Annotated in this window: 37 protein-coding genes; 22 read left to right on the top strand and 15 right to left on the bottom strand. The window is 61.7% G+C overall.

Features of this window, described 5'->3' with window-relative positions; genetic code table 11:
• Positions 1–223 precede the first annotated feature (223 nt).
• The 4 genes from ACIOMR_RS26900 (at position 224) to ACIOMR_RS26885 (ending at position 7,567) form a co-directional block, all read left to right on the top strand.
• On the top strand, positions 224–1,135 hold the full coding sequence (locus tag ACIOMR_RS26900; protein ID WP_008438591.1) for an SDR family oxidoreductase: 912 nt from the start codon (positions 224–226) through the stop codon (positions 1,133–1,135).
• 485 nt (positions 1,136–1,620) lie between these two features.
• Entirely contained in the window at positions 1,621–3,411 is a 1,791-nt protein-coding gene (locus ACIOMR_RS26895) for a DUF1302 domain-containing protein (RefSeq protein WP_023659149.1), read from the top strand.
• Between the two features lie 26 nt (positions 3,412–3,437).
• Complete coding sequence (locus tag ACIOMR_RS26890; RefSeq protein WP_003212808.1) at positions 3,438–4,805, top strand: DUF1329 domain-containing protein; 1,368 nt, start codon at positions 3,438–3,440, stop codon at positions 4,803–4,805.
• A 272-nt stretch (positions 4,806–5,077) separates the two neighbouring features.
• Entirely contained in the window at positions 5,078–7,567 is a 2,490-nt protein-coding gene (locus ACIOMR_RS26885) for a LuxR C-terminal-related transcriptional regulator (protein ID WP_401197339.1), read from the top strand.
• Positions 7,568–7,722: 155 nt separating this feature from the next.
• On the opposite strand, the gene ACIOMR_RS26880 is transcribed toward ACIOMR_RS26885, so the two are convergent.
• Positions 7,723–8,511 carry an IclR family transcriptional regulator gene (locus ACIOMR_RS26880; RefSeq protein WP_003212804.1) on the bottom strand — a complete coding sequence of 263 codons (789 nt, stop codon included), beginning with the start codon at positions 8,509–8,511 and terminating at the stop codon, positions 7,723–7,725.
• 119 nt (positions 8,512–8,630) lie between these two features.
• On the opposite strand from ACIOMR_RS26880, the gene hmgA reads away from it, so the two are divergent.
• The 4 genes from hmgA to ACIOMR_RS26860 all read left to right on the top strand — a co-directional run bounded on the left by hmgA (position 8,631) and on the right by ACIOMR_RS26860 (position 13,377).
• Positions 8,631–9,914 (top strand): homogentisate 1,2-dioxygenase, encoded by a 1,284-nt coding sequence (gene hmgA, locus ACIOMR_RS26875; RefSeq protein WP_401197336.1) that lies wholly within the window; start codon positions 8,631–8,633, stop codon positions 9,912–9,914.
• 3 nt (positions 9,915–9,917) lie between these two features.
• Complete coding sequence (fahA, locus tag ACIOMR_RS26870) at positions 9,918–11,204, top strand: fumarylacetoacetase (protein WP_003212801.1); 1,287 nt, start codon at positions 9,918–9,920, stop codon at positions 11,202–11,204.
• A 12-nt stretch (positions 11,205–11,216) separates the two neighbouring features.
• A complete protein-coding gene (gene maiA / locus ACIOMR_RS26865) occupies positions 11,217–11,858 on the top strand; it encodes a maleylacetoacetate isomerase (RefSeq protein ID WP_401197333.1) in 642 nt (213 codons plus the stop codon).
• Between the two features lie 133 nt (positions 11,859–11,991).
• Positions 11,992–13,377 (top strand): MFS transporter, encoded by a 1,386-nt coding sequence (locus tag ACIOMR_RS26860; RefSeq protein WP_401197330.1) that lies wholly within the window; start codon positions 11,992–11,994, stop codon positions 13,375–13,377.
• Here ACIOMR_RS26860 and ACIOMR_RS26855 read toward each other — a convergent pair.
• Positions 13,301–14,104, bottom strand: a complete 804-nt coding sequence (locus tag ACIOMR_RS26855; protein WP_003212796.1) for a SirB1 family protein — start codon at positions 14,102–14,104, stop codon at positions 13,301–13,303. The two genes, ACIOMR_RS26860 and ACIOMR_RS26855, sit on opposite strands and share 77 nt — an antisense overlap.
• Positions 14,105–14,290: 186 nt before the next feature.
• Between ACIOMR_RS26855 and ACIOMR_RS26850 the strand changes: the two genes are divergently transcribed.
• Complete coding sequence (locus ACIOMR_RS26850) at positions 14,291–15,310, top strand: Glu/Leu/Phe/Val dehydrogenase dimerization domain-containing protein (RefSeq protein ID WP_010176963.1); 1,020 nt, start codon at positions 14,291–14,293, stop codon at positions 15,308–15,310.
• Positions 15,311–15,316: 6 nt separating this feature from the next.
• On the opposite strand, the gene ACIOMR_RS26845 is transcribed toward ACIOMR_RS26850, so the two are convergent.
• Positions 15,317–16,624: an acetamidase/formamidase family protein gene (locus tag ACIOMR_RS26845; protein ID WP_102368149.1), complete on the bottom strand. Its 1,308-nt coding sequence runs from the start codon at positions 16,622–16,624 to the stop codon at positions 15,317–15,319.
• Positions 16,625–16,841: 217 nt separating this feature from the next.
• On the opposite strand from ACIOMR_RS26845, the gene ACIOMR_RS26840 reads away from it, so the two are divergent.
• Positions 16,842–17,567 carry a dienelactone hydrolase family protein gene (locus ACIOMR_RS26840; RefSeq protein ID WP_401197325.1) on the top strand — a complete coding sequence of 242 codons (726 nt, stop codon included), beginning with the start codon at positions 16,842–16,844 and terminating at the stop codon, positions 17,565–17,567.
• A gap of 81 nt (positions 17,568–17,648) precedes the next feature.
• Here the strand turns inward: ACIOMR_RS26840 and ACIOMR_RS26835 are convergent, their stop codons facing one another.
• A complete protein-coding gene (locus ACIOMR_RS26835; RefSeq protein ID WP_003212789.1) occupies positions 17,649–17,909 on the bottom strand; it encodes a YebG family protein in 261 nt (86 codons plus the stop codon).
• Positions 17,910–18,214: 305 nt separating this feature from the next.
• Here ACIOMR_RS26835 and ACIOMR_RS26830 point away from each other — a divergent pair, with 305 nt between their 5' ends.
• Together ACIOMR_RS26830 and ACIOMR_RS26825 are read left to right on the top strand one after the other, a co-directional pair.
• Entirely contained in the window at positions 18,215–18,472 is a 258-nt protein-coding gene (locus ACIOMR_RS26830; protein ID WP_008438570.1) for a DUF6124 family protein, read from the top strand.
• A 283-nt stretch (positions 18,473–18,755) separates the two neighbouring features.
• Positions 18,756–19,244 carry a phosphate-starvation-inducible protein PsiE gene (locus tag ACIOMR_RS26825; RefSeq protein WP_003212783.1) on the top strand — a complete coding sequence of 163 codons (489 nt, stop codon included), beginning with the start codon at positions 18,756–18,758 and terminating at the stop codon, positions 19,242–19,244.
• On the opposite strand, the gene ACIOMR_RS26820 is transcribed toward ACIOMR_RS26825, so the two are convergent.
• The 3 genes from ACIOMR_RS26820 to ACIOMR_RS26810 all read right to left on the bottom strand — a co-directional run bounded on the left by ACIOMR_RS26820 (position 19,241) and on the right by ACIOMR_RS26810 (position 22,587).
• The gene (locus ACIOMR_RS26820; protein WP_003212781.1) at positions 19,241–19,558 is read right to left on the bottom strand and encodes a DUF3509 domain-containing protein; all 318 of its coding nucleotides are present in this window, start codon (positions 19,556–19,558) and stop codon (positions 19,241–19,243) included. The two genes, ACIOMR_RS26825 and ACIOMR_RS26820, sit on opposite strands and share 4 nt — an antisense overlap.
• A gap of 296 nt (positions 19,559–19,854) precedes the next feature.
• The gene (locus tag ACIOMR_RS26815; RefSeq protein ID WP_177020374.1) at positions 19,855–21,150 is read right to left on the bottom strand and encodes a serine/threonine transporter; all 1,296 of its coding nucleotides are present in this window, start codon (positions 21,148–21,150) and stop codon (positions 19,855–19,857) included.
• Between the two features lie 60 nt (positions 21,151–21,210).
• Positions 21,211–22,587 (bottom strand): L-serine ammonia-lyase, encoded by a 1,377-nt coding sequence (locus tag ACIOMR_RS26810; protein WP_401197319.1) that lies wholly within the window; start codon positions 22,585–22,587, stop codon positions 21,211–21,213.
• Between the two features lie 137 nt (positions 22,588–22,724).
• Between ACIOMR_RS26810 and ACIOMR_RS26805 the strand changes: the two genes are divergently transcribed.
• Positions 22,725–23,672: a LysR substrate-binding domain-containing protein gene (locus ACIOMR_RS26805; protein ID WP_003212775.1), complete on the top strand. Its 948-nt coding sequence runs from the start codon at positions 22,725–22,727 to the stop codon at positions 23,670–23,672.
• Between the two features lie 211 nt (positions 23,673–23,883).
• Positions 23,884–24,294: an HPF/RaiA family ribosome-associated protein gene (locus ACIOMR_RS26800; RefSeq protein WP_003212772.1), complete on the top strand. Its 411-nt coding sequence runs from the start codon at positions 23,884–23,886 to the stop codon at positions 24,292–24,294.
• 72 nt (positions 24,295–24,366) lie between these two features.
• On the opposite strand, the gene ACIOMR_RS26795 is transcribed toward ACIOMR_RS26800, so the two are convergent.
• Positions 24,367–25,875: an MFS transporter gene (locus ACIOMR_RS26795; protein ID WP_401197315.1), complete on the bottom strand. Its 1,509-nt coding sequence runs from the start codon at positions 25,873–25,875 to the stop codon at positions 24,367–24,369.
• 104 nt (positions 25,876–25,979) lie between these two features.
• Here ACIOMR_RS26795 and ACIOMR_RS26790 point away from each other — a divergent pair, with 104 nt between their 5' ends.
• Entirely contained in the window at positions 25,980–26,852 is an 873-nt protein-coding gene (locus tag ACIOMR_RS26790; RefSeq protein WP_008438547.1) for a LysR family transcriptional regulator, read from the top strand.
• Here ACIOMR_RS26790 and fecA read toward each other — a convergent pair whose 3' ends face one another.
• The 3 genes from fecA to ACIOMR_RS26775 form a co-directional block, all read right to left on the bottom strand.
• Positions 26,853–29,198, bottom strand: a complete 2,346-nt coding sequence (gene fecA / locus ACIOMR_RS26785; protein WP_401197312.1) for a TonB-dependent Fe(3+) dicitrate receptor FecA — start codon at positions 29,196–29,198, stop codon at positions 26,853–26,855.
• A 90-nt stretch (positions 29,199–29,288) separates the two neighbouring features.
• Entirely contained in the window at positions 29,289–30,230 is a 942-nt protein-coding gene (locus ACIOMR_RS26780) for a FecR domain-containing protein (protein WP_401197309.1), read from the bottom strand.
• A complete protein-coding gene (locus ACIOMR_RS26775) occupies positions 30,227–30,715 on the bottom strand; it encodes a sigma-70 family RNA polymerase sigma factor (protein ID WP_087695173.1) in 489 nt (162 codons plus the stop codon). Before ACIOMR_RS26775 ends, ACIOMR_RS26780 begins: the two co-directional genes overlap by 4 nt.
• A 159-nt stretch (positions 30,716–30,874) precedes the next feature.
• On the opposite strand from ACIOMR_RS26775, the gene ACIOMR_RS26770 reads away from it, so the two are divergent.
• The 6 genes from ACIOMR_RS26770 (at position 30,875) to ACIOMR_RS26745 (ending at position 37,093) form a co-directional block, all read left to right on the top strand.
• Entirely contained in the window at positions 30,875–31,177 is a 303-nt protein-coding gene (locus ACIOMR_RS26770) for a DUF3649 domain-containing protein (protein WP_401197306.1), read from the top strand.
• Positions 31,174–32,748: a PepSY-associated TM helix domain-containing protein gene (locus tag ACIOMR_RS26765; RefSeq protein WP_401197303.1), complete on the top strand. Its 1,575-nt coding sequence runs from the start codon at positions 31,174–31,176 to the stop codon at positions 32,746–32,748. The genes ACIOMR_RS26770 and ACIOMR_RS26765 overlap by 4 nt, the downstream gene beginning before the upstream one ends.
• On the top strand, positions 32,749–33,075 hold the full coding sequence (locus ACIOMR_RS26760; protein ID WP_401197300.1) for a DUF3325 domain-containing protein: 327 nt from the start codon (positions 32,749–32,751) through the stop codon (positions 33,073–33,075). It begins immediately after the preceding gene.
• Between the two features lie 11 nt (positions 33,076–33,086).
• On the top strand, positions 33,087–33,647 hold the full coding sequence (locus ACIOMR_RS26755; RefSeq protein ID WP_003212753.1) for an RNA polymerase sigma factor: 561 nt from the start codon (positions 33,087–33,089) through the stop codon (positions 33,645–33,647).
• The gene (locus tag ACIOMR_RS26750; protein WP_401197296.1) at positions 33,644–34,633 is read left to right on the top strand and encodes a FecR family protein; all 990 of its coding nucleotides are present in this window, start codon (positions 33,644–33,646) and stop codon (positions 34,631–34,633) included. The genes ACIOMR_RS26755 and ACIOMR_RS26750 overlap by 4 nt, the downstream gene beginning before the upstream one ends.
• A gap of 273 nt (positions 34,634–34,906) precedes the next feature.
• Positions 34,907–37,093 carry a TonB-dependent receptor gene (locus ACIOMR_RS26745; protein ID WP_401197293.1) on the top strand — a complete coding sequence of 729 codons (2,187 nt, stop codon included), beginning with the start codon at positions 34,907–34,909 and terminating at the stop codon, positions 37,091–37,093.
• A gap of 189 nt (positions 37,094–37,282) precedes the next feature.
• Here the strand turns inward: ACIOMR_RS26745 and ACIOMR_RS26740 are convergent, their stop codons facing one another.
• Positions 37,283–37,633: a glutaredoxin family protein gene (locus tag ACIOMR_RS26740; protein ID WP_003212747.1), complete on the bottom strand. Its 351-nt coding sequence runs from the start codon at positions 37,631–37,633 to the stop codon at positions 37,283–37,285.
• Positions 37,633–38,637, bottom strand: coding sequence for a nucleoid-associated protein YejK (gene yejK, locus ACIOMR_RS26735; protein ID WP_003212745.1), 1,005 nt, complete (start codon positions 38,635–38,637; stop codon positions 37,633–37,635). The genes ACIOMR_RS26740 and yejK overlap by 1 nt, the downstream gene beginning before the upstream one ends.
• Before the next feature lie 397 nt (positions 38,638–39,034).
• Here yejK and ACIOMR_RS26730 point away from each other — a divergent pair, with 397 nt between their 5' ends.
• Positions 39,035–39,316 carry an HU family DNA-binding protein gene (locus ACIOMR_RS26730; protein WP_003212743.1) on the top strand — a complete coding sequence of 94 codons (282 nt, stop codon included), beginning with the start codon at positions 39,035–39,037 and terminating at the stop codon, positions 39,314–39,316.
• Positions 39,317–39,380: 64 nt separating this feature from the next.
• On the opposite strand, the gene rlmF is transcribed toward ACIOMR_RS26730, so the two are convergent.
• A complete protein-coding gene (gene rlmF, locus ACIOMR_RS26725; RefSeq protein ID WP_003212741.1) occupies positions 39,381–40,403 on the bottom strand; it encodes a 23S rRNA (adenine(1618)-N(6))-methyltransferase RlmF in 1,023 nt (340 codons plus the stop codon).
• A 248-nt stretch (positions 40,404–40,651) separates the two neighbouring features.
• On the bottom strand, positions 40,652–41,725 hold a 1,074-nt coding region (locus ACIOMR_RS26720; RefSeq protein ID WP_401197287.1), incomplete at its 5' end, for a class I tRNA ligase family protein.

The raw sequence follows: 41,725 nt of genomic DNA, 5'->3' as shown, positions 1-41,725 counted from the left end.
AAGAGCGTTTTGCTTACTTTTGCGCTGTTCAAAAGTGAGCCGCTGTAAGAGCGGAACCAATATCAGCCATCACCCAAATAACGGATATGTACCCACCCCCCGGCCACGCCAATCATCCCCCAGCCTTATCGCGCACCATTCACCCCCAGCCGTATTTATTGTGACCCCAGGCCCCGTGCCTGACACTCAACCCATCCACCCCTAACCACCCCTGGAGTCCCCAATGAGTGAGCCTGTGCAGTTCCAAGACAAGGTCGTGATCGTCACCGGTGCCGGCGGCGGACTAGGCCGCGCCCACGCACTCCTGTTCGCCAGACACGGCGCCAAAGTGCTGGTCAACGATCTTGGCGGCTCAACCCAGGGCGAAGGCGCCAACGCCTCGGCGGCCGACCGCGTCGTAGCCGAAATCCGCGAAGCCGGCGGCATCGCCGAGGCCAACCACGACTCCGTCACCGACGGTGACAAGATCGTCCAGAACGCCCTCGACGCCTTCGGCCGCATCGACGTCGTGGTCAACAACGCCGGGATCCTGCGGGACAAAACCTTCCACAAAATGGAAGACAGCGACTGGGACCTGGTCTACCGCGTACACGTCGAAGGCGCCTACAAAGTCACCCGCGCCGCCTGGCCCCATCTGCGTGAACAAGCCTACGGCCGGGTGATCTTCACCGCCTCCACTTCCGGTATCTACGGCAACTTCGGCCAGTCCAACTACGGCATGGCCAAGCTCGGCCTGTACGGCCTGACCCGCACCCTGGCGCTGGAAGGCCGCAAGAACAACATCCTGGTCAACGCCATCGCCCCCACCGGTGGTACACGCATGACCGAAGGCCTGATCCCGCCGCAAGTCTTCGAACGCCTCAAGCCGGAATTGATCAGCCCGCTGGTGGTGTACCTGGGCAGCGAGGCGTGTCAGGAAACCTCCGGGCTGTTTGAGGTGGGCGGCGGCTGGATCGGCAAGACCCGCTGGGAGCGCAGCCTGGGTGTTGGGTTTGATCCTGAAGCCGGGTTCTCCCCGGATGATGTCGCCGCCCACTGGCAGCAAATCTGTGACTTCGACGGGGCCGCTCACCCCAAGGACAACATCGAGGCCTTGAAGGAGATGATGGCCAACCTGCAGAAGTACAGCCTGTGATCATTACGTGAAAAAGTTTTAATCAAGCGGGGCGCCATGGCGCCCCGCTTTATTTCAGGCATAAAAAAAGCCGCTGCAAAGGCAGCGGCTGAAGTAAGACGTTTGATCAAGGAGCAATAAATCAACGTCAGTGAACACCGGTAACAGATTGAAAATATTGATCAATCCATAAAAAACTGGCTGTTCTTCCAGGTTCTGGAAGCGGGCGGTTTGCCCTGAAAGCCAGGCAAGAATAGGCTTTTGTTACAAAATGAAAAATAGCGATTCGAGACAAGGACTGTTACCAAACCCGCAACAGTGGCAATAACACCTCATCCATCCTCCTGATAATCCTTCATCCATCTCGTCCATGGCCTCTCCAAGACCCCGGCCAGAGCGCCCTCTCATCCTTTCGAGCGACAACACGAATACCTCCTTGGTGCGCTTATCGCTCCTGATCGCGGGCAGTAGGGTGGGGCCTTCTGTCACACCACCGGGGAAGACGCATGACAAAAACAACAATGCGCGCCATCTTCAGGCCACAGGCGCTGGCCGCTGCGGTTGCTTTGGGTTGCTGTGCCCAGGCGCAGGCTGTTTCGTTCAACATCGGCGAGATCGAAGGGCAATTCGATTCCTCGCTGTCGGTCGGTGCCAGCTGGGGCATGCGCGATGCCGACAAGAAGCTGGTGGGCATTCCCAACGGCGGAACGGGCCAGGCTTCCACCGGCGATGATGGTCGCCTGAACTTCAAGAAGGGCGAGACCTTCTCCAAGATCTTCAAGGGCATCCACGACCTGGAACTCAAGTACGGCGACAGCGGCGTGTTCGTGCGCGGCAAGTACTGGTACGACTTCGAACTGCAGGACGAAGACCGCGAATTCAAGCAGATCAGCAATAACCACCGCGACGAAGGCGCGCGCTCTTCCGGCTACGAATTACTCGATGCATTTGTCTATCACAACTATTCCATCGGCGATTTGCCGGGCAACGTGCGCGTCGGTAAACAGGTGGTCAGTTGGGGGGAAAGTACGTTCATCGGCAACTCCATCAACAGCATCAACCCCATCGACGTTTCCGCGTTCCGCCGCCCTGGCGCCGAGATCAAGGAGGGCCTGATTCCGGTCAACATGGTGTTCGCCTCCCAAAGCCTCACCAACCAGTTGAGCGTGGAAGGTTTCTACCAGTTGAACTGGGAAAACACCGTGGTGGACAACTGCGGCACCTTCTTCGGTAACGACGTGGTGGCCCATGGCTGCAACGGCAACTACACCGTCGGCAGCCCGGCGATTGCACCATTGCAACCGGTAGCGGCGGCGTTTGGCCAGGGCTTCCAGGTTACGAAAGAAGGCGTAGTGGTGCAGCGTGCAAAAGACCGCGAGGCGCGCGATGGCGGCCAGTTCGGCATGGCGTTGCGCTGGCTGGGAGATGACACCGAGTACGGCCTGTACTTCATGAACTATCACAGCCGCACGCCCACCGTCGGTACCATCACCGCCAACACCAACCTGGCAACCATTGGCGCTATTGCCAACGCGGCCAACGGGATCGCCCCGGGTACCGGGGCCGGCCTGGCGCAAAGCACGATGCTCGGTCGCGGCCAGTATTACCTCGACTACCCGGAAAATATCCGCCTGTTCGGTGCCAGTTTCTCCACCACCTTGCCCACCGGCACCGCCTGGACCGGCGAAATCAGCTACCGCCCGAATGCTCCCGTACAACTCAACACCACCGACCTGACGCTGGCCCTGGTCAACCCGATTGCCGGCAACGCCGCTTCGCCGATCAGCAGTTCCTTCGGTGCCGACAACGCCGGCTACCGCCGCAAGGAAATCACCCAGATCCAGAGCACCATGACCCAATTCTTCGACCAGGTACTGGGCGCCGAACGCCTGACCCTGGTGGGCGAGGCGGCCTTTGTGCACGTCGGCGGGCTGGAGGCGAAATCCAAGCTGCGTTATGGCCGTGACTCGGTCTACGGCCAGTACGGGTTCGGCGGCGACACTGATGGGTTTGTCACGGCCAACTCCTGGGGTTATCGCGCCCGGGCCATCCTCGATTACAACAACGTATTCGCCGGGGTCAACCTCAAGCCCAACGTGTCGTGGTCCCAGGACGTCAGCGGCTACGGCCCCAACGGCCTGTTCAACGAAGGCGCCAAGGCCATCAGCGTCGGCGTGGATGCGGACTACCGCAACACCTACACCGCGAGCCTGAGCTACACCGACTTTTTTGGCGGTGACTACAACACCCTCACCGACCGCGACTTCATCGCCCTCAGCTTTGGCGTGAACTTCTGATTTGGCTTAAGTAAGGACAAGAGACTATGCGCAAAATGATTCTGCAATGCGGGGTGTTGGCCCTGAGCCTGTTGGCCGCCAACGTGATGGCCGCAGTGTCGCCGGAAGAAGCGGCCAAGCTCGGCACTACCCTGACCCCGGTGGGCGCCGAGAAGGCCGGTAACGCCGATGGTTCGATCCCGGCATGGACCGGTGGTATCCCGAAAAACGCCGGGGCGGTGGACAGCAAAGGCTTCCTCGCTGACCCGTTTGCCAATGAAAAGCCGCTGTTCGTGATCACCGCCGCCACGGTCGACAAGTACAAGGACAAACTCTCCGAAGGCCAGGTGGCGATGTTCAAGCGCTACCCGCAAACCTACAAGATCCCCGTGTACCCGACCCACCGCACGGTCAACCTGCCGCCGGAGATCTACGAGTCGATCAAGCGCAGCGCGCTCAACGTGCATGCGATCAACGACGGCAATGGCCTGGAGAACTTCACCGGCAACCGCTACTACGCGTTCCCGATTCCGAAGAACGGCGTTGAGGTGCTGTGGAACCACATCACCCGTTACCACGGCGGCAACCTGCGCCGCATCATTACCCAGGCCACGCCGCAGACCAACGGCAGCTACACGCCGATCCGCTTCGAAGAAGAAGTGGCCGTGCCGCAGCTGATCCCGGACATGGACCCGGTCAAGGGCGCCAACGTACTGACCTTCTTCAAACAATCGGTGACCGCCCCGGCGCGCCTGGCCGGCAACGTACTGTTGGTGCATGAGACGCTCGACCAAGTGAAGGAACCGCGCCTGGCCTGGGTCTACAACGCCGGCCAGCGCCGGGTACGCCGTGCGCCGCAAGTGGCCTACGACGGGCCGGGCACTGCGGCCGACGGCCTGCGCACCTCGGATAACTTCGACATGTTCTCCGGCGCCCCCGACCGCTACGACTGGAAGCTGGTGGGCAAGAAGGAGATGTACATTCCCTACAACAGCTACAAGCTCGATTCGCCGACCCTCAAGTACGACGACATCATCAAGGCCGGCCACATCAACCAGGACCTGACCCGCTACGAGCTGCACCGGGTCTGGGAAGTGATCGGCACGGTCAAGCCGAGCGAGCGGCACATCTACGCCAAGCGCCACATGTACATCGACGAAGACAGCTGGCAGGTGGCGCTGGTGGACCACTACGACGGCCGCGGCCAGCTGTGGCGTGTTGCTGAAGGTCACGCGCAGTTCTACTACGACCATCAGGTGCCGGCCTACACCGTCGAAACCCTGTACGACATCATCGCCGGGCGCTACATCGCCCTGGGCATGAAGAACGAAGAGAAGAGCAGCTTTGTGTTCGGCTTTGCGGCCAAGGCGGCCGACTACACGCCGGCAGCATTGCGCTCGGAAGGCGTGCGCTAAAACCTGATTGAAATGCGATCAAACTGTGGGAGCGGGCTTGCTCGCGAAGGCGGTCTGTCAGTTAAAGCATCAGTGACTGATACACCGCCTTCGCGAGCAAGCCCGCTCCCACATTTACGGTGTTCCACCTTTAGAACGAGTGCCGGGTGGCCTTTTGGCTCCCGGCTTTTTTATGCCCGCCAATCAGCCTGCTGAATACTCCTCAACAACCGCCAGCCACAGGACTAGGGTAGGGCGCACGCCGCCTAATAATAAAAAACAGGGACGCAGTAATGACCGCCATGACCCGTTGTCTGGATCGTCCTGGATTCATGCCACGCTTGTCTCCCCATCATCTGTTGCGCCCGCGCCTGGCCGTGCCGCTGCTCAACGCCACGGCACGGGTGAAGTTGCTCTGCGCCCCGGCCGGCAGCGGCAAGAGTGCATTGCTCGCCGAGTGCGCGTTGCAGGCGCCTTCGCAGTGCCAGGTGTACTGGTTGCCGCTGAATGGCGTGGCCTCGGATTTGTGTCAGCGCCTGGCGCAAAGCCTTGGCCTCGACTTTGTTGATGAGGCCACGTTGCTGCTGGCCCTGAACCGCTGGCAAGCGCCGGCCTGGTTGTTTCTCGATGACTTCTGCCGCGTGCCGGCGCCTGAACTGGATGGGTTGCTTGACCGCATCCTGGCCGCCAGCAGCCCGGCCTTGACCTGGTGGATCGGCGCGCGGCGGCGGCCGGCCTGCAACTGGCCCCGGCTGTTGCTTGATGATGAACTGTGGGAATGCAGCGCTGCCGAATTGGCGTTTGACCCCAGCGAAATCCAGCACTTGGCCGGTTCCAGCGCCGACAAGGTGTTGCAGTTCAGCGCCGGCTGGTGCGCCGGAGTGCGTATCGGATTGCTTGAAGGCGACGGGCACCCGGACAAAACCTTGCTCGACTACCTGCAACACGAGTTGTTCACGGGCCTGGCGCCGGAATTGGCCGAGGCCTGGCGCGTGCTCGCGCACCTGCCACGCTTCAACCCGAGCTTGTGTGACCACCTGTTCGGCTTTGGTGACGGTGGCGACTACCTGCGAGACTTGCAGACGCTGGGTGCCTTTATCGAGCCCTGGGAGGAGTCCACCGATTGGCTGCAAGTCTTCCCGCCACTGGCCCAACTGATGCGCGCCGAACCCTGGCCAGCCAGGCGCTCCTGGCACCGGCGCGCGTGCCAATGGTTTACCGCCGCCGAGGACTGGCAGGCCGCGTTTGAGCAGGCGCTGCTGGCCGAAGAGTACGAAGTTGCCGTGAGCCTGTTGCAGCACTTCAGTTTTGAAGACCTGTTCCGCCAGCAAAATGCGGTGCTGTTGTTGCGCCTGCATGAGCAGCATGGCGATGAATTGATGCTGGGCTCGGCGCAACTGGTGGGCTTGGTAACGGCGGCGTTGCTGTTTGCCGGGCGTTTCGACCAGGCGGCGTTGTGCATTGACCAACTGGCGCGTTTCACTCCGCAACCGACCGCGCACCTGCAGCGTTATCTGCTGGCCCGCTGGCAGGCGCAATGGGGCTGGCTGTTGCATCTGGGCGGCGAAGCCGCACGGGCCCGGGAACATTTTCTCGAAGCCCTGCAAGACTTGCCCGAGAGCGCCTGGACGTCGCGCCTGATGTGCCTGTCGGGCCTGACCCAGCAAGCCTTGCTGCGTGGCGAGCTGGACGTGGCCCAGGCGCTGAACCGCGAGGCGTTGTGCCTGGCGCGCTCCCACGGCTCACTGCTGTTGGAGGCATTGTTGGAGCTCGATCATGCGCAGTTGCTGGAGCAGCGCGGCGCGCCGTATCGGGCCCAGAGCCTGCTGGAAAATGTGCAGCGCATGCTGGTGCAACAGCGGCTTAAAGCCGGGCCGTTGATGGGGCGGATTTGCTTGCGACGTGGGCACCTGGCGCTGCGCCAGGGCCACGACGGCGTGGCCGCCGAATGCTTCGAATCCGGCCTGGGCATGTGCCTGCACAGCCAGGACAAACGCGTGCTCTACGGCTACCTGGGACTGGCGCTATTGGCCGCCAACAAGGGCGATTACGCCCAGGCGTTTATCCAGTTGCGCGACGCTGAGCGCCTGATGCAGCAACGCCAGGTGCCCGACACCGTCTATCGCGCCGTATTGCTGTTGCTCAGCGGGCATTTCTGGCTGCAACAGGGTCGCGCCGAACTGACCCTGGAGGCGGTGACCCGGGTGCTGCGGCACTACCGTGGCCCCAAGGCGAAACAAGCACCGCCGGCCACCCTGGAGTTGATCCCCAGGCTTGAATATTTGCAGGTGCTGGCCGAAGTGAAATTGCATCGCGCCGAAGAGCCTGTCGCCCGCCTGAGTGCGTTACTGGAGGCCGCCCGTCAGCGGGGCATGCTGTGCCTGGAAGCGGAGTTGCACTTGGTGCTGGGGGAAGTGGCCTGGCAAGTCGGCGATCGCCCGTTGGCCGTGCGCTCGCTGGAAGCCGGATTGGAACTGGCGGGGCGTTGCCAGGTACAGCAGGCGATTCGCGAGCTGCGCCTCAGGCAACCGGGGTTGTTGAGTGCATTGGGGCTGGAACCGCAGGAATGCCCGGCGGCGGCGGGGGAAAATCCCCTGAGCCAGCGCGAGCTTGAGGTGCTGCAACTGATTGCCCAGGGCAATTCCAATCTGGAAATTGCCAGCCAATTGTTTATCTCGCTGCACACGGTAAAAACCCATGCGCGGAGGATTCACAGCAAGTTGGGGGTGGAGCGGCGTACCCAGGCGGTGGCCAAGGCCAAGACGCTGGGCTTGATGGCTTGAAGCCATGCACTATTCGTCAAACAATGAAGATCAAATGTGGGAGCGGGCTTGCTCGCGAATGCGGTGTATCAGTCACTGATGCTTTAACTGACAGACTGCATTCGCGAGCAAGCCCGCTCCCACATTTTGTTCTGTTGGGTGCCTGATACTGAGCGTTACGGCTGATAACCCATGCGCCAACTCACCGCCTGGGTCGCCGCCAGCAAACGCTTCGCCGCCGGGCCGTCTTCATCGGCATGGAACAGCGACGTCGGCCCCACCACGGTCAACACCGCCGCCACTTGCCCGACCGCGTTGAACACCGGCGCCGACAACGCGTCCACACCCGGCATCAGCAAACCATGCACAAAGTGCAAGCCGCGCTGGCGGATCTGTTCGCAGGTGGTGGCGTAGGTTTGGTCATCCGCCAACGCATGGGCAACGCCCGCCTGAATCTCCCGCTCGCGCAACTCCACGGTTTCCCGCGACGGCAGGAACGCGCTGAACACCAGCCCGGTGGACGAACTGAGCAACGGCAACACCGAGCCCAATTGCGTGACCACCGTCACCGCGCGCACCGCCGGCTCGATATGCACCACCGTCGCGCCCTGGTTACCCCAGACGGCCAGGAAGCAGGTTTCATTCAACTCATCCCGCAGTTCCGCCAGGGGCAGGGCGGCGACTTTCAGCACGTCCATGCTGCCCAGCGCGGCCAGCCCCACGCGCAAGGCTTCGCGGCCCAGGCCGTAATGGTTGGTGGCGGTGTTCTGTTCGGCAAAACCCGAGGCAATCAGCGCCTGCAAATAACGGTGGACCTTGCTCGCTGGCATTTGCACGTGCTCGGCCAGACGCGACAACGAGGTGGCCGGCGACAGTTCAGCCAGGGCCTTGAGGATGTCGGTGCCCACTTCAGCCGAGCGGACTTTCTGTTTACCGGTGTCGCGGGGGGCGGGCGGCTTTTCCATGGAGGGCATGAATCCGAAAGACGAATGGGCGTCTTTATAGCTTGACGGTCAACAGGTATCAAATTACGTTATGCGTAACTGGATTACGATAAAAACAACTTCCGCTCAGAGGACGATCCATGACCCTCGAATACCAATCAGGCTTCGGCAATGAATTTGCCAGCGAAGCCTTGCCCGGCGCACTGCCGGTTGGCCAGAACGCCCCGCAGAAAGCGCCCTACGGGCTGTACACCGAACTCTTTTCCGGCACCGCCTTCACCATGGCCCGCAGCGAAGCCCGGCGCACCTGGTTGTACCGCATCCAGCCGTCGGCCAATCACCCGGCGTTCGTCAAGCTGGAACGGCAATTGGCCGGTGGACCGCTGGGCGCTGTGACGCCCAACCGCCTGCGCTGGAACCCGCTGGATATTCCGGGTGAGCCGACAGATTTCGTCGATGGCCTTGTAGGCATGGTCGCCAATTCCGGATCGGAAAAACCCTCGGGCATCAGCATCTACAACTACCGCGCCAACCGTTCGATGGACCGCGTGTTCTTCAACGCGGACGGCGAACTGTTGATCGTTCCCGAGCAGGGCCGCCTGCGCATTGCGACCGAACTGGGTGTGCTGGAAGTCGAGCCACTGGAAATCGTCGTGCTGCCCCGGGGCCTGAAATTCCGCGTCGAACTGCTGGATGCCCAGGCCCGCGGTTACGTCGCCGAGAACCATGGCGCGCCACTGCGCCTGCCGGACCTTGGTCCTATCGGCAGCAACGGCCTGGCCAACCCACGGGATTTCCTCACGCCGGTCGCCCATTACGAAGACCTCAAGCAACCGACCACGCTGGTGCAGAAATTCCTCGGTGAACTGTGGGGCTGCCAGCTCGACCATTCGCCGCTGAACGTGGTGGCGTGGCACGGCAACAACGTGCCGTACAAATACGACCTGCGTCGTTTCAACACCATCGGCACCGTGAGCTTCGATCACCCGGACCCCTCGATCTTCACCGTATTGACCTCGCCCACCAGCGTGCACGGCCTGGCCAACCTCGACTTCGTGATCTTCCCGCCCCGCTGGATGGTCGCCGAAAACACCTTCCGGCCACCGTGGTTCCACCGCAACCTGATGAACGAATACATGGGCCTGATCCAGGGTGCCTACGACGCCAAGGCTGAAGGCTTCGTGCCCGGCGGCGCGTCGTTGCACAGCTGCATGAGCGCCCACGGCCCGGATGGCGAGACTTGCACCAAAGCCATCAACGCGACGCTTGAGCCCCACAAGATTGATAACACCATGGCGTTCATGTTCGAGACCAGCCAGGTGCTGCGTCCTACACAGTTCGCGCTGGAATGCCCGCAACTGCAACCTTCCTACGACGCTTGCTGGGCCTCGCTCCCTGCAACCTTCAACCCGAATCGGAGATAACCCATGACGCAGCCTAATCTCACCCGCAGTTGGGTGGTTTCCGCCAACGGTCACCGGGATTTCCCGCTGCAAAACCTGCCGTTGGGAGTGTTCAGCCTTAATGGCTCGGCACCGCGCAGTGGCGTGGCGATTGGCGAGCAGATTCTTGATCTGCACGCCGCGTTGGAATGCTTTGAAGGCGAAGCCCGCCGGGCCGTTGAAGCCACCGCTGGCGGCCAACTGAACGCATTTTTCGAACTCGGCCGTGGCCCGCGCGTGGCCTTGCGTGAACGCCTGCTGGAACTGTTGGCCGAAGGCAGCGACCAGCAAGGCAAACTGCAAGCTGCGCTGCACCCGGCTGCCGATTGCCAGATGCACCTGCCGGCCAGGATCAACGACTACACCGACTTCTACGTGGGCATCGAGCACGCGCAAAACGTCGGCAAGCTGTTCCGCCCGGACAACCCGCTGCTGCCCAACTACAAGTATGTGCCGATCGGCTACCACGGCCGCGCGTCGACGATTCGCCCGTCGGGCACCGAGGTCCGCCGCCCGAAAGGCCAGACCCTGCCAGCCGGCCAGACCGAGCCGACCTTTGGCCCCTGCGCACGCCTGGACTACGAGCTGGAGCTGGGCATCTGGATCGGCCAGGGCAATGCTATGGGCGACTCGATTGCCATCGGCGACGCGGCTGATCACATCGCCGGTTTCTGCCTGCTCAACGACTGGTCGGCGCGGGATATCCAGGCCTGGGAATACCAGCCGCTGGGCCCGTTCCTGTCGAAGAGTTTCATCACCAGTATTTCGCCATGGGTGGTGACGGCTGAAGCCCTGGAACCGTTCCGCAAGGCACAACCGGCGCGCCCTGAAGGCGACCCGCAACCACTGCCATACTTGCTGGACAAGCGCGACCAGGCTGCCGGTGGTTTTGATATCGAACTGGAAGTGCTGCTGACCACCGCCTCGATGCGTGAGCAGAACCTGCCGGCCCATCGCTTGACCCTGAGCAACACCCAACACATGTACTGGACCGTCGCGCAGATGGTTGCGCACCACAGCGTCAACGGCTGCCAGTTGCAGGCGGGTGACCTGTTCGGTTCGGGCACCTTGTCGGGGCCGGAAGCCGGGCAATTCGGCAGCCTGCTGGAAATCACCGAGGGCGGTAAAAAGCCGATCGAACTGGCCTCCGGCGAGGTGCGGAAATTCCTCGAAGACGGCGACGAAATCATCCTGCGTGCCCGCTGCACCCGCGACGGTTTTGCCTCCATCGGCTTCGGCGAATGCCGGGGTACCGTGGTCGCGGCGCGCTGAGAGGGCAGGGCCATGGAACTCTATACCTACTACCGCTCCACTTCGTCCTACCGGGTGCGGATCGCGCTGGCCCTCAAGGGCCTGGACTTCACCGCCGTGTCGGTCAACCTGCTGGTGCCCAAGGGCGGCGCCAACCATCAGCCGGAGTACCTGGCGATCAACCCGCAAGGTCGCGTGCCGGCCTTGCGCACCGATGAGGGTGATGTGTTGATTCAGTCGCCGGCAATCATCGAGTACCTGGAGGAACGTTATCCACAGGTGCCGTTGCTCTCCACGGATCTGGCAACCCGCGCCCATGAGCGCGCGGTGGCGTCGATCATCGGTTGCGACATTCATCCGCTGCACAACTCCAGTACCCAGAATCTGCTCAAGCAATGGGGGCACGATGAAGCGCAGGTGCTGGAGTGGATCGGGCACTGGATCAGCCAGGGCCTGGCGGCGGTTGAGCAGTTGATTGGTGATCAGGGTTACTGCTTTGGCGAGCAGCCGGGGATGGCGGATACGTTCCTGATTCCACAGTTGTATGCGGCCGAGCGGTTCAAGGTGTCGCTGGCGGCGTACCCGCGCATTCAGCGGGTGGCGGGGTTGGCGGCGCAGCATCCGGCGTTCATGGCGGCTCATCCCGCCAACCAACCCGATACCCCACCAGTCTGATCGTTCCCACGCTCTGCGTGGGAATGCCGCCCTGGACGCTCTGCGTCCGTGACGCGGAGCGTCACCTGATTCATTCCCACGCGGAGCGTGGGAACGATCTACACCACTATAAAAACAATACAGGTCCCTTGCGATGCACAATCAGATTGCCAGCTTTCGTGCGGCACTCGACGCCCGTCCGGTGTCGCGCTATCAGTGGTTGATTCTCCTGTTGCTGGCACTGTTGCTGGTCACCGACGGCTACGACGCCCAGGTCCTGGGCTACGTAGTACCGGCGCTGGCCAAGGACTGGGGCCTTGAAAAAGCCGCGTTCGGCCCGGTGTTCAGCGCCAACCTGCTGGGGCTGACGCTGGGCTCCCTGGCCGTCACGCCGCTGGCGGATCGCTTCGGGGTGCGACGCATCCTGCTGTGCTGTGTGTTGATCTACGCCAGCCTCACGGTGCTGATGGTGTTCGCCAATTCCCTGAATACCCTCATGGCCGCGCGCTTTATCTGCGGCATCGGCATGGGCGGCGCGATGCCCAGCGCCATGGCCCTCATGTCGGAATACTCACCACCCCGCCTGCGAACATTGATGGTGACGCTCGCCGCCTGTGGCTTCTCTTTCGGCGGTGCGGCCGGTGGTTTTGTCGCGGCCGGGTTTATCGACAGTTTCGGCTGGCAGGCGGTGTTCCTCGCCGGTGGTGTGACGCCATTGCTGTTGTTTCCGTTTCTTGCCTGGATGTTGCCCGAATCCCTGCCACGCCTGCTGCGTGATGCACCGCCGTATGCGCGCCTGCAAAAAGTCACTGCGCGGATGCTGCCAGGCTGGCAACCGCCGGCGGCGAGCGAGGCTGAAAACCGCCAGGAGCAAGGCAGCAAACTGACGGTGGTGGAGCTGTTCCGCCATGGCTACGCGCGCCCGACATTACTGCTGTGGGCGACGTTTTTTGTCAGCCTGATCCTGCTGTATTTCATGATCAGCTGGCTGCCTTCGCTGTTGCTGGAAAGCGGCCTGGGCCTGAACGAAGCCAATCTGGTGACCTCGATGTTCCTGTTCGCCGGGACCTTGGGCGCCATCGGCATGGCCTGGTTTGCCGACCGGCTCAAAAGCAAAGTGCGCCTGCTGTCCGGCGTGCTGGCAGCGGCTGCGGTGTGCACCATCCTGCTGGGGCTGAATCACGACAATCCGCGCTATCTGGTGGCCTGCGTGTTTGCGGCGGGCTTCTGCATCATCGGCGGTCAACTGACCCTGAACGCGTTCGCCAGTAACTTCTACCCGGCTCACGTGCGGGCCACCGGTACCGGCTGGGCGCTGGGTGTCGGGCGGTTCGGGTCGATCCTGGGGCCGCTGTTCGGCAGCCTGCTGCTGGCGATGCACATACCGGTGCAGCAGATTTTCTTCTTCTGCGCGATTCCGGCGGTGATAGCGGCGTTGTTGATTATCCAGGTGCGCTCGCCAGTCAATGCACCACAGAGTTCGGCGGCAAATGCCCCAGCCGTTCGGTCAGGCGTAGACGCTGGATCGGGTCTTCGCTGAGCATCAACGCGTGTTCCAGGTCAAAACGCTCGGCGTTCGGGCAATCCAGGCGCTGATACAAACTGGCCCGGGCCAGGTAATCGGCGGCGCTGGCATTGCCCAGCTCCAGCACGCGTTCGGCATCCACCAGAGCCGCCAGGTGGTCGTCGTTGGACAGGTGCAACTGGCGCAGATTACGCGACAGCCGTTGCAGGATCGATCGCGGCTCGGCGGTGTGCAGGTGGTCGGCCTGCAACTTGAGATTGGGCCCGTATTGGCGGGTCAGCAGGTCGCGGCAATCGTTGGGGTACAGGCGTCGGCCGCCGCAGGGGTCGAGGAGGTGATCGGCGCCCGGCACGCGCAACAGGAAGTGCCCCGGGAAGTTGACGCCGACCAAGGGGATGTCCAGGCGCCGCGCCAGCTCCAGGGCAATCAGCCCCAAGGCCAGCGGCTGCCCGCGTTTACGCTTCAATACCTTGTCCAGCAGCGCGGCGGCGGGGCGCAGCGGGGTGTGGTCATCCTGGGCGAACCCCAGGTCGTTCATGCGCCGCAGCAACGGTTGTCCGAGTTCATCCGCCGGCAGCATCGGCATGCTGAGGCTGACCAATTGCTGCAATACCTTGAAGTCCTGCAGGATGGCCAAGGGGTCCACCGCCGGGTCGTGCTCGGCCGCCATCCACAGCGCGGCTTCAAACAGCGCGGGCGGTGACCGTTCCAGGCAGGCAAAAAAGGCGTCGCGGGGCTTCATTGGGTTCTCCGGCGGATGTCTCGTTTTAGCCTTGCTGTGAACTTTCGTCCAGTGCCTTAAGACAGGTCCTACCTGTTTATGTCGCAAACCCTTTAAAACCGGTGGTCTTATTCCTGCGCGCTTCAGCAGGGTTTCGCTGGCAGTCCTATACTTGGCGCCTACCAGAAGTGATTCGGGAGCTTGACGATGTTTGCGCTCATGCACAGCACCCGCCTTGAATCGCTGCACCTGAGCGTTGACCCGGCCACCGGGTTGAAGGCGGTCATTGCCATCCACAACAGCCGCCTGGGTCCCGCCCTTGGAGGCTGCCGCTACCTCTCTTACCCCGACGATGAAAGTGCCGTGGCGGATGCCGCGCGCCTGGCGCAGGGCATGAGCTACAAGGCCGCGCTGGCCGGTTTGCCGGTGGGTGGCGGCAACGCGGTGATCATCCGCCCCGCCCATGTGGAAAGCCGCGCGGCATTGTTTGAAGCCTTCGGCCGCTGCATCGAGCAGCTGGATGGCCGCTACATCACCGCCATCGACAGCGGCACCTCGGTGGCCGACATGGATTGCATCGCCCAGCAGACCCGCTATGTCACCAGCACCACGGCGGCCGGCGATCCCTCGCCCCACGCGGCGATGGGCGTGTTCGCCGGCATCCGCACCACCGCGATGGCTCGCCTGGGCAGCGATAACCTGGAAGGTCTGCGCGTGGCGATCCAGGGCCTGGGCAACGTCGGTTATGCCCTCGCCGAGCAGCTGCACGCCGCCGGGGCTGAATTGCTGGTGAGCGACATCGACCACGGCAAGGTGCAACTGGCCATGGAGCAACTGGGTGCGCACCCGATTGCCAACGAAGCCTTGCTCAGCACTCCGTGCGATATCCTTGCGCCCTGCGGTGTGGGCGCGGTGTTCAACCGCTACACGGTCGCGCAGTTGCGATGCGCAGCGGTGGCCGGCTCCGCCAGTGCGCAACTGACAAACCTGCAAGTGGCCGATCAGTTGGAAGGGCGTGGGATTCTTTACGCGCCGGACTACGTGATCAACTCCGGTGGGCTGATCTACGTGGCCCTCAAGCACGGCGGCGCGGAGCTGGAAACCATCACCGCGCACCTGTCGAACATCGGCACGCGCCTGACCGAAATCTTCGCCCATGCCCAGGCTGAAAAACGCTCACCCGCGCGGGTAGCGGATGAGCTGGCGGAGCGCTTGCTGTACCGCTGAGGCGGGTCAAAGCTGATATTTCTCCCGGGCCAGTTGGCCCACGCCCATACGATCAAGGATGTGCATCGGGCACAGAATCGTGACCCGCACGGTTCCCGGCAGGCGGCTGATTTCAATCGAGCCGTTGATGGTCGCGCGGTTGCGCACTTCGTCGAGCGGCAGCCCGGTCACGGCGGCGGCGCGTTCCAGTCCGTTGTCTGTCGCGACGTTGAGATTGGTCCCACTGCCGATGAAGGTGATAGGCGCGTTCTCCTCGATCTCCACCTGGCCCCAGCGCTCCCCCAGTGCCTTCACTCGCAGGCGTTGTTCCGCGGTCATCGGGCGCGCCATGGGCGGCAGGTCATCGAGGTTTTGCAGCAGGATCGGCCCGTCCAGGCTCAGGCCCTTGATCACCTGCACCGTCAGTTCGGTTTCCCCCGACACATCGGTGGCATGCCCGGCAATTTCGCCATTGCCCTGTTGAGCATGCATATCGCCCATGTACACCCCGGCGCCGGGGACCTTCACCGGGCAGATCAGGATGCAGCCTTCGCGCACGGAATTGGTGTCCATGTGGCCATCGGTTTTCGCGGCGTGCAGTTCATCGTGGGTCATGCTGTAGCGATGGGGCGCGCCCACCAGGTACTGGCCGAAGTCGCCGCAGTTGTGGGAATCCGGCAGATCCCGTGAAGGCGTGGTGCCGATGTTGCCCAGGAATGGGCGCATATGCGCGGCCAGGCCCGGGATATCGGCGCGGGCCAGGGACAGGATCGAGTGCTGGGCAGACAGTTCGGGCAGCGCCGACATGTCCGATGCCTTGCCGGCCAGGCGATCCGCCACGGCCTGATTGACCGTCAGGCTCACCTGATGCTCGGCATCCAGAACGATCACGTAACCATTGCTGAAACGAAACGCACTGACCTCGGCGCCACAGGCATCGCAACGAATGGCGTCATCGCCAATGCCTTCGACGTGGCTGGCGGGATGCTCTTGCCCGCAGTTGGAGCAGAACTTCGCGACGAACGGGTCGCCGTGGTAACGCCCTTCGACAAAACTCATGACCCCCGAGGACGTGGCCAGGGAGGTGACGCGCATGCGCTTGATCTTCAGCGCCACCGCGTCGCCGATGTCGGCGCCGGCGATGAACACGGGCTGGGTCACTTCATGGCCACCCTCAAAGGCCGGCGTGATCATCGGGCCCCAGCAACCGGGCGGGGTGCCGGTGATCAAGGTGCCACCGTCGGCCAGCGGGCCGAGCATTTTCTGGCTGGGGCCGAGCAGCCCATTGGTGTAGGAGGTGACGGTGAGACGGTCGACAGAAGGGAGGTTATTCATTTTATTTTCCGGGCCCTGGGTGATTGAATGTTGAACAGGCTTCATCACTTAAGCGCCGATGTGTATCTGTCGTGTGTCGCGCTGCCGCGATTGCCGGTACGTGTGTATCTCAGGGGCATCCATACACACTCTGATACACCCGCAGTGGCGGACACGTGCAAATACAGATATCTCTGTTGCAGGCTTACTTTTTCAAACCCATCAGAACGAGGTTGGCATGTCCAAACAAACAGCAGGGCGCTCCAGCGGGCGCATGATCACCTTCAAACGCCCGGATGGCGCGGACGTCAACGGCTACCTGGCCAGCCCGGCGGTACTCGAAGGCGCGCCGGCGATCGTGGTGATCCAGGAATGGTGGGGCGTAAACGATCAGATCAAGGGCGTGGCCAATCGACTGGCCGAATGCGGTTACCGCGTGTTGGTGCCGGACCTTTATCGCGGCGCGTCGACCGTGGAAGAGGAAGAGGCTCACCACCTGATGGATGGGCTGGATTTTGGTGACGCGGTTTCCCAGGACATCAAGGGTGCTGTGCAGTGCTTGCAGGCGGATTCGAAAAAAGTTGGTGTGACCGGTTACTGCATGGGCGGGGCGTTGACGTTGCTGGCGTTGAACGCGATTCCGGAAGTCGCTGCGGGCGTGGTGTGGTACGGCTTCCCGCCGCTGGAGTATCTGGATGCTTCGAAGATCAAGGCGCCGCTGATCGGGCATTGGGGCACGCAGGATGCCTTCTTCAATATCGACACCGTGGCGGAGCTGGAGTCAAAACTGCATGCTGCGGGTGTGGACGCGACTTTCCATCGCTACCTGGCGCGCCATGCGTTTGCCAACGAGACGGCGATTGGTGATGGTCGGATTGCAGACACGCAATACGATGCCGCATGGTCGCAACTGGCGTGGGACCGCACGTTGACGTTCTTCGGCAAGACCTTGTGGCAGGCATGACACATGTGAAAGGCATCAACGCATAACCTGTGGCGAGGGAGCTTGCTCAAAGCAAGCCCTTTCGCCACTACTGGCAATGCATCACTCAGCCGCTGGCTGCCCAATCTCCGCCAATGCACTCGCATTGTTCTTGAACGCCGCCGCAAACGCCGCGCGGTTCTTGGCCATGAAAATACCGGCATCTTCTGCCTGCTTCTCGCTCAAGCCTTCGACGTTTTTCAACAGCACTTCCATCAGGGACTCTGCCAGTTCAAGCATCTGGTCGTGTGCGTCGGCAAGTTTGCGATCCACGAATGTAGTCTCCAGGTCACGGGTACTGCGATACAGGGTTTCAACAGCCATTTTTCGGCCTCGTCATCGGTGCAGTATTGAAGGGAGTTGCCCTTGGTTCGAATGTCGCCAAGCGTTCTCGCGACTACTGTATTTATATACAGCTAAAAGCATAAGCCAATCCATGGGCTTTGGGTAGTGGCTTTTCAATGTAGCTGGCAAATGCTGGTTTGCCCTATCGGAAACTTCTCACAGGTTGGTGGGGTTGCAGGAGCGTCATTCAGTGGCTTACCTTCTCCGGGCTTCGCTTATGCGGTACACGAGTTTGGCGGCTCGAATTTAAGGAGCAAACATCTTGTAAATCCAAGGAATGCACCATGGTAAAAATGACTGCCTGTTTTTCTGAATCGCCTATAAAGCCGCCTACCGCGCTTTTCGCTGTGACCCCAAATACTGACACTGAAACATTACTCGCCAATGCCAGCGAAACCTTGAACAGTGCCCGTGAAATGGCCAGTAGCCTGGCTTTTGAGCTTGAAGGACCACAGCGAAGTTTGCTTCTGGCGATCCATCAACTGCTGGAAATGAGTGGTTTATTGGTCGATCAAGCGTTGGATCAAGTCGCCCCGACCTGACCTGAATCACCCGGTCACCTGGATCGTTCCCACGCTCTGCGTGGGAATGCATACCGTGACGCTCCGCGTCACCTCTACCCGAAACCCTGGGGCATGGGACGCGGAGCGTCCGGGGCGGCATTCCCACGCGGAGCGTGGGAACGATCATCAAGCAGCAAGATAAGTGCCTCATATCACCCCGCCACCATCTCACTCCCTGTTCCCTGGCCTTTTTTCTGCATGCAGAGAAACCGTCACGTCCAACCCGCATTATCCGGTCGAGCCGACCTAAGGAAGCATCATCGTGAAAATCAACTGGGCTGAAAACCTGCGCAAGACCGTGCACCAACTGGCCGAGTCCTTGGGAAATCTGTTCGTCGAGACCTTCCACTACCTGGCACTGTTCGCCATTGGTGCGGTGACCGCCTATGCCGCGGTGATGGAATTTCTGGGGATGCTGGAGACGGGGCACATCAAGATCGATGACATCTTGCTGCTGTTCATCTACCTGGAACTGGGGGCGATGGTCGGGATTTATTTCAAGACCAACCACATGCCGGTGCGTTTCCTGATCTACGTGGCGATCACGGCGCTGACCCGTCTGCTGATTTCCAACGTGTCCCACCACAACCCGCCCGACATCGGCATCATCTACCTGTGCGGTGGGATTCTGCTGCTGGCGTTCGCGATTCTGGTGGTGCGGTATGCGTCGTCGGCATTTCCGTCGGTGAAGGTCGAAGGCCCGCGCCGCAAGGGCGAAGCGAGCCTTGAAACAGAGAAGGGCGAGCTCTAGAACCCTGCGTTGAGCGGCGGCCTGCTGACCGGCGGCCGCTGCAGTACCTGGTGGCTGTCCCCATCGGTCATCACCGCCAATATCTCCATCGCGCTGTGCCCCTGCTCGATCGCAATCCCGAATTGCACACTCTGCACCAGCCGTTTCAGGCGCTGGGGGTCGTTGCGTTGTTCGGCGCTGATCATGCGTTTGGCCACGACGCCGTCTTCATCGGACAGGGTCAGCATGATGCTGCCGTCCAGCCGCTGGATGCTTAAATTGACCCGGTATTTCGGGGCGAAGGTGTCGGTGATGATCTGAAAAGGGTTGTCCATGGTGCGTTACCGCCTGATAAGAACATGCAGTCATTGACGACCGGTGTCGGGATTAGTTCGCGTTTCCTGACCACCGGCCATTCGCTCGCTGAGGCTTTCACAAGGTCCGTTTTCCTCAAGTGCTGTACAGCAAGGGGCGTGCCGTACAGCAATCTGCCTGCCATCAAATTTCCCCTGTGGGAGCGGGCTTGCTCGCGAATGCGGTGTGTCAGCTAATGATTACTCGGCTGAAGGACCGCTTTCGCGAGCAAGCCCGCTCCCACATTGGGTGGTGTTTTTGAGTTCGGTGATCCGTTTCAGGGCATCACGGAAAAAACGATCGCAGACAGCGCAATCAAACCGATCAACACCACAAACACGTTGGACGCCTGGCCCGAGTACTGGCGCAAAGATGGCACTCTGCGGATGGCGTACATCGGCATCAGGAACAACAGGCAGGCGATGATCGGCCCGCCCATGGTTTCGATCATGCCGAGGATGCTCGGGTTGAAGGTGGCCACGGCCCAGCAGGTGAGCACCATGAACAGCGCGGTGCAGCGCTCCAGCCACTTGGCCGACATGCTGCGGTTGCGCCCGCGCAGGGATTTGACGATCAGGCCCTGGAAGCCTTCGCTGGCGCCGATGTAGTGGCCCAGGAAGGATTTGGTGATCGCCACCAGCGCGATCAACGGTGCGGCGTAGGCGATGACCGGGGTCTGGAAGTGGTTCGCCAGGTACGACAGGATCGAGATGTTCTGCGCCTTGGCGGCGGCGAGGTCAGCCGGCGACAGGGCCAGCACGCAGCTGAAGCAGAAGAACATCACCGTCAGCACCATCATGCTGTGGGCCATGGCCAGGATGCCGCTGCTTTTGCGTTCGGCTTGCGGGCCGTACACGCGTTTCTGGTCGACGGCGAAGGCGGAGATGATCGGCGAGTGGTTGAAGGAAAACACCATCACCGGGATCGCCAGCCACAGGGTCTTGAAGAAGGCCGGCAGGGGCATGCCTTCGCTGGCGGAGGCGAAGAACGCACCGTTCCAGTTGGGGATCAGGCTCACCGCCAATAGCAGCAGAGCGGCGACGAAGGGGTACACCAGCACGCTCATGGCCTTGACGATCACGCCCTGGCCGCAGCGCACAATGGCCATCAGGCCGAGGATCAGCACCAGCGACAGGATTGCCCGGGGCGGTGCAGCCAGGTGCAGTTGGTGTTCCATAAAGCTGGTCAGGGTGTTGGTCAGCGCCACGCTGTACACCAGTAAAATCGGGAAGATCGCGAAGAAGTACAGCAGGGTGATCAGCTTGCCGGCGCCGATACCGAAGTGTTCTTCCACCACTTCGGTGATGTCGCCGGATTTGCCCGACAACACAAAGCGCGTCAGCCCACGGTGGGCGAAGAAGGTCATAGGGAAGGCCAGCAGCGCCAGCACGATCAACGGCCAGAAGCCGCCCACGCCAGCGTTGATCGGCAGGAACAAGGTGCCGGCACCGATGGCGGTGCCGTAGAGGCCGAGCATCCAGGTGGTGTCGTGTTTGTTCCAGCCTTGTGTAACGGTGGTCGGCGTCAGGTCTACAGCGGGATTTTCGGCAGCAGGTGTACGTACATCGGTCATCGTTATTGCCTCGTTATTATTTTTGCGCGGGCTCACGTTGGGGCGGCAGGAGTGCTCCGATCAGCACTCCACCCAGCTGACGGCCAGGCCGCCCCGTGAAGTTTCTTTGTATTTGTCGTGCATGTCGGCGCCGGTGTCGCGCATGGTGCGGATCACCCGGTCCAGGGAGATGAAGTGTTTGCCGTCGCCGCGCAGGGCCATTTGCGTGGCGTTGATCGCCTTGACCGCGGCGATGGCGTTGCGCTCGATGCACGGCACCTGGACCAACCCGCCAACCGGGTCGCAGGTCAAACCCAGGTTATGTTCCAGGCCGATTTCGGCGGCGTTTTCCAGTTGCTCCGGGGATGCGCCGAGCACGTCCGCAAGGCCGGCAGCGGCCATGGCGCAGGCGGAACCCACTTCGCCCTGGCAGCCGACTTCGGCGCCGGAGATCGAGGCGTTTTTCTTGCAGAGGATGCCGACGGCGGCGGCAGCCAGGAAGAAATTCACCACGTCATCGTCGGACGCGTCCGGGTTGAACTTCATGTAGTAGTGCAGCACCGCCGGGATGATTCCCGCCGCGCCATTGGTCGGCGCCGTCACCATGCGCCCGCCGGCGGCGTTTTCTTCGTTGACGGCGAGGGCGAACAGGTTGACCCATTCCATGGCCGACAGGGTCGAGGTGATAACGTTGGGTTTGCCGATTTCCAGCAGGCTGCGGTGCAATTTCGCCGCGCGCCGTGGCACATCCAGACCGCCGGGCAGGATGCCGTCGTGGCGCAGGCCTTGTTCGACGCATTCACGCATCACCGACCAGATATGCAGCAGGCCGCTGCGGATCTCGGCATCGCTGCGCCAGGCCCGCTCGTTGGCCATCATCAGCTCGGAAACCCGCAGGCCGTGCTTGTTGCACAAGGCCAGCAGTTCGACGGCGCTCGAAAAGTCGTAGGGCAATTGCACTTCGCTGGTAGGCGCGATACCGGACTCGGCTTCTGCCGCTTCGATGATGAAACCGCCGCCCACCGAGTAGTACGTTTGCTCGCTCAACGGGCCGTTTTCGCCGTAGGCATGCAGGGACATGGCGTTGGGGTGGTAGGGCAGGCTTTCGTCCAGCAGCAGGAGGTCGTGTTGCCAGTTGAAGGCAATCGACGTGCGGCCGCCGAGCAGCAATTGGCCGGACTCGCGCAGTTGCTGGATGCGTGGGCCGATGCTGGTGGGGTCGATGCTGTCTGGCCATTCGCCCATCAGGCCCATCACACAGGCGCGGTCGGTGGCGTGGCCGACACCGGTGGCGGACAGCGAGCCGTACAAACGCACCTCTACGCGACGGGTTTCGTCGAGCAATTGCTGGTCGATAAGCGCTTGGACGAAGGTCGCCGCGGCCCGCATCGGGCCGACGGTATGGGAGCTGGAAGGACCAATGCCCACTTTGAATAGATCGAAAACACTGATAGCCATGCTAAACCCTTACAAGCAATGGAGTAGGAATCGCTGCCATGTTTTGTAGGACAAGCGGAATTGGCGCGATACTGAGCCTCTGGATCGGCACTGACCAACGAATTATCCTAAGACACCCTTTAGCAGGACTAAACCCTATGGCTCGCCCGCTTCATGGCCAGACCTACGTCTGGTTGCACGTTTTTTCCTGCGCGGCACGGCATTTGTCGTTCACCCGTTGCGCCGAGGAACTGCACATCACCCCGGGCGCGGTCAGCCAGCAAATCCGTCAGTTGGAGGAGCGCCTGGGCTTTCGCCTGTTCCATCGGCGCGCACGCGGGGTTGAGCTGAGCGCAGAGGGCCAGCGGTTGGCGATCACCGTGGGCGAGGCCTATGGCAGCATCGATGCCGAGTTGCAGCGGCTGGACGCCGGGATGATCAGCGGCACCTTGCGCCTGCGCTCGATCCCGTCGTTTCTCGGCAAATGGCTGACCCCGCGTTTGCCGCGTTTGCAGCAGCGCTTCCCGGATATCCAGCTGCGCATGGTTGCCGAAGACAGCAGCGTCGCCCTGCACGAGGGCGACTTCGACCTGGCCATCGACCTTAACGACGGCAGCTATCCCGGCTTGTTGTCCACAGCCTTGCTGGACGAGCAGATTTTCCCGGTGTGCGCACCGAGCCTGCTGCGGGGGCGACCGCCACTGCATGGCCCCGCTGACCTGGTGCATTTCCCGCTGCTGCACGACATCACTGCCTGGCGTGGGAGTTATGAGTACGCAGAGTGGGAGTTCTACCTGAATGCCATCGGCTACGACGCTGCCGACGTACGGCGCGGGCATACCTTCAACCGCAATCACCTGACCATCGAGGCGGCGATTGCCGGCATGGGCGTGGCGATTGCCCGGCGTACCTTGCTCAATGACGAACTGGAACGCGGCACCTTGATCGTGCCATTCGGCCTCGCCGTCCCCAACCACAAACGCTATGTGCTGCTGTACGCGCCGGGTGCGCTGAGCCATCCGGGCGTGCGGGCGGTGCATGACTGGCTGGTGGAGGAAGCGGAGATTTTTCGCGGATTGCACCCGTTGGGAGAGGGGCAATTGTAAGGAAGTTGGCGGTAAGAAGATGTAACCAACTCCCCACCCTAACAGCGTTTTTGGTTGTAGTCAGGGTTAATTTGTAATGTGGGATTTATCTTTGCAAAGGGGTTGAAATGTTCCTCTGTCTGCTCAATTGTGTAATCAGGAGGTCATGGTTTTCACCCATCCGGTGAAGCAGGAATGGCCTTCGGCGAGCTAGCTGAAATAAGGGAAAACTATGCAAATCCAAGTCAATAGCGATAACCATATTGAAAGCAGCATCCGACTGGAGGAGTGGGTACGTACCACCATTGAGAGCACGCTCGAACGTTACGAAGAAGATCTGACCCGCGTCGAGGTTTACCTGCGGGACGAGAACGGTGACAAGCCCGGCCCACACGATCTGAGTTGCCGACTGGAAGCACGGCCAAAAGGCCATCAACCGCTTTCGGTCCTCCATAAAGCCGATACGCTGGAACAGGCGATCGATGGCGCAGCGACCAAGCTGGAGCATGCCCTGGAGCATCTGTACGGCAAACTGCGCGGCAAACCACGCGCCGCGGGTCAAAGCCTGCCCAATACCAAGGCCGACGAGGCCGAGCTAGAAGAGGAATTCCTGGAAAACGAACAGGCTGCGCTTAACGGCTGATAGCTGATACTTTTTTCAACCCCACTGAAAACGGGCCTGCAGATGCAGGCCCGTTTTTTTATGCGCAAAAGGTCAGCGCGGGCTGCGCCGGAAAAAACAGGCGCTCAAGGCCGCCAGTGCGCACGCTCCAACGCCGGCATACAACATGGCCCATCCCGCACCGTTGCGCAGCGTGGCCTGGGCGATCAGTGGGCCCTGCGGCAACACGTCCAGCTTGCCGGCGGCGATGTCCTGACTGAGGGTGGCCAGTTGCGCGGTGTCGGGCAATACGCCAGCCAGGTAATGAGCGATCCCGAGTATCAACACCAACCCCATCAACGCGATATTCAGCGCCAGGGTGATCAGCCGTGCACTGAAGTCGATGCCCGAGGCCATGCCCGCGCGGTCGGATGAAACTGATCCGGTGGTGGTGTTGGTGGTGGGCGAGTTGGTAAACGCCAAGCCGCTGCCGGCAATCCCACAGGCGATCAGGACCCATACCACACTGGGCTGGCCGCTATGATTGATCGCCGCCATTGTCACAAACCCCACGCCCATCAGGCCCAGGCCCAATGGAATGATGCGTTCGGCGCCATAGCGCAGGGCCAGGCGTTCAGCCAGCGGCGGCACCACCAACGTGGGCAGGGTATAGGCGAGCAGGGCGAGCCCGGTGAGCATGGTGTCGTAGCCCAGGCCGGCCTGGAAATACAGCGGCAGGTAGATCATGAAGGGCCAGAAGCTGAAGTTCATGCCGATCGAGCCCATCAGCGCGCCGTTGAAGCGCGGGATGCGAAACACCGAGAAGTCGAACATCGGATGCAGGCTGCGCCGCTCGACAACCACGAACAACAACAGGCTGCCCACCGACAGTCCGGCCCAGCCGAGCATGGCCGGGGTGGCAAAGCCGCTCTCGGTGCCCTGGGTGATGAAATAGACCAGGGCGAACACTGCCAGGGTGAGGGTGGCCATACCGGCTATATCGAGGCGATGGGCCGCCGGGTCACGGGATTCCTGCACGCTGATGCGCAGCAACACCAGGGTGAACAAGGTCAACGGCACATGCACCAGGAACACCCAGCGCCAATCCGCCACCGCCAGGATCAATGCCCCCACCATCGGCCCGAAACCCAGGCCCACCCCGGCGATCACGCCCCACACCGCAAAGGCCCGGGCCCGGGTCGCCGGCTCGCGGAACTGGTGCGACAGGATCGCGAACTGGCAGATCATCATCGCCCCGCCACCCACGCCCTGGACAAAACGCGCCGCGATCAGCGTGGACGCATCGTTCGCCAGCCCGCAGGCGAGCGAAGCCAGCCCGAATACCCACAGGCACAGCACCAGCATGCGTCGGCGGCCAAAACGATCGGCCAATGTGCCGGCGGCCATCAGCACGCTGGTGCAGGCCAGGGTGTAGGCGTTCATGATCCATTGGGCGTCCTGGAAGCCGGTGCCCAGTTGCTGCTCAAGGGTGGGCAGGATGACCGGCACGCTGGAAATCTCCAGCCCGAACATCAGCGCCACCAGGCACACGGCGGTGAGCGCAAGGCCGTCCCGGGCGGTACGTGGCGGGTTGATGGCGGATACAACGGCGTCGGGTGGCATGGCCTCTTCCTTTCAATGGGGGAAGGTGTCATTTTCACGGGAATCTGATTCTTTATTAGCGATACTTCTTCCTGTGATAAGGGAATATAGGGCGACAAACGACCATGGCCACTCCGCGTTTTGATGGTGTTGAACTGTTTTTGCAGATCGTCGAGAGCGGCAATCTGACGGAGGCCGCCGAACGGCTGAACCTCACGCGCTCGGCGGTGGGCAAAGGCCTGGCGCGGCTGGAGGCGCGGCTGGGGACGTCTTTATTGCAACGCTCCACCCGGCGCCAGCGTTTGACCGAAGACGGGCAGGCCTACTACGAGCACTGCCTGCGTGCACTGGCAGAGCTGGAAGCGGCTGAATCCGTGCTGGAAAGTGGCCGCCAGCAGCCACGAGGGCGGTTACGGGCGAGCCTGCCTTTGGCATTCGGCCACCACTATGCGGCGCCTGCGTTGTGGGGGCTGATGGACCGTTTTCCACAACTGGAGATTGAAATTTCCTTTTCCGACCGACTGATCGACCTGGCCCAGGAAGGCTTCGATCTGGCGGTACGCATTGGCGCGCTGCCTGATACCGACCGTCTGAGCGCCCGCCGCCTCGGCGAACAGGCGATTGCCCTGGCGGCGTCACCCGCGTACTTGCAGCGCACACCTCGTATTGACTCCATCGACGACCTGGCCGGGCACCGGGGCATTGCCTATCGCAGCAATGCCCCGCACCGCGAGCGAGTCGCCTCGCCGTTGATCCTCGATGACCTGCAGGCCGTGGCCGATGCCGCCATCGCCGGGGTCGGCCTGGCCTGGTTGCCCAGTTGGCTGATCGCCCACTACGTGTTGCGCGGGCAATTGCAGGCGGTGCTGCCGGGCCACCGCGAGCAACCGATGCCGATCCATGTCATCTGGCCCACGGCGACGCACATGCCGGCCAAGACCCGTTGCGCCATCGACGCGTTGGTGGCCGGCACACCGTCGTGCCTGGCGGGTAGCTGATCAGAACGCGATGGACGTCTGCACATACAGCGTGCGCGGCTCGCCGACGTATTTGCCCTTGTTGTTATCGTCAAACGAGCGGGTGTAGTACTGTTTGTTGAAGATGTTTTTCACACCCACCGCCACGTTCAAATCCGACAGCTGCGGGCCAAAGTCGTACGCCGCGCGGCTGCTGAACAGCATGTAGCCAGGAATGCGTCCGGTGCTGCCATCAGCACTTTCTGCTTCAGTGTTGGCGTTGTCGGCAAACTGGCTGCTCTGGTAGCTGCTGTCCACGTTCAACTTCCAGCGACCTTCGGTGTAACCCACACCCAGGGTGCCCTTGTGCTTGGAGGAGAAGGGTACGCGGTTGCCTTTGTTAGGGCCGTCTTCGCGGATGGTGGCGTCGACGTAGGCGTAGGTGGCGTACACATCAAAACCGGCGAGCGCCGGGCTCAAGCCGTCGAGGGCGTAGTTGATGCTGGACTCGATGCCCTGATGGCGGGTTTCGCCGCGGGCGATCACGGTGTCGTTGGTCTGGTTGCTGTCGTACTGGTTGTCGAAGTTGATCAGGAACGCGCCGATCTCGGCGCGCAAGGTGCCGTTGTCATAGCGTGTGCCGAGTTCCCAGGTGCGGGCTTTTTCCGGCTTCACTTCGCCACTGGTCACGCGGTTGGGCATCTGGCTGTACTGCACGCTGCCGAACGACCCTTCGGTGTTGGCGTAGAGGTTCCAGTCGTCGGTCAGGTGGTAGAGCACGTTCAGCGCCGGCAGGGCGGTGTTGTAGTCGCCTTTGTATTTGACGTTGCTGAGGTTGTTGGTCTGCTGGGACTCGATCATCTCGTAGCGGATGCCCGGGGTGATGGTCCACTTGCCGATATCTATCCGGTCGTCGACGAAGAACGCATTGGCTTCGGTGCTGCCCCGGGTGTCGCGGTCGTTGCGGCTGTCGGTGGTCGGCAGTTGCTGATTGGCGGAAATCGGCGTGCGGTAGCGCAGTTCGTGGCCGGCCTCGTTGATGTAGCGGTAGCCCACGCCGACTTCGTGGCTGGTTGGGCCGAGGTCGAAGCCTTGGGCGAAACGGGTTTCCAGGCCGCGTACCCAATACTCGCGGGGCGACAGGGAGAGGAAGTTGCCCTGGTCCAGGTAACCGCTGCGCAGGGTGGTGGTGAAGAAGCTGTTGACCGTGAATTCCCGGCGATCTTCCTGGTAGCGATAGCCCGCGTTGAACATGGTACGCCGGCCCCAGAACTGGTCGTAGGGGCGGGTGGACTGATACGGGTCGGCCTTGTAGGCCGCAGTGCTCAAGCCGCCGGGCATATCGGCCTTGCCTTCGTAGTACTGCGCCATGGCGTTGAAGCTGTTGGCGTCGTCCAGCTGGTACTTGCCCTTGAGGATCAGGTCGTCGATGCGGGTGTCGCTGTTTTCGCGCCAGTCACCACCACGGGTGCCGGAATACAGGATCGCGCCGCCCAGGCCGTTGTCCGCCGTGCCGCCGGCCAGCAGGTTGCCGGTGGTCTTGAAGCCATCGTGGCTGGAAGACGGGCTGGTTTCGGTTTGCAGGCCGCCTTTCACCGTTGGCGCATCGGGAATCGCGCGGGTGACGAAGTTGACGATGCCGCCGACGTTCTGCGGGCCATAACGCACTGCGCCGCCGCCGCGTACCACGTCCACGGCATCCATGTTGCCCATGCTGATGGGCGCGAACGACAACTGCGGCTGGCCATACGGCGCGAACGGCACCGGGATGCCGTCCATCAAGACCGTGGAGCGCGAGGCCAGGCGTGGGTTGAGCCCGCGAATGCCGAAGTTCAGTGCCATGTCGTGGCTGCCGGTGCCGTTGTTTTCCGGGGCGTTGACCCCGGGAATGCGGTTGAGCACGTCGCGGGCCTGGGTGGCGCCCTGGCGTTCGAATTCTTCGCGGCGGATCACGTCCCGGGCGCCCGGGTGCTCGAAGACGTTGGTTTGTTCCGCGTCCCCCAGCCAGTCGCCGACCACGTTGGAGGTGCCCAATTCGAGGGTGGCCGGAGCATTCGCCGGTTGCAGGCTGAAGGCGTTGTTGCCCTCGGCACGGGCTTGCAGGCCGGTGCCTTTGAACAACGCATTCAAGCCTTCTTCAGCGGTGTAGTTGCCCGACAGGCCGTGGCTTTGCACGCCGGCAGTCACGTCCGAGCCAAATGAAATCAGCACGCCGGCTTCCCGGCCAAATTGATTCAGCGCCGCTTCCAGTGACGTAGGGGCGATGCGGTAGGGCTTGGCGTCGGCCGCCATTACGTAGGGAACGGTGCTGAAACTGAGGCTGGCCCCCAACAACAAGTGGCGCAGGGTGCGGGCGAGTGGCGTCAGGCGAGTCGGTTGCTGGGGCATGAAGTGCGGTCCTGAGAAGGAAGGATCAAGGTGGCTTTCCTTCTCTGTCACGCGAGGTGCGGAAAACGGCTCACGGGGTTTGAAAATATTTCAGGCACGGGCTTCGACGGTGACCCAGTAGCGGGTAAACCGCCGGACCCTGACCGGCAGGCTGACTTGCAGCAGGTCCAGGATTCGTTCGCTGTCGTCCAGCGGGTAGCTGCCGGAAATCAGCAGGTTGGCCACCTGCGGGTCGCAATTGAGCTGGCCACGGCGATAACGGCTCAATTCGGCGAGGAAATCTTCCAGGCGCATGTGGGCCGCCACCAGCATGCCGTCGGCCCAGGCGCCGCTGCCGGCGTCGGTGGGGCGGGCGGTGTCCCAGCCTTTGCGGGTGAAATTGACCTGATGGGCTTTCTCCACCGACAACGGCAAACCGCTATAGGTGTTGGGCATCACGTCAACGTGCCCATCAAACACCGCCAGTTGTGTGTGATCGTTGAATTGCCGCACGTTCAGCCGCGCGGCCTGGGCGCTGAGCAGGCCCTGGGACGTGATGACCCGCAGCGGGCTGTTGCCGGTGTTGGCGGTCATCTGGATTTCGCCTTCGAGCAGGCGGATCAAGCGTTGCTGGCCATCAAAATGCACATCCACCGCACTGCCGGTGTTGAGCTGCAACTGGCTGCCATCCGCCAGCTGGAACTTGCGCCGTTGGCCGATGGGGCTGCGGTAGTCGGCACTCAACGGCGGCAATATATGTTGCTGGCGCAAACCCCAGGCCGCTGCCGACCCGGCGCCGAGTATCAGCAACAACTTCAGGGCCTGACGACGACTGTTGGATTTCGGTGCATTCAAGGCGGCGTGGGCCAGGGGTGATGGCATCCCGCGCAAGCGCTGGTTCACTCGCTGGATGTGCTCCCAGGCCCGCTGATGTTCGCTGTGGGCGTCCAGCCACTGTTGCCAGGCCGCTTGTTTGCGTGGGTTGAGCGGGCCCTGCTGCATTTCCATCAGCCAGTGCACCGCTTGTTCGGCGACTTGCGTTGAGAAACTCATAGGGCGAAGTAGCAGCGCATCGCCGCTTTATTCAGATGGCGCTTGACCGTGGCGATGGAGATGCCCAGTTCCGCGCCGATTTGCGCGTAGGTCAGGCCGTCGAGCTGGGACAGCAGGAACGCGCGTTTGACCAGGGGCGCCAGGCCATCCAGCAACTGGTCCAGCTCCATCAGGGTTTGCAGGATGATTGCCCGCTCTTCCTCCGACGGCGCCACGTGTTCGGGCATTTGTGCCAGGGCGTCGATGTAGGCGCGCTCCAGGTCCTGGCGGCGGTAATGGTTGCACAGCACACGCTTGGCGATGGTGGTGAGGAAGGCGCGAGGTTCGATCAGCGTCGGTGTTTCCCGTGCGGTGAGCACGCGGATGAAGGTGTCCTGGGCCAGGTCGGCGGCGCTTTCCGGGCAGCCGAGCTTGCGTCGCAACCAGCCGGTAAGCCAGTGGTGATGGTCGTGGTACAGGACTTCGACGGTGTTGGACGGCTGCAACGCGCACACTCCGGCAGCATGGGCATGCTTTAGAGAACAAGAATTGTTCGCATTGTAGGGCGCGCAGGCGGGTTCGGCAATTGCCAGTGATGCGTTCTCTTTTGCTTATGAGAACCTTTATCATTAATATTGCGCACTGACCAACCTGGCGCCTTGTGCATGAAACGCAAAACCTCACTTCCCGTTTCCTACCGTCTTGCCGTGACGTCGCGGGTGCTGGCGGCTGTGGTCGGCGGTTACCTGCTGGCCTCGCTGGCCAGCGTGTGCATGACGCTGTGGCTGCCCACCAGCCGCGCCGATGCGGTGATCAGCGGCATGCTGAGTTCGTTTGTGTTCTACCTGTTGGCAGTCATCTGGTGCTTCGCCTGCCGCACGGCCCGGCGCGCCTGGTTTGGCGTGTTGCTGCCCAGCGCGATAATGGCCACGTTCGCCGGGTTGGCGTACTGGATGGCGCGCACATGAAAGAGGGCTTCCGCCAGGCCATGGCCTGGTTGCACACCTGGGCCGGGCTGATCTTTGGCTGGCTGCTGTTTGCGATTTTCCTGACGGGCACCCTGTCGTATTTCAAGGACGAAATTACCCACTGGATGCAGCCCGAAGTGCAGGCGCATCCCGTCGATGACGCCCGTAGCCTGGCCGCCGCCCAAACCTATCTGCAACACCAGGCGCCCAATGCCGCGCGCTGGTTTATCACCTTGCCGAGCAGCCGTGAGCCGGGCCTGTCGGTGATGTGGCAAGACAAGATCGACCCGGGCAAACGCGGCAATTTCGTCGAAAAACTCCTCGATCCCGTCAGCGGCCAGCCGGTCCACGCCCGGGAAAGCATGGGCGGCGAATTCTTCTATCGTTTCCACTTCCAGCTGCAAATGCCGTATCCGTGGGGGCGCTGGCTGTCGACCATCGCCGCGATGGTGATGTTCGTGGCGTTGATCACCGGGATCATCACCCACAAGAAAATCTTCAAGGACTTCTTCACCTTCCGCCCGCGCAAGGGCCAGCGTTCCTGGCTCGACGGGCACAACGCCGTGGGCGTGCTGGTGTTGCCGTTCCACTTGATGATCACCTACAGCAGCCTGGTGATTTTCATGAGCATGGTGATGCCGGCGAGCATCCTCGCTTCCTACGGCAACGACACCCGTGCGTTCTTCAACGATGTGTTTCCGGCCACCGATAATGCGCCGGCCCTCGGCCAGCCGGGGCAATTGCTGCCACTGGGCCCGATGTACGAGCAGGCGCGCGGGCAATGGGCCGGTGGGCATGTCGGACGGCTGGTGGTGAATAATCCAAGCGATGTAAACGCCTCGGTCAATGTGTTCCGCGCCGGGTCGGATCGAGTGGTGCATGACTTTGGCAGCACCGTCTCATTCAACGGCACTACCGGCGAACTGTTGCGGGTGAGCGGCGAGCAGTCGCTGCCGGCGGCGATTGGTGGCAGCTTCTACGGTTTGCACATGGGCCATTTCGCCGGCCCGGTATTGCGCTGGCTGTATTTCATCTGCGGCCTCGCGGGCACGGCAATGATCGGCACCGGGCTGGTGATGTGGCTGGGCAAGCGTCAGCTCAAGCACACCAAAACCGGTGTGCTGCCCTTTGAGCTGCGGCTGGTGGAAGTGCTGAACATCGCCAGCATGTCCGGCTTGATGATCGCCATCGCTGCATTCTTCTGGGCCAACCGCCTGTTGCCGGCCAGCTTTGCCGGGCGCTCGGACTGGGAAGTACAAGCCTTCTTTATTGCCTGGGGCTTGAGCGTCCTGCACGCGATTGTTCGCCAGGGGCGCCGCGGCTGGGTTGAGCAATTGAGTGTGGGCGCGCTGCTGTTTATCGGCGTGCCGGTGCTCAACGCGCTGACCACGACCCAGCATTTGGGTGTGACCCTGGCCAACGGCGACTGGGCCATGGCCGGCTTCGACCTGACGTGCCTGGGCAGCGGTGTGTTCCTCGCCTGGGCTGCCTGGAAAATGCAGCACCGCCGCGTCCCTCAGCCCAAGGCCGAACGTGCCCGGCCATTGACCCTCAAGGGCGAGGTGAACTGAATGCTCCTGGCGCTATTGCTGTGTTACGCAGGGTTTACCGCGTTGTGCCTGTCCATGGACCGGCACCATGGCGAACTGCTGCACAGTAAACCTTCGCCTCGTCGGCGCCTGGGTTTGCGCGTGGGCGGCTGGCTGCTGTTGATTGTCTCGATCTGGCCGGCGGTGCTCGCGACCGGGTGGAGCCAGGGGTTGGTGGAGTGGTGCGCGGTCTTGATGCTCAGCGGGTTGTTGCTGGTGTTGCTGTTGTCGTATCGGCCAAGGCTGGCCTTGATCCTGGCGGGCCTCGGCCTGCTGGCCAGTCCGGTTGCGGCCTTCGCGACCCTTTGAGTCCACCGTTGATGATCACCACGCCTCCCGAACACCCAGAGCAGCACGCAGACGCGGCGGGCGGACGGGCGCATTTCCTGCAGGTGTTCCTGTCCCAGCGCTCGCAGATGGAAGCGCTGGTCAGCCGCCGCGTGGGCTGCCGTGCGACGGCGGCGGACCTGGTGCAGGATTTGTTCCTGCGCTTCTGGCGCCGGCCGCTGGTGCAGGTCGAGGAACTCAGCACCTACCTGCTGCGCTGCGCCGGCAATATCGCCATCGACCACCTGCGCAGCGAAGGCGCCCGGGTGCGCAGTAGCGAAGGCTGGCTGCCGGAACAACAGGATAACCAGGGCTGCGAACCCCAGGCCGCGCTGGAGGCGGGCAATGATCTGCGTCACGTTGAAGCAGCCTTGCGCAGCCTGCCGGAACGTACCCGGCAGATTTTCCTGCTCAACCGCATCCATGGCCGCAAGTACGCGGAAATCGCCAAGGCCATGGGCCTGTCCCAAAGCGCCGTGGAAAAACATATGATGCGTGCCCTCGAAGCCTGCAAGGCCAGCCTTCGTGAACCATCGCCAAGGAAAGCCCCGTGAACGCCACTGCCCGCGTCACCCCGACGCCCGACCAGGAACAGGCCGCACTGGCCTGGTTGAGCCTGTTGCATGACCAACCCAGCAGTGGCGACCAGGCCACGTTCAGCCGTTGGCTGCGGGCCGATCCTGCGCATGTGGAAGCCTACGCCCAGGCCCAGGTGCTGTGGGAATTGAGTGAAGTACCGGCCAGAACGTTGGCGGATGAGGATGCCCTGGCGCTGCAGGGTTACTTGAACGCGATGAATACCTCGAAACGCTCCAGCGTGCGGCGCTGGTCTGGTGCCCTGGCCATGGCCGCCTGCCTGCTGGTGATGATCTCGATGGGCGCCGGCTGGCAGCCGTCACGCTGGGTCGATGACTTCGGCGCGGATTACGTCACCGCGCCGGGTGAGGTGAAGACCGTGACCCTGGCCGATCAAAGCCAGGTCACCCTGGACGCCGACAGTGCGATCGCAGTGGATTTCAAGCATGGCGAGCGCCATATCCAGCTACGCCGTGGCGCCGGTTTTTTCAGTGTGACCCACACTGGCGAATCCTTTGTGGTCGAGGCCGGCAGCGGCGAAGCACGGGTGCTCGGCACGCAGTTTGAGGTGCGCCTGCAACCGGCAGGTGCGCAGGTGACGGTGTTGTCCGGTCGGGTTGGGGTAACGCCGTCGAAGTATGCTCAGCAACAGATTCTGACGGCCGGCCAGCAAGTGGCCTACGCCGACGGTGTCGCCGATGAGCTGCACTCGGTCGATAGCGAGTCGCGCCTGGCCTGGCGCGATGGTTGGCTCAACTACTACAAGGCGCCGCTGGCCGGTGTGGTGCAAGACCTCGGCCGCTACTATCCGGGGCGCATTCTGCTGCTCAACGAAGACCTCGGCGCCCGGCGTGTCAGCGGTAGTTTTCCGAGCAAGGATCCGCAAGCGGTACTCAACGCGCTGCAGGCGGTCCTGGGGTTTGAACAACACTCGCTGCTCGGTCGGATGATCGTATTGCGCTAGATACAGAGCGCTACGCCGCAATGGCGTGGCGCTGTCATTACTTGCACCACCTTCCCTTGAAAATCCCCATGCCTTGGCACATCCGTGTGTGTGGACCTTTCATTTAACCTTCATCGCAATCGCCAAAACCTGTAACCAAATCGTTACGTGATGCACGGATGATCCTCGGATTCCTGAGCAGGTGGTCAGGAAGATTGGCGGCGCTGTTCACCCAGCCGAGATCGCCAATACCTCCCCCATAACAACAGATAGATGCATGTAAGGGATCTACTCGTGACCTACAACAAACTCTATGCCCTGCTTTTAGCATCGGGCCTGGGCGGCTTTGCGCCGCTGGTTCTGGCAGACGATTCCCAGGATGTCGGTTCGGTGCACGTCGCCGGCGAACGTACCCTGGGCACCGGCCACATGATTCAGGAAGAAAGTGCCAAGGCCCGGTCCACGGTGACCAAGGAAGCCATGGACGAAATGTCCCCGACGGCCAACGCCATCGACAAGCTCAAGTACACCCCGGGCATCAACGTTTCCAACGACGACGCCAGCGGCATGAGCGGCACCAGCTTCACCATGCGCGGCATGAACTCCGACCAGGTCGGGGTTTCCATGGACGGCGTGCCGATCAACGACTCCGGCAGCTACGGTGTTTACGCCAACCAATTGGGCGACCCGGAAAACGTCGGCGAAGTATTTGTCACCCAGGGCTCCTCGGAAGCGGACGGCCCGCACATTGGTTCCAGCGGCGGCAACATCGGCATGGTCACCATTCGGCCGACCAAGGAGCCGGGGCTGTTCGTCAAGCAATCCATGGGTTCGAACAACCTGACAAAGTCCTTCGCCCGCATCAACACCGGCGACCTCGGCGGCTTCAAGACTTGGGTGTCGGCCTCTCACACCGAGGGCGACAAGTGGCGCGGCAAGGGCACCTTGCGGGGTGACAAGGTGGAGTGGAGCACGCTGTTCGAAGACGACAACGGCAACACCAGCAACTTCACCATGAAGTACAACACCCAGGAAAACTACAACTACAACACGCTGAGCAAGAGCCAGTTCCAGCAACAGGGCCGCCGCCTGGATTACGCGGAAACCCCGGTCTACAAAAACGGCTTGCTGTCGTCTTCCTACAAGCTCAACCGCAACCCATTTGAAAGTGTCATGACCACCTTCACCCGGCGCTGGCGCCTGCGTGACGACCTGGCCCTGACGGTTGCGCCTTACTACTACTGGGGCAACGGCGGCAGCTTCAGCGGCCAGACCGCGACCAACCTGGGGCCGAAGTCCGACAAGAGTGGCAACTACGACCTGAGCAACCTCAAGTCGGCCAACTACTATCGCCCCTCGTGGACCGAAACCTGGCGCCCTGGCGTGACGGTCAAAATGAAATGGGACATCAACGAGGAGCACAGCCTGGATTACGGCTACTGGTACGAGCGCGCTCGCCAGCGCCAGACCCAGCCGTATATCGGGATCAACAGCGAAGGTGCACCGGACGACGTCTGGGGCGATTACAACAGCGGCGGCCAGGTGGTCGACAAGAACGGCAAGACCGTTCAGGGGCGTCATCAATACACCGTGACCCCGGCCCAGAAGCTGTGGGTGCAGGACAGCTGGCAAGCCACGCCAGACCTGAGCTTTGTCGGCGGGCTGGCGTACCAGTACGTCGAGCGTGACGGCGACAACCTGGGTAGCCTGTACGACAAGCCGGAAAAGCGTAACGCCCGCTACCATCAGTTCCTGCCGAACTTCAGTGCCAAGTACCAGGTCGACGAGAGCAACCAGGCGTTCTACAACGTCACTCGCAACATGCGCACCCCGCAGAACTACGTGCTGTACAACAAGGGCGATTCCCTCAACCTCAACCCCGAGCTGAGCTGGAACCAGGAACTGGGCTGGCGCTACACCGAAGAGAAAATGGCCCTCAGCGCCACCCTGTTCTACATCACCTTCAAGGACCGTCAGCTGTCGACCACCGACTTGAACGGTGACTACGTGATGGCCAACGTCGGTGACGTGACCAACAAAGGCCTGGAGTTGGAGTGGAGCGGCCTGCTGCCGTACAACTTCAACTACTACGCGTCGTACACCTATACCAAGTCCGAGCAGCAGGACGATTTTGTCAGCAAGAACGTGTTGTTGCCGACCAAGGGCAACCAGTTGGCCAACGTGCCGGAAAACATGCTCAACCTGGTGTTTGGTTACGACGACAAGCGCTACTACGGCAACATTGCCGGCAAGTATGTCGGGGCGTTCTACGGTGATTTGACCAACAACGAGAAAATCTCCGGGCGCACCGTGTTTGATCTCAACGCCGGTATCTACCTGCCGGTGGACAAGAAGGTCTTCAAGTCGGCCGCGCTGCGCTTCTCGATGCTCAATGTGTTTGATAAGGAATACTTGAGCTCGGCGCGCACCGTGTCGTTCAACTCGGCGCCAGTGAATGGCCTGGCGGCCAGCTCGGCTTAATACAACGTAGGAGAGGAGCGTACGGCGATGGTTTCCCTGGAGGCCAATTTCTAACGCGTACGCAAACCCAATGTGGGAGCGGGCTTGCTCGCGAATGCGGTGGATCAGTCGCCAGATGTATTGACTGAACCAGCGCATTCGCGAGCAAGCCCGCTCCCACATTTGATCTGCGGTATTTTACAGAGTGAGTTACTTCAGCGCCGCCATGATCGCTTCCGGGTTGTAGTCGCGAATCAGCGTGCCGTTCACGTCCACAAACGGAATCCCGCCGCCCCCCAACGCCTCGTACGCCTTGCGCGCCTGGGCGTCCTTCTCGATATCGAACGCCTGGTAGGGAATCCCCTTGGAATCCAGAAAGCGCCGGATCTGTTTGCAGTAGCCGCACCACTCGGTGGAATACAGCACCACGCGCGCTGCCGCGCGTGTCTGCTCCGGCACCACCTGGGAGGGGTTGAACAACCGCTCGATCTTGCCCCAGTTCTGGAAAACCACCACCACCAGCAACACCAGCAGGACTTTCTTCAGAACCCCGCCCAGCATCAGTTGCGACGCTTGAGCTGGTCGGTCAGTTGGGTCGGCAGGCCCTTGATGATCAAGGTGCCGGCGGCTTCGTCGTATTCGATCTTGTCGCCCAGCAGGTGCGCTTCAAAGCTGATGGACAAGCCTTCGGCACGCCCGGTGAAACGGCGGAACTGGTTGAGGGTGCGTTTATCCGCCGGGATTTCCGGCGACAGGCCGTAGTCCTTGTTGCGGATGTGATCGTAGAAGGCTTTTGGCCGATCTTCATCGATTAACCCGGACAGCTCTTCCAGGCCCATCGGCTCGCCGAGCTTGGCCTGGCTGCTGGCGTAGTCCACCAGGGTCTTGGTTTTCTCGCGGGCGGACTCGTCCGGCAGATCCTCGCTTTCAACGAAGTCGCTGAAGGCCTTGAGCAGGGTGCGGGTTTCGCCCGGACCGTCGACGCCTTCCTGGCAGCCGATAAAGTCGCGGAAGTACTCCGAGACCTTCTTGCCGTTCTTGCCCTTGATAAAGGAGATGTATTGCTTGGACTGCTTGTTGTTCTGCCACTCGGACACGTTGATCCGCGCTGCGAGGTGCAGTTGGCCAAGGTCGAGGTGGCGCGACGGCGTCACGTCCAGCTGGTCGGTCACGGCCACGCCTTCGCTGTGGTGCAGCAGGGCGATCGCCAGGTAATCGGTCATGCCCTGTTGATAGTGGGCAAACAGCACGTGGCCGCCGGTGGAGAGGTTGGACTCCTCCATCAGCTTCTGCAGGTGTTCCACGGCAATACGGCTGAAGGCGGTGAAATCCTTGCCGCCGTCGAAATATTCCTTCAACCAGCCACTGAACGGATGCGCGCCGGACTCGGCATGGAAAAAGCCCCAGGCCTTGCCTTGTTTGGCGTTGTAGCTCTCGTTGAGGTCGGCAAGCATGTTCTCGATCGCGGCCGACTCGGCAAGCTCGGAGTCGCGGGCGTGGAGAACTGCAGGGGTGCCGTCGGGTTTTTTGTCGATCAGGTGGACGATGCAATGACGGATCGGCATGGGCTTCTCGGCTGGTTGAAGGGGAGGGGTGGGGCTCCCGGAAAAAGTCGCCAGTGTACCGCACCCGCTGGGGATGGCGCTGTTCGGAGGGCGTTTTGAGCGCCATCCGACGGGCCATATGCCTTTTTTTCACGGTTTAGAGCGATAAAGCTGACCAAATGGGTATGTTGAGGCGGATATTTCCCCGTCTCTGTGCTAGTTTTGCCCCGTCTTACGCGCAGTCTGGGCGTTAAGCGTGCATTCAGCATTTGTCAGGTCGAACCAAACCCGGTTTCAGGTATCTATAACCCCGATCTTCGTGGTTATAGCCCTTGGGTGCCAGGCCTTGATGGCAGGGCTCGATGGCTGACACTGCACTCTGCAATCCAAATGAATTTGATAGGGAAGGAACACCACAATGGCTATTACTAAAGACCAACTGATCGCTGATCTGGCTGAAGCTGTAGACGCACCGAAAACCACCGTGCGTGCTCTGCTGGACCAACTGAGCCAGATCGTTGCTGATCAGCTGGAAAACGGCGGCGAAATCACTCTGCCAGGCGTTGGCAAACTGAAAGTGACCGAGCGTCCTGCCCGTACTGGCCGTAACCCTTCGACTGGCGCTGCCATCGAAATCGCTGCCAAGAAAGTTATCAAGCTGGTTGTGGCCAAAGGCCTGACCGACGCTGTTAACAAGTAAGACGCAGCAAAAAAAACCGTGCTCCGGAGCGATCCGGGCACGGTTTTTTGTTGCCTGCGATTTATCAGTCTTTACGGGCCCAACGCTGGCGCCATACCTGTTGCTCGCTCGGGGTCTGGAACGTCCAGGCGACGAAGCGGCTCTGCTTCTGGCCCTGGGACATTTCCACCACCTGGCTTTCCAGCACACCGGCCTTTTTCAGCGCTGTCTGGATCGCCGGCAAGTTCGACGCTTTCGACACCAGCGTGCTGAACCACAGCACCTTGTGCTGGAAATGCGCGCTTTCAGCGATCAACTGCGTCACAAACCGCGCTTCACCGCCTTCACACCACAATTCCGCCGACTGGCCACCGAAGTTCAGCACCGGCAGCTTGCGTTTCGGATCAGCCTTGCCCAGTGCGCGCCATTTACGCTCGCTGCCCTTGGTCGCCTCATCCATGGACGCGTGGAAGGGCGGGTTGCACATGGTCAGGTCAAACCGCTCGCCCGGCTCCAGCAAGCCCAGCAGGATCTGCTTGGGGTTGGTTTGCTGGCGCAGCTGGATGGCCTTGTTCAGCCCGTTGGACTGCACGATCGCCTTGGCGGCGGCCACGGCCGTCGGGTCGACTTCCGAGCCGAGGAAATTCCAGCGGTACTCGCTGTAGCCAATCAACGGATAGACGCAGTTGGCGCCCATGCCGATGTCCAGCACCTTCACCGGCGCGCCACGGGGGATCACGCCTTCGTTGACGCTGGCCAGCAGGTCGGCGAGGAAGTGCACGTAGTCGGCACGCCCCGGTACCGGTGGGCACAGGTAGTCAGCCGGGATGTCCCAGTGATTGATGCCGTAGAACGCCTTGAGCAACGCCCGGTTGAACACCCGCACCGCGTCTGGGCTGGCAAAGTCGATGCTTTCCTTGCCGTACGGGTTGATGATCACGAATTGCGCCAGTTCGGGCGTGGTCTTGATCAGCGCCTGGAAGTCGTAACGGCCCTGGTGGCGGTTACGCGGGTGCAAGGTGGCCTCTTTGCGCGGAACGACGGGCTTGGCCGGCGTACTGGATTTTGGCTTCTTGCGCGGTGCTTTGGGTGTGCTGGGGGCGGTCATGGGCTGCGTCGATTCTGCGTTTGTTTCAAAAGTGGCGGGTATTGTCACACATTCCTTGGTCGAACTCGGTCAAATGTGGGAGCTGGCTTGCCTGCGACGCAGGTGACTCGGTGTATCTGCCAGACCGAGGCGATGTCATCGCAGGCAAGCCAGCTCCCACATTGGTCGGGTTTCCAAAGAGAAATAGCGGTGTTTTTCCAAGCAAAAAAAAGAGACCCGAAGGTCTCTTTTTCCGCACGGGCAGCCTCTTACAGGCTGGAAATCCGTGCGTGTTGCTCCGCCAGCTTGCCCAAAGCCTGTTCAGCTTCAGCCAGTTTGGCGCGTTCTTTCTCGATCACTTCAGCCGGAGCCTTGTCGACGAACGCCGCGTTGGACAGCTTGCCGCCCACCCGCTGCACTTCGCCTTGCAGGCGCAGGATTTCCTTGTCCAGGCGCGCCAGTTCGGCACCCTTGTCGATCAGGCCGGCCATCGGCACCAGCACTTCCATCTCGCCCACCAGTGCGGTGGCGGACAGCGGTGCTTCTTCGCCAGCGGCCAATACGGTGATCGACTCCAGCTTCGCCAGCTTCTTGAGCAGCGCGTCGTTCTCGGTGAGGCGACGCAGGTCTTCGCTGCTGGCGTTCTTCACGAACACGGCCAGTGGCTTGCCCGGACCGATATTCATCTCGGCGCGGATGTTGCGCGTACCCATCATCAGGGTCTTGAGCCACTCGATATCGCTTTCGGCCGCCTCGTCAATGCGGGCTTCGTTGGCCACCGGCCAAGGTTGCAGCATGATGGTCTTGCCGTCTTTGCCCGCCAGCGGCGCGATGCGCTGCCAGATTTCTTCGGTGATGAACGGCATGAACGGATGCGCCAGGCGCAACGCCACTTCCAGCACGCGTACCAGGGTGTGACGGGTGCCGCGCTGACGTTCGATCGGCGAGTTCTCGTCCCACAGCACGGGCTTGGACAGTTCCAGGTACCAGTCGCAATACTGGTTCCAGATGAACTCGTACAGGGCCTGCGCCGCCAGGTCGAAGCGGAACTGGTCGAGTTGACGGGTCACTTCGGCTTCGGTGCGCTGCAGCTGGGAGATGATCCAGCGGTCTGCCAGGGACAGCTCGATGGCCTCGCCGTTCTGGCCGCAGTCTTCGCCTTTATCCAGTACGTAGCGCGCGGCATTCCAGATCTTGTTGCAGAAGTTGCGATAGCCTTCGACGCGGCCCATGTCGAACTTGATGTCGCGACCGGTGGACGCCAGCGAGCGGTGGGTCCAGCACCGCGCGACGCTGCGGGACCTTGCGAGGAGGTCTCCGAACACGACGAGGGACTGGTTGTG

The organism is Pseudomonas sp. NPDC087814 (assembly GCF_044742865.1).
Taxonomy (GTDB): Bacteria; Pseudomonadota; Gammaproteobacteria; order Pseudomonadales; family Pseudomonadaceae; genus Aquipseudomonas.
The sequence above is the reverse complement of the archived record's forward strand: the minus strand, read 5'-3'. Positions and strand labels throughout refer to the sequence as shown.

Bases quoted from the DNA above. Each gene is read 5' to 3' on its own strand.
- ACIOMR_RS26900 (WP_008438591.1), top strand. From the start codon at position 224: ATGAGTGAGCCTGTGCAGTTCCAAGACAAGGTCGTGATCGTCACCGGT.
- ACIOMR_RS26895 (WP_023659149.1), top strand. From the start codon at position 1,621: ATGACAAAAACAACAATGCGCGCCATCTTCAGGCCACAGGCGCTGGCC.
- ACIOMR_RS26890 (WP_003212808.1), top strand. From the start codon at position 3,438: ATGCGCAAAATGATTCTGCAATGCGGGGTGTTGGCCCTGAGCCTGTTG.
- ACIOMR_RS26885 (WP_401197339.1), top strand. From the start codon at position 5,078: ATGACCGCCATGACCCGTTGTCTGGATCGTCCTGGATTCATGCCACGC.
- ACIOMR_RS26880 (WP_003212804.1), bottom strand. From the start codon at position 8,511: ATGGAAAAGCCGCCCGCCCCCCGCGACACCGGTAAACAGAAAGTCCGC.
- hmgA (WP_401197336.1), top strand. From the start codon at position 8,631: ATGACCCTCGAATACCAATCAGGCTTCGGCAATGAATTTGCCAGCGAA.
- fahA (WP_003212801.1), top strand. From the start codon at position 9,918: ATGACGCAGCCTAATCTCACCCGCAGTTGGGTGGTTTCCGCCAACGGT.
- maiA (WP_401197333.1), top strand. From the start codon at position 11,217: ATGGAACTCTATACCTACTACCGCTCCACTTCGTCCTACCGGGTGCGG.
- ACIOMR_RS26860 (WP_401197330.1), top strand. From the start codon at position 11,992: ATGCACAATCAGATTGCCAGCTTTCGTGCGGCACTCGACGCCCGTCCG.
- ACIOMR_RS26855 (WP_003212796.1), bottom strand. From the start codon at position 14,104: ATGAAGCCCCGCGACGCCTTTTTTGCCTGCCTGGAACGGTCACCGCCC.
- ACIOMR_RS26850 (WP_010176963.1), top strand. From the start codon at position 14,291: ATGTTTGCGCTCATGCACAGCACCCGCCTTGAATCGCTGCACCTGAGC.
- ACIOMR_RS26845 (WP_102368149.1), bottom strand. From the start codon at position 16,624: ATGAATAACCTCCCTTCTGTCGACCGTCTCACCGTCACCTCCTACACC.
- ACIOMR_RS26840 (WP_401197325.1), top strand. From the start codon at position 16,842: ATGTCCAAACAAACAGCAGGGCGCTCCAGCGGGCGCATGATCACCTTC.
- ACIOMR_RS26835 (WP_003212789.1), bottom strand. From the start codon at position 17,909: ATGGCTGTTGAAACCCTGTATCGCAGTACCCGTGACCTGGAGACTACA.
- ACIOMR_RS26830 (WP_008438570.1), top strand. From the start codon at position 18,215: ATGGTAAAAATGACTGCCTGTTTTTCTGAATCGCCTATAAAGCCGCCT.
- ACIOMR_RS26820 (WP_003212781.1), bottom strand. From the start codon at position 19,558: ATGGACAACCCTTTTCAGATCATCACCGACACCTTCGCCCCGAAATAC.
- ACIOMR_RS26815 (WP_177020374.1), bottom strand. From the start codon at position 21,150: ATGACCGATGTACGTACACCTGCTGCCGAAAATCCCGCTGTAGACCTG.
- ACIOMR_RS26810 (WP_401197319.1), bottom strand. From the start codon at position 22,587: ATGGCTATCAGTGTTTTCGATCTATTCAAAGTGGGCATTGGTCCTTCC.
- ACIOMR_RS26805 (WP_003212775.1), top strand. From the start codon at position 22,725: ATGGCTCGCCCGCTTCATGGCCAGACCTACGTCTGGTTGCACGTTTTT.
- ACIOMR_RS26800 (WP_003212772.1), top strand. From the start codon at position 23,884: ATGCAAATCCAAGTCAATAGCGATAACCATATTGAAAGCAGCATCCGA.
- ACIOMR_RS26795 (WP_401197315.1), bottom strand. From the start codon at position 25,875: ATGCCACCCGACGCCGTTGTATCCGCCATCAACCCGCCACGTACCGCC.
- ACIOMR_RS26790 (WP_008438547.1), top strand. From the start codon at position 25,980: ATGGCCACTCCGCGTTTTGATGGTGTTGAACTGTTTTTGCAGATCGTC.
- fecA (WP_401197312.1), bottom strand. From the start codon at position 29,198: ATGCCCCAGCAACCGACTCGCCTGACGCCACTCGCCCGCACCCTGCGC.
- ACIOMR_RS26780 (WP_401197309.1), bottom strand. From the start codon at position 30,230: ATGAGTTTCTCAACGCAAGTCGCCGAACAAGCGGTGCACTGGCTGATG.
- ACIOMR_RS26770 (WP_401197306.1), top strand. From the start codon at position 30,875: ATGAAACGCAAAACCTCACTTCCCGTTTCCTACCGTCTTGCCGTGACG.
- ACIOMR_RS26765 (WP_401197303.1), top strand. From the start codon at position 31,174: ATGAAAGAGGGCTTCCGCCAGGCCATGGCCTGGTTGCACACCTGGGCC.
- ACIOMR_RS26760 (WP_401197300.1), top strand. From the start codon at position 32,749: ATGCTCCTGGCGCTATTGCTGTGTTACGCAGGGTTTACCGCGTTGTGC.
- ACIOMR_RS26755 (WP_003212753.1), top strand. From the start codon at position 33,087: ATGATCACCACGCCTCCCGAACACCCAGAGCAGCACGCAGACGCGGCG.
- ACIOMR_RS26740 (WP_003212747.1), bottom strand. From the start codon at position 37,633: ATGCTGGGCGGGGTTCTGAAGAAAGTCCTGCTGGTGTTGCTGGTGGTG.
- yejK (WP_003212745.1), bottom strand. From the start codon at position 38,637: ATGCCGATCCGTCATTGCATCGTCCACCTGATCGACAAAAAACCCGAC.
- ACIOMR_RS26730 (WP_003212743.1), top strand. From the start codon at position 39,035: ATGGCTATTACTAAAGACCAACTGATCGCTGATCTGGCTGAAGCTGTA.
- rlmF (WP_003212741.1), bottom strand. From the start codon at position 40,403: ATGACCGCCCCCAGCACACCCAAAGCACCGCGCAAGAAGCCAAAATCC.